Consider the following 57,671-nt stretch of genomic DNA (forward strand, 5'->3'; position numbering starts at 1 on the left):
GCGCAGGACCTGTCGCCGCAGGACTCCGGCGCGTACACCGGTGACATCAGCGGCGCGTTCCTGGCGAAGCTGGGATGCACCTACGTCGTGGTCGGTCACTCCGAGCGTCGCGCCGGACACGGCGAGGACAACGAGACGGTGCTGGCCAAGACCAAGGCTGCGCTCAAGCACGGACTGATCCCGATCGTGTGCATCGGCGAGGGCCTCGAGGTCCGCGAGGCGGGCGAGCATGTGGCCTTCAACGTCGAGCAGCTCCGCGGTTCGCTCGCGGGACTCGGGGCGGACGAGATCGCCAAGATCGTCGTCGCCTACGAACCCGTGTGGGCCATCGGGACCGGCCGTGTGGCCAGTGCTGCGGACGCCCAGGAAGTCTGTGGGGCCATCCGAGAAGAGCTGGTCTCCCTGGCCGACGTGGACACCGCCGCGAAGGTTCGCGTGCTGTACGGAGGTTCGGTCAGCTCCAAGAACGTCGGCGAGATCGTCGGCCAGACCGATGTCGACGGGGCACTCGTCGGCGGAGCGTCGCTCAAGGCGGACGAATTCGCCACCTTGTGCGCCATCGCTGCCGGGGGACCGCTTCCCTGACACACCGCGCATCACCGATCGAAGGGCACGTCGCGCACGCGACGTGCCCTTCGTCGTCCCGCCCGCTCCGACCTGTAGGATTGCCGATCATGCGCACGTTCCTGGACATCCTGCTGGTGATCACCAGCATCGGCCTGCTCGTCTTCATCCTGCTGCACCGCGGCAAGGGTGGCGGCCTGTCCAGCCTCTTCGGTGGCGGCGTCCAGTCGTCGTTGTCCGGATCGAGCGTCGTGGAGAAGAACCTCGACCGCGTCACCGTGTTCACCGGCGTCGTGTGGCTCATCTGCATCCTCGGCATCGGCCTGGAGATCAAGTTCGCCTGACACGCCGGGCCTGACATCCCTGCGCTGCGCCGGACAGCGAGGCCGACAATACTGTTCCCATGACAGTCGTCGATCCAGGTCTGCCCGCCACCGAACCTCTGCGAGAGGACATTCGGCTCCTCGGAGGGATCCTCGGTTCCGTCATCCGGGACCACGAGGGTGAGTCGACGTTCGACCTCGTGGAGAAGGCCCGCGTCGAGTCCTTCCGCGTCCGGCGGTCGGAGATCGACCGCGGTGTGTTGACCGACCTCTTCGACGGCATCGACATCGCGTCGGCCATTCCGGTGATCCGCGCGTTCAGTCATTTCTCCCTGCTCGCGAACCTGGCGGAGGACATCCACCGGGAACGCCGGCGGGCCGTGCACGTCCGCGCGGGGGAGCCTCCCCAGGACAGCAGCCTGGCCTCCACCTACGCCAAACTCGATGCGGCGAACCTCGACGCCGAGACCGTGCAGAACCTGCTGCGCGACGCGCTGGTGTCGCCGGTCATCACCGCGCACCCGACCGAGACCCGTCGCCGCACGGTCTCCGAGATCCAGAGCCGCATCACCGATCTGATGCGATTCCGTGAGCGCACGGAACTGGACGACGTCGAGGTTGCCGACACCGAGGCGAAGATCGAGCGGCAGATCCTCGCACTGTGGCAGACCGCATTGATCCGCTTGTCGCGGCTCCGTATCCAGGACGAGATCGAGGTCGGCCTGCGCTACTACGACATGTCGCTGTTCGACGTCATACCCCGTATCAACACCGAACTGCGTGCGGCGCTGCGCAGCCGGTGGCCCGATGCGGATCTGCTGGCGCAGCCGATGCTGCGTCCGGGGTCGTGGATCGGCGGCGACCGCGACGGCAACCCCTTCGTCACCGGGGAGATCGTGCACCGGGCGACCAACCGTGCGGCGCAGGTCGCCTTCACCCGGTACCTCGCCGATCTCGTCGGCCTGGAGCACGAGCTCTCGATGTCGGCGCGACTGATCGATGTGGACGCGGACCTGCAGGCTCTGGCCGACGCGTCGAAGGACGACTCGGCGTTCCGGTCCGACGAGCCGTTCCGACGCGCGGTGCGCGGCATCCGCGGCCGTCTGACGGCGACGGCGCACCGGATGCTGGACGTGGTGCCCGACAACACCCTCGACACTCCCGAGCTGGAGCCGTACTCGTCGCCGCAGGAGATGCTCGACGACCTCGACCTGCTGGATCGCTCGTTGCGTCGTACAGCCAACGGTGTCATCGCGGACGACCGGCTCGCGACGCTGCGCCAGGCGTTGGAGACGTTCGGGTTCCACCTGTCCGGCCTCGACATGCGTCAGAACTCCGACATCCACGAAGAGGTCGTCGGCGAACTCCTGGCGTGGGCGGGTGTGCATTCCGACTACTCGTCGCTCTCCGAGGACGAGCGCGTGGCGATCCTGTCCGCGGAGCTCGAGACTCGGCGCCCGCTGATCGGGCCTCGCGCGGAGTTCAGCGAGCAGACGACGAAGGAACTGGCGATCGTCGCCTCGGCGGCCGACGCCGTGCGCACGTTCGGCGGTGGGGCCGTGCCGAACTACATCATCAGCATGTGCACGTCCGTGAGCGACATGCTCGAGGCCGCGGTGCTGCTGAAGGAGGCCGGCATCCTCGATCCCGGCGACTCGGAGACCGGTCCGTCGTCCCCGGTGGGGGTGGTGCCGCTGTTCGAGACCATCGACGACCTCCAGCAGGGCGCGGCGACGCTCACCGCGACCTTGGCCGTTCCGGTGTACCGCGCTCTGGTGACGTCGCGGGGCGAGAACCAGGAGGTGATGCTGGGGTACTCGGATTCGAACAAGGACGGCGGGTACCTCGCGGCCAACTGGGCTCTCTACCGTGCCGAGCTCGACCTCGTCGAGGCCGCTCGGGACGCCGGGATCCGGTTGCGCCTCTTCCACGGGCGCGGTGGCACCGTCGGTCGCGGCGGCGGCCCGAGTTACGACGCGATCCTCGCTCAGCCCACCGGTGCTGTCACCGGGTCGCTGCGCATCACCGAGCAGGGTGAGGTCATCGCCGCGAAGTACGCGGAGCCGCGCCTCGCACGTCGCAACCTGGAGACTCTGCTCGCGGCGACGATCGAGAGCACACTCCTCGACGTCGAGGGACTGGGCGACGACGCCGAACCGGCCTACGCACTTCTCGACGATCTGGCAGCGCGCGCGCAAGCCGCATACGGCGCGCTGGTGCACGAGACTCCGGGCTTCGTCGAGTACTTCCGGATGTCGACGCCCGTCGCCGAGATCGGTGAGCTCAACATCGGCAGCCGGCCCGCCTCGCGGAAGCCGACCAACTCCGTCTACGACCTGCGGGCCATTCCCTGGGTCATGTCGTGGAGCCAGTCGCGCGTGATGCTTCCGGGTTGGTACGGAGTCGGTACGGCCTTCGAGGACTGGGTGGGCGGCGACGACGACCGGTTGGCGACGCTGACCGATCTGTACCGGCGCTGGCCGTTCTTCCGGACCGTGATGTCCAACATGGCGCAGGTGATGGCGAAGTCCGATCTCGGTCTCGCCGCGCGCTACTCGGAACTGGTTCCGGACGAGAAGCTCCGCAAGACCGTGTTCGACATGATCTCGACCGAGCACGCGAAGACGGTGTCGATGTACCTGAAGATCACCGGTCACGACGGTCTGCTGGACGACAACCCGGCTCTCGCCCGGTCGGTGTTCAACCGCTTCCCGTATCTCGAGCCGCTGAATCACCTGCAGGTCGAACTGCTGAAGCAATTGCGTGCCGGCGACGACCGCGAACAGGTGAAGCGCGGAATCCTGCTGACGATGAACGGTCTCGCGACGGCCCTGCGGAACAGCGGCTAGAGGGAACCGTCGGGGCTCTCCCGGCGTCGAACAGAGCAGGACCACATTCGACGCCGGGAGGGCACCTCGACATGAAGCAGTTCAGCGACAACCGTTGCGACGCACCAGCATCCGCGTGGCGGCGCGGAATTCCCCGTCGTCGCCACGCGCCGGTTCCCACGCAGGTACGCCAGGACGGCCCGGCCGACGAGCGCCCGGGTCGATCGCCGGCATGACGGTCACAGACGCGAGGCGGACCCCTCGTCGAGGAACCAGACGGTGGACTCGGTGCCGTGGGCACCGGCAGCCGGGTGCTCGATCGGATCCGCGCCGCCGACACATGCCGCGACCGCGTCGGCCTTCCCCTCACCCGACACCAGGAACCACACGTGCCGGGAACGGTTCACCGCCGGAAGGGTGAGGGTGATGCGGACCGGCGGCGGCTTGGGGGAGTCGGTGACGGCGAGGACGAGGCTGCTGTCCTCGCGCACCGCATCGCTGTGGGGGAACAGCGAGTTGATGTGGGAGTCCGGGCCCATGCCCAGGAGGTGCACGTCGAACACCGGGCCGTCGGTGCCGCCGAATGCGGCGACGGCCTGAAGGTAGGCCACGGCGGCCGCGTCGACGTCGTCACCCAGCGGGGAGTCCGACGGCGCCATGACGTGCACGCGTGCCTCGTCGACGCCGACGTGATCGAGCAACGCGTCCTTCGCCTGGACGTAGTTCCTCTCCGAGTCGCCCTCGGGAAGAAAGCGTTCGTCGCCGAAGAAGACGTCGACCGCCGACCAGTCGATGTCACCGCCGAGATCTTTGACGGCCTTCAGCGTGGCGACGCCGGTACCGCCACCGGTCAGCACCACGAACGCACTGCCGCGAGTCTTCTGTGCGTCGACGACGACGGCCACGAATCGTTCGGCCGCGGCGCGTGCGAGTGCCGCGGTGTCCGGGGAGCGGTGTATCTCACTCATAGGTCACCTTCGCGAGGCCGGCGAGTGCCTCTTCGTAGATCTCGTCACGGTCGAGGCGCCGTAGCTCTTCCGCCAGGCAATCACGCGTCTCCCGTCGTGCGAGAGACACCAGAGTGTCGGGTTGTCCCGTCCTGATCAGCGTCGCCGTGGTTCCGGTCTGCGGACGGCTGATGGAGACGGTGCTGTCCGCCAGCACCATCTCGACGCGCAGATCACCGACGTTGCGGTGCACGGGAACGCCCAGACGGCCGGCGAGCCATCCGGCGAGGATGTCGAGCGCCGGCTCGTCCCGCAGTCCCGAGACCGTGACCGAGCGCACGGCCTCGGCCTGCTGGTCGAGCGCGGTGGTGAGCAACGCTCGCCAGTACGTGATGCGCGACCACGCCAGGTCGGAGTCGCCCTCGGAGTAGGACTCGAGCCGCGACGCGATCGCGGCCCGCGGATCGGGGGCCATGGTGGCGTCGGTGATCCGTCGGATGGCAAGGCGTCCCACCGGGTCCTTGGCGGGCACGTCGGGCGCCCCACCGGGCCACCACGCGACGACGGGTGTGTCCGGCAGCAGGAAGGGGAGCACCACGCTCTGCTCGTGCTCGGACAGCTCGCCGCGCAGACGCAGCACGACCACCTCGGAGGCACCCGCGTCACCTCCGACGCGGATCTGCGCGTCGAGACCGTCCTCGTCACTGCGCTCGCCGCGCGCCAACACGATCACGCGGCACGGATGCTCGCGGCTGGCTTCGTTGGCTGCTTCGATCGCCGCTTCGAACTTGGACGGGTCACGGATGACGACCACGAGAGTGAGGACGCGTCCGAGCGTGACGGCGCCTCCCGACTCGCGGAGTTCGACGAGTTTCTTCGAGACGGCGCGGGTACTGGTGGCCGGAAGGTCGACGATCACGGTCTTCTCCATTCACGTCCGGTGCGCTGCATCATCTCGTTCGCGGAGTCCGGACCCCACGTCCCGGCCTCGTAGGGGTCGGCGGTGCCGCCCGACGCCCAGTACTCGAGGATCGGGTCGAGGATCTTCCAGGACAGCTCGACCTCGGCATTGACCGGGAAGAGCGACGGTTCACCGAGCAGGACGTCGAGAATGAGACGCTCGTACGCCTCGGGGGAGGATTCGGTGAATGCCTGCCCGTAGCTGAAGTCCATGCTGACGTCGCGCACCTGCATGCTCGAACCCGGCACCTTCGACCCGAAGCGAAGCGTCACGCCCTCGTCCGGCTGCACCCTGATCACCAGGGCGTTCTGACCCAACTCCTCGGTCATGGTCGCGTCGAACGGTAGATGGGGAGCACGCTTGAAGATCATCGCGATCTCGGTGACCCGTCGTCCCAGCGATTTGCCGGTGCGCAGGTAGAACGGGACTCCGCCCCACCGTCGGGTGTCGACCTCGAGCGTGATGGCCGCGTACGTCTCGGTCGTGGACTCGGCGTCGAAGCCTTCTTCTTCCTTGAGTCCCTTGACCTTCTGACTGCCCTGCCATCCGCTGGTGTACTGGCCGCGTGCCGCGGTCTCCGCGAACGGTTCCGCCAACCGCGTCGCCGACAACACCTTGATCTTCTCGGACTGCAGTTCGCTGGGGCTGAAGCTGACAGGCTCCTCCATCGCGGTGATGGCGAGCAACTGCAGCAGGTGATTCTGAATGACGTCGCGGGCAGCGCCGATGCCGTCGTAGTACCCGGCTCGGCCGCCGAGACCGATGTCCTCGGCCATCGTGATCTGCACGTGGTCCACGTAGTGGGCGTTCCAGATCGGGTCGAACAACTGGTTCGCGAAGCGCAGCGCCAGGATGTTCTGGACCGTCTCCTTGCCCAGGTAGTGGTCGATGCGGAACACCCGGTCCTCCGGGAACACCCGGTTGACGACGGCGTTGAGTTCCTTCGCGCTCTGCAGATCGTGGCCGAAGGGCTTCTCGATGACGACGCGTCGCCACTGGTCGGGCCCACCCTCGACGACCTGACCTGTCGCCAGGCCGGACGTGGAGAGTTGCTCGAGGACGACGGGGAACGCGCTGGGCGGGATCGACAGGTAGAACGCGTGATTGCCACCCGTTCCGCGTTGGACATCGAGTTCGGCGAGCGTCGTCGCCAACCGGTCGAAGGCGTCGGCGTCGTCGAAGGTGCCCTGGACGAAGCGGATGCCCTCGGCGAGACGCTCCCAGACGCTCTCACGGAACGGCGTGCGAGCATGCTCGCGAACCGAATCGTGGACGATGGTCGAGAAGTCCTGGTCCTCCCATTCGCGTCGTGCGAAACCGACGAGGGCGAAGCCGGGGGGCAACAGCCCGCGGTTCGCCAGGTCGTACACGGCCGGCATCAGCTTCTTGCGCGCGAGATCGCCCGTCACCCCGAAGATCACCAGGCTGCAGGGCCCGGCGATCCTCGGGAGACGCTTGTCCCGGTTGTCACGAAGCGGATTGACCCAGGGGGCGTCCTCCGTCGTCGTCATGTGTCAGCTCTTGCTCTGTGCCTGATCGAGCTGCTGGCGAGTGGCCTCGTTGAGTTCGGCCCAGGCGCTCTCGAACTTCTCGACACCCTCGTTCTCGAGGACGAGGAACACGTCCGTGAGGTCGATGCCGAGGGCGCTGATCGCGTCGAACACGGCCTGCGACTCGGGACCCTTGCCCGAGATCGTGTCGCCCGTGATCTCACCGTGGTCCGCCACCGCGTCCATGGTCTTCTCCGGCATCGTGTTCACCGTGTTGGGTGCGACGAGTTCGGTGACGTACAGGGTGTCGGGGAGCGTCGGATCCTTGACGCCGGTCGAGGCCCACAGCGCGCGCTGCGGACGTGCATTGCTCTCCAGGAGGCCCTGGAACCGCGAGCCGACCTCGAAGACCTGCTGGTAGGCGACGTACGCGAGGCGCGCGTTGGCCAGTCCGGCCTTGCCCTTCAGCTCGGTGGCCTCGGGGGTGCCGATGGCATCGAGACGCTTGTCGATCTCGGTGTCGACGCGCGAGACGAAGAACGATGCCACCGAGTGGATCGAGGACAGGTCATGTCCGGCGGCCTTGGCGGACTCGAGTCCCTCGAGGTACGCGTTCATGACGGCTTCGTACCGCTCGACCGAGAAGATCAGCGTGACGTTGACGCTGATGCCTTCGCCGATGACCTTGGCGATCGCGGGAATGCCGGCTTCGGTCGCGGGAATCTTGATGAGGACGTTGGGGCGGTCGACGATCTTCCACAGCTCGATCGCCTGCGCCACGGTCTTGTCGGTCTCGTGCGCCAGGCGAGGATCGACCTCGATGGACACGCGGCCGTCGACACCGTTGGACGCCTCGTAGACGGGTGCGAAGATGTCGCACGCGTTGCGGACGTCGTCGGTGGTGACGGTGCGGATGACCGCGTCCACGTCGGCGCCGCGGGCCGCGAGCTCGTTGACCTGATCGTCGTAGGCGGTGCCCTTGCTGAGCGCAGCCTGGAAGATCGACGGGTTCGTGGTGACACCGACGACCGACTTGCCCTCGATCAGCTCGGTCAGGTTGCCGGACGAGATGCGGTCACGTGAGAGGTCGTCGAGCCACACGGACACTCCGGCGGCCGACAGATCTGCGAGATTCTTGTTCTGGGTCATGGCGGTTATCCCTTCACATTGGTGATGGAGCGCTGCGCGGCGGCGACCACGGCCTCGGCCGTGAATCCGTACTCGCGGAACAGCGTGGCTGCGTCGGCGGACTCGCCGAAGTGCTCGAGCGAGATGATCTCGCCGAAACCGCCGACGAGCTTGTACCACGGCATCGCGATGCCGGCCTCGATCGAGACGCGTGCCTTGACGGTGGGCGGCAGCACCTGGTCGCGGTAGTTCTGGTCCTGGCTCTCGAACCACTCGACACACGGCATGGAGACCACGCGTGCGGCGATGTCCTGCGCCTCGAGCAGCTTCTGGGCCTCGACGGCGTACTGCACCTCGGATCCGGTGGCGATCAGGATGACGTCGGGAGCAGCCTTCGACGACTCGACCAGGGTGTAGCCACCCTTGGACACGCCCTCGTAGCTGGTGCCTTCGAGCACGGGGATGCCCTGACGCGTCAGCGCCAGACCGACCGGGCCGCTGCTGGAGGACTTCGCCAGCACGGCGCGCCATGCGTGTGCGGTCTCGTTGGCGTCACCGGGACGGACGACGGACAGGTTCGGGATCGCCCGCAACGCAGCGAGGTGCTCGACCGGCTGGTGGGTCGGGCCGTCCTCGCCCAGACCGACGGAGTCGTGAGTCCAGACGTAGATCGGATCGATGTCCATCAGTGACGCGAGTCGGACGGCCGGGCGCATGTAGTCACTGAACTGCATGAACGTGCCGCCGTAGGCGCGGGTCGGTCCGTGCATGACGATGCCGGACAGGATCGCGCCCATGGCGTGCTCACGGATACCGAAGTGCAGGGTGCGCCCGTACGGCTCGGCGTCCCAGTCGTCGGTGGAGATCGACGTGGGGCCGAAGGACTTGGCGCCCTTCATCGTCGTGTTGTTGCTGCCGGCCAGGTCGGCGGAGCCGCCCCACAGCTCGGGCAGCACGGGCGCGACGGCACTGAGCACGTCACCGGACGCGGCACGCGTGGCGACGGCCTTGCTTCCCGGCTCCCAGGTGGGGAGGACGTCGGACCAGCCCTCGGGCAGCTCTTCCGCCGTGAGGCGGTCGAGCAGCTTCTTGCGCTCGGGCTCGCGTGCCGCCCAGGCGTCGAACTGCTCGGTCCAGGCGGCGTGCGCCGCACGGCCGCGCTCCTGCAACGAGCGGGTGTGCGCGATGACCTCGTCGGTGACCTCGAAGGTCTTGTCCGGATCGAAGCCGAGCGCCTTCTTGACCGCGGCGACCTCGTCGTCGCCGAGAGCCGCGCCGTGCACTGCGCCGGTGTTCATCATCGTCGGCGCGGGGAAGCCGATGATGGTGCGCAGCACGATGATCGACGGCTTGTCGGTGACGGCCTTCGCGGCCTCGACAGCCTCTTCGATGGCGGTGACGTTCTCGCCGCCCTCCACGACCTGAACGTGCCAGCCGTAGGCCTCGTAGCGCTTGGCCGTGTCCTCGGACAGGGCGATGTCCGTCGAGTGCTCGATGGAGATCTTGTTGTCGTCGTAGAACAGGATCAGGTTGCCCAGCTGCTGCGTACCGGCCAGTGACGACGCCTCGGAGGTGATGCCCTCCTCGATGTCGCCGTCGGAGGCGATGACGTAGATGAAGTGGTCGAACGGGCTCTCACCGAGGGCGGGCTCCGGGTCGAACAGTCCGCGTTCGCGGCGTGACGCCATCGACATGCCGACGGCGGAGGCCAGGCCCTGCCCCAACGGGCCGGTGGTGATCTCGACGCCCTTGGTGTGGCGGAACTCGGGGTGGCCCGGAGTCTTCGACTTGAACGTACGCAGCGCCTCGAGGTCGGACAGTTCGAGCCCGAAGCCGCCGAGGTACAGCTGGATGTAGAGGGTGAGGCTCGAGTGGCCGCACGAGAGCACGAACCGGTCGCGACCGATCCACGTCGTGTCGGTGGGGTCGTGGCGCATGGTGCGCTGGAAGAGCGTGTAGGCGAGAGGCGCGAGGCTCATCGCGGTACCGGGGTGGCCGTTGCCGACCTTCTGCACGGCGTCGGCCGCGAGCACTCGAACAGTGTCCACCGCCCGCGTGTCCAGATCGGTCCAGTCGCTCGGATGGTGAGCGCTGGTGAGAACGGTGATGTCGTCTGTGATCGACACGAGCGGAAATCTCCTGACACTGTCGGGGTGTGTGGCCAGTACCTGCGTGCGAACGGCGCGACTGATCGCATCGTCCGCGGGTGGAGCCTAGTTCCCCGACGGATCCGTCGGAGATACCCGGTTCGGGGCCCAGCCTAGTTCCGTCGGGGACCCCCCGCCGACTCGTACGAGCAACGCCCGCGCAGATCGACGTGGTGACTCCGACCTCAGGACTACCCGCCGATTGGGGTGATGACACAGGCGGCGTCTACCATCGCTTGTAGTAGCGCCACCTGTTCGGTGGTGAAGCGCAGGTCGTGTGAGGGAGATTCGAGTGGGGATGCGGCAGAGCCCGAGCGGACACGGGTTCGCCGACAGTCCGGCCGCGGACTCGTCTCCGGCGCCCACGACGCTCCCGGGACGACTCCTCGCGCGGGCCGGCGCCTACATCGCACTGACCAAGCCTCGTGTCATCGAGTTGCTCCTCGTCGCCACCATCCCCACGATGCTGCTGGCCGATCGTGGTTCGGTGGACCTGCCTCTGCTCTTCGCCACACTGTTCGGCGGTTGGATGGGTGCAGCCAGCGCGAACACGTTGAACTGCGTCGTCGACGCCGATATCGACAAGGTCATGAAGCGCACGGCGCGCCGTCCCCTCGCCCGTGAGGCAGTGCCCACGTCGCACGCCTTCGTCTTCGGCACACTGCTCGGCATCGCGTCGTTCGCCTGGTTGTGGTGGGCCGCGAACCTGCTCAGCGGCGTTCTCGTCGTCGTGACCATCCTGTTCTACGTGTTCGTCTACACGATGGGCCTCAAGCGTCGGACCTCGCAGAACGTCGTCTGGGGCGGTGCTGCGGGTTGCATGCCGGCGTTGGTGGGATGGTCGGCGGTCACCGGAACCGTCGGCTGGCAAGCCGTCGTGCTGTTCCTGGTCATCTTCTTCTGGACGCCGCCGCACACCTGGGCCCTGGCCATGCGTTACAAGGACGACTACGCCGCAGCCGGTGTGCCCATGCTTCCCGTCGTTGCCACCGAGCAGGTCGTCACACGACAGATCGTCATCTACACCTGGCTCACCGTCGCCGCGACCGCCGCGCTGGTCCCCGCCGCGGGTGTCGTGTACGCCGCGGTGGCACTCGTCGCGGGCGCCTGGTTCCTCCTGATGGCTCATCAGCTCTACGCGGGTGTACGCCGCGGCGAGCCGGTCAAGCCCCTGCGTCTGTTTCTCCAGTCGAACAACTACCTGGCCGTCGTCTTCATCGGCCTGGCCGTCGACTCGGTGCTCGGCATGAACACCGTGTCGCAGTTCTTCTCCTGACAGCCGTGACTCAGGGCTCCAGAACCAAGGAGCCGGTGGTCCGGCGTGCTTCGAGTTCGGTGTGCGCCCGGCGGGCCTCCGCCAGCGGGTAGCGGTGCTCGACCCGCACCGACAACGTCCCGTTCGCGACGGCGCCCATGACGGCCCCACCGCGCCACTCGAGCTCGGCTCGGTCGCGAATGTGGTGGGCGAGGGTCGGCCGAGTCAGGAATACCGATCCGGCCTTGTTGAGCCGCTGAGGGTCGACCGGCGGAACCGGTCCGCTGGCCGCCCCGAACAGGGCGACGGTGCCGCGGATCCGCACGCTGTCGAGACTTGCGTCGAAGGTCGTCCTGCCGACGCCGTCGTAGACCGCCGCCACCCCCTCGCCACGGGTGATGTCGCGTACCCGGGCTGCGATGTCGTCGTCGTACCGCAGGACATGGGACGCTCCCGCGTCGCGGGACAAGGCGTCCTTGTCGTCCGACGAGACGGTCGTGATCACCTCGACCCCCTTCGCGACCGCGAGCTGGGTGAGCAGCAACCCGACTCCGCCGGCCCCGGCGTGCACCAGCACGGTGTCCCCGGACACGGCCGCGTAGGTCGACTCGACGAGGTAATGCGCCGTCATCCCCTGCAGCAGCACCGACGCTGCTCGAGGGAAATCGACGCCGTCGGGAACCGGGACGGCCGCGGCCACGGGCACGACCGCGAGTTCGGCGTAGCTACCGGGCGCGCTGGCCCATGCGACCCGGTCACCGACCCGGATGTCGGTGACGTCGGATCCGATCTCCTCGACGACCCCGGCGCCCTCGTCGCCGGGAACGTACGGCAATTCTCGGGGGTAGGCCCCGCTCCGGAAATAGGTGTCGATGTAGTTGATGCCGGCGGCCTGCACTCGGACGAGGAGGTCGGTGGGGCCGGGACGTGGATCGGGGGCCTCGGTGTACTCGAGAACGTCGGGTCCGCCGGTCCTGGTGATCACCACTGCTCGCATCACCGGAGTCTTGCACTACCGGCGCGGACGCGGGGGACGGGACACGAGGTTACCGATGGGTAGGAGTGCGGCGGAGGCACCGGGTATTCTCACGGCATGAGTACCGAGAGCATCGAGAACGCACCCAAGGGCTCGTCCGGCATGAGCACCGAGACGGCTGCACCACCGTCGAGTCTGGTGTCGTCCATCGAGTCGTTCGTTGCCGCCCACGGCGGCTCGGCGACGGTCGTGTTGCAGCCCCTGGGGCGTGCGGGCGTTCGCATCACACTGGTCGGTGAGGACGGTGTCCTGGGGGACCGCGTCGCCGCCGATCTGGCGACCGCGCACGCGGTGGTGGATTCGTTGGATTCGGTGACCATCGGCGAGTGGGATCGCGAACTGACGAGCATCGTCACCCCCCGCAAGGGTCATTTCGCGCAGATGGCCGGGTGGGTCGCGGGCCAGACCAAGTTCCCGAAGGCACGCAACGGCCAGTAGGGACTGCTCAGCGAACGTGCTCGGGTCGCACGTTCTCGGCGTCGGGTGCCGGGATGGACTCCCGGTGACGTGACGCCGACCAGACCGCAGCAGTCGCCGCGGTACACGCGGCGGCTCCCGCGACGTGCACCGCCACCAGCGCGGCAGGCACGTCGGTGAAGTACTGGACGATGCCGACCGACGCCTGCGCAACCACCAGCGCGATCAGGATGTGAAGCCGCTTCTTCACGGCAGTCGCTCCCGAGGGGCTGACCGCGTAGACGCCGAAGGTCAGTCCGACGAGCAGGGCCAGGTAGCCGACCAGTAGTTCCGCATGGAGATGCACGAGGGTGACGATCTCCACCTCGAGTCGTGCCACGTCCGCGTCGCCGGCGTGCGGTCCGGCTCCGGTGACCATCGTGCCCGCCACCAGAACACCGGTGAGCAGGACCGCCGACAGAACGGTCAGCCACCGCAGGGGAGCCGGAACGGACGGCACGGACACACCGTCGTCGGCCTCGCCGATCTTGTGGAACAGCAGAGTCGCCAGCCACACCATCAGCATCGAGATGATCAGGTGCACGGCGACCGTCCACCACAGCAGACCGGTGAGAACGGTGATTCCGCCGACGCCGGCCTGCAGCACGGTTCCGGCGGGCATCAGCCACGCGTAGACGACCACTTCGCGCCGACGCCGTGCGCGGATGACGGCGAGCACGATGGCCGCGGCTGTCAGCACGACGGCGAAGGTCAGCATGCGGTTGCCGAATTCGACCGCCTGATGCAACACCGGGACCTCGGACACGCCCACGGGAGTGAAGCTGCCGGGGAAGCACTGGGGCCACGTGGGGCACCCCAGGCCGGATGCCGTGACGCGCACGATGGCGCCGGTGACGGAGATGCCGCCCTGGGTCACGATCACGACGAACGCGATGATCCGCTGCACGCGCACGGAGGGCAGCGGCAGGCGATCGACCAGGGACAGGAACGCACGAGAAAGCACGACTCGATCGTAGACGCCGAGTCCTACACGGTGTAGTTGGCCCGCGTCCGGCCGGACGGTTCGCCTAGGTGAAGGAGAACTTGCGGGTGGCCCAGAACCCGCACACCGCGGCCCACACGGCAAGCACCAGGACGCCGAACAGGTCCACGCGCCCCACCACGGCCTGCTCGAGTGTTTCCGCCATCGCGCCCGACGGCACGAGACGCGCGATCATCCGCACGGCCCCGGGAAGCGAGTCGTCGGCGAAGATCACACTGCCGATACCGAGCATCACGAACCACGCGATGTTGGCCAGAGCGAGCACGATCTCTGCTCGAAGTGTTCCGCCGAGAAGAAGGCCCATCGTCGCGAACGTCACGGTGCCCAGGGCGATGACGACGGCCCCGAGGAGCAGCCCGCCGGGAGTCGGACGCCATCCGAGGACGAGCCCGATGACACCCAGCAGAACCGACTGCGCGGCAACGACGATCAGGACGGCGATCGACTTGCCCGCGATCGCGCCCCACTTCGGCAGAGCGGTCGCCCCCAGTCTCTTCAGGGCGCCGTAGCGTCGATCGAAGCCCACAGCGATGGCCTGACCGGTGAAAGCCGTCGACATCACGGCGACCATCATCACGGCGGGAACGACTGTTCCGACGCGCTCGGAGCCGAAGTCGCCGAACGGCAGAAGTGTCAGACCGATGAGCAACGTGACCGGGATGAACATGGTGAGCAGCAACTGCTCACCGTTGCGGAGGAGCAGGACGAGTTCGAGTCGGGACTGCGCCGCGAGCATGCGACCGCGAGGCGCCGCCTGCGGATTCGGTGTGAACGTCCCCGGTTCGAATCTGTCCGTCGTGCGTTCGGACCGTGATGTCACGCTCACCCTCTCAGTTCCCGCCCCGTCAGATCGAGGAACACGTCCTCGAGGCTGCGCTGCTCCACGCGGAGATCGGTGGCCAGCACGTTGAGTCGAGCACACCACGAGGTCACCGTCGCCAGTACCTGGGGGTCGATGGTTCCTTCGAGCAGATAGGACCCCGGCGAGCTCTCGACGGGGTCGAAGCCCTCGGGCAGCACCATCTGCAACAACGAGAGATCGAGTCCGGCCGGTGCGGAGAACCGCAGCTGCCCCTCGGCTCCACGTCGAGTGAGTTCCGTCGGTGTCCCCGACGCCACGACGCGGCCGTGGTCGATGATCACCAGATCGTCGGCCAGCTGCTCCGCCTCGTCCATCAGGTGGGTTGTCAGCAGGATGCTGACGCCGTCCCGGCGGAGGGCATCGATCATGTCCCACACCAGGAGTCGCGCCTGTGCGTCGAGTCCGGCGGTGGGCTCGTCCAGGAAGACGAGTTCCGGTCGTCCCACCAGCGCGCAGGCGAGGGAGAGTCGCTGTTGCTGCCCGCCGGACAGGCGTCGGTACGGGGTGCGGACGGCGTCGGTGAGACCGAGCTGCGCCATCAACCACGCGGGGTCGAGCGGATCGGCAGAGTAGGACGCGACCAGGTTCAGCATCTCGCCCGCACGGGAGCCCGGGTAGGCGCCGCCGCCCTGGAGCATCACACCGATGCGGGGCTTGACACGCTCCGCGTCTCCGACGGGATCGAGCCCGAGAACGCGGACGTCGCCGGAGTCGGGGGAGAGAAACCCCTCGCACATCTCGACGGTCGTCGTCTTGCCGGCGCCGTTGGGTCCGAGCAGAGCGAGCACGCGGCCGCGGTGGAGAGTCAGGTCGAGACCGTCGACCGCCGTCGTCGATCCGAAGTGGCGGACGACGTTCGTGAGCGACACCGCAGGCGTCAGCGTCGCGGACGAACCGGACGCGGGTGGGGAGGCGGGTCGCGAGGTCACGATGATCCAGCGTAGGCGTCCGAGGAGGGCTCGGACGCCGCCGCCCCGTCGCGTGCTCTCCACGGAAGGATTCTTCTGGTCGCGGCGATGATCAGGGCGACGGTCAGAACCGTGGCCACGGCCGCCTGCACGATGACGAACGGCTGCACCTCGCCTCCCGTCGGCATGACGATGAGAGAGACGAAGGCGGAGAAGGCGATCACCGGTACTCGGAACGCGGGCCGGGTGGCCCAGGCCGCGAGCGGGGTGACGGCCCACAGCAGGTACCAGGGCTGGACGACGGGGAAGAGCAGCACCAGAGCGCCGAGCGACACTCCGAGAGCACCGATCGGATGCAACCGTCCGAGGAGCACCGAGACGAGCATCCGGACGATGATGACGGCCGCGACGAACGATGCGATCGGACGGGTGAGGGACAGCACGGCCGTGGTGTGGTCGCCGATACCCAGCAGCACCCCGGCGCCTCCGGTCGCGAGACCGAGAAGTGTGGGCAACGACATCCAACTGCGTACGGCACTGGCCGTGTTCAAGGTGCCCAGCCATCCGAATCCGAGGCCGCTCGCCGTGCTCACCGCGAGGAACACCACCAGGGTGACGGCCCCGAGCACCGCCGCGGCGACGGCGACGTCGCGCGCCCTGCCGCCGCGCCGTCGTGCCAGCGCCATGCCGACGAAGCCCAGGGCGAGGATCGACGGGATCTTGATGGTCGCGGACAATGCGATGATCGCCGCCCCGGCGAGAAGCAGTCCGATCTCCCGTCGATTCATCGGTCCGGTCCGGCCGGCCGACTCGATGGCACGGAAGGCGATTTCGAGGCCGGCGAGCATCAGGCCGAGCATGGCCGCCTCGTTGTGGATCCCGGCGACCAGATGGAACAGCAGCAACGGGTTCGCGGCGCCGAGCCACAGCGCAGCCACGCTCGACACCCCGCACCGGGCCGCGAGTCTGGGCAGCGCCCACACGATGAGGACGACTCCGGCCAGGGCGACGATGCGGTGCAAGAAGATGCCGGCCACGATGTTGTCGCCGGTGATCGCGGTGATACCCCGCCCGATCCACAGGAAGAACGGCCCGTACGGCGCCGGGGTGTCGCGCCAGATGTTGGGAACCGTCCGGGTGAGGACGTGGTCGACGCCGAGCGCGGCCTGCGGTCCGATGGAGTACGGATCCAGTCCGCGGGCCGTGATCTCGCTCTGCGCCAGGTACGAGTAGACGTCCTTGCTGAACATCGGGGGAGCGACGCACAGGGGAACGATCCACAGTGCGAGTGTCCGGTCGAGTTGCGACCTGGACAGACGTCGCGGCGACGAGCCCGCTCCGAAGGAGCCGACGGCGAGCCGGCCGAGCAGGAGCCACGCGAGCACGACGATCGCCGTGCCGATCATCGTCACGGTCAGCGCGGCGGGGAGTGCGCGAGCGAACAGGCCCAGGACGCGGACGCCCTGGACGGGGTTCTGCAGGACGGGTTGCGCGCCGGCCCCCAGAGCGCCGAGCGCCATCATCGCGGCTCCGGTGGCACCGAATCGGCGGATGTGGCTCAGGTCGCGCTCTTCCGCGGCGTTCAGACCCGGACGGTCGGGTTCGTTGTCGTGCAGGACCGCGACACGGTCGCTGCGCGGGGAGCCGTCGATGCCGAGGACGCGGCGCGTCACGCGAACGACCGTCGTCCGGGTCGTCCTCGCCGACTGCGCGACGCGCGACTCCGTCACCGGGACGTTGTCGTCGGAGGGGGGCACAGGGCGAAGCGTATCGACACCTCGGTCACCGCCACCACAACGGCCGATGTCGCGCCCGTGCGAGGGCGGCGTCCGTCGACCCAGGGTGCCCTTGCTGGAACCTGTCCGGTAATTCGGTCACACTGGTGTTGTGAAAACGACTACCGAACGTTCCAGCGAGCGCGCAGGCGCCCGCGACGACGTCCCGTCGGTCACCTCCGCAGCCGGATCTGCGGTCGCCGCCGAGGGGCGCACGCGCTCGTCGGTCATCACCCTTCTCCTGGAGGAGGGGCCGATCAGCGCGACCGACGTCGGTTCCCGGCTCGGGATCAGCGCGGCCGGAGTGCGCAGGCACCTCGATGCTCTCATCGACGCGGGCGACGCGCGCGTCACCATGACGCCGCGGCCCGGCTCCCGCACGCGTGGCCGTCCGGCCAAGATGTTCTCGCTCACCGCCCGAGGACGATCACGGTTGGGGCACTCGTACGACGACCTGGCCGGCGCGGCCATGCGTCACCTCCGGGAGATCGGCGGCGACGATGCGGTCCGCACCTTCGCGCGTCGTCGCATCCAGTCCATCGTCGCCGACGTCGAGCCCGCGGACACCTCGTCGCACGAATCGGTGTCACGCACGGCCGATGCCATCGCCGAGGCGCTGACGGACTCCGGATTCGCCGCCTCCACCAGGCCGGTCGGGAACGGCGTCCAGATCTGCCAGCACCATTGCCCGGTGTCGCACGTCGCCGCAGAGTTCCCGGAACTGTGCACCGCGGAGAGGGAAGCCTTCGCCGACCTCCTCGGAACGCACGTCCAGCGCCTCGCGACCATCGCCAACGGCGATTGCGCGTGCACGACACATGTGCCCCTTCGCACACTGTCGACCCCCGATTCCGGCAATACCGACGACGACGTCGGTGTTGCACCAGGCGAAGTCGCACACGACGACGCCGCCACCGACCCCACAGTCAGTCTCACGCTCGATCGCCTCCGGAAGGAGCCCGCATGACCGTCACACCAGACCAGGTGACCCCCACGGTGCCCGCGACACTCACGCAGGACGAGACCATCGCCTCGCTGGGTACCTACGGATACGGCTGGTCGGACTCCGACGTCGCCGGCGCGAGCGCGAAGCGAGGCCTCTCCGAGGCCGTCGTGCGTGACATCTCGCAGAAGAAGAGCGAGTCCGAGTGGATGCTCGAGACGCGTCTGAAGGCCCTCAAGACCTTCGACCGCAAGCCCATGCCCAACTGGGGTTCGAACCTCGACGGCATCGACTTCGACAACATCAAGTACTTCGTGCGCTCCAGCGAGAAGCAGGCCGCGACCTGGGACGACCTGCCGGCGGACATCAAGAACACGTACGACCGTCTCGGCATCCCGGAGGCGGAGAAGCAACGCCTCGTGTCCGGTGTCGCGGCACAGTACGAGTCCGAGGTCGTCTACCACTCGATCCGCGAGGACCTCGAGGAGCAAGGTGTCATCTTCATGGACACCGACACGGGCCTGCGTGAGCACCCGGAGATCTTCAAGGAGTACTTCGGCTCGGTCATCCCGGCCGGAGACAACAAGTTCTCGGCGCTGAACACCGCCGTGTGGTCCGGTGGATCCTTCATCTACGTGCCCCCGGGCGTCCACGTCGACATCCCGCTGCAGGCGTACTTCCGCATCAACACCGAGAACATGGGCCAGTTCGAGCGGACGCTCATCATCGTCGACGAGGGTGCCTACGTGCACTACGTCGAGGGATGCACCGCGCCGATCTACAAGTCCGACTCGCTGCACTCCGCCGTCGTGGAGATCATCGTCAAGAAGGGTGGTCGGTGCCGCTACACCACCATCCAGAACTGGTCGAACAACGTCTACAACCTGGTGACCAAGCGCGCCAAGGCAGAGGCCGGCGCCACCATGGAGTGGATCGACGGCAACATCGGCTCCAAGGTCACCATGAAGTACCCCGCGGTCTGGATGACCGGTGAGCACGCCAAGGGCGAGGTTCTCTCCGTGGCGTTCGCCGGTGAGGGTCAGCACCAGGACACCGGGTCCAAGATGCTGCACCTCGCGCCGAACACGTCCTCGAACATCGTCAGCAAGTCCGTGGCACGCGGCGGCGGCCGCACGTCCTACCGTGGTCTGATCCAGATCAACAAGGGCGCGCACGGGTCTCGCTCCACCGTCAAGTGTGACGCCCTGCTGGTCGACCAGATCAGCCGCAGCGACACCTACCCGTACGTCGACATCCGCGAGGACGACGTGACGATGGGTCACGAGGCCACCGTGTCCAAGGTCAGCGACGACCAGCTCTTCTACCTGATGAGCCGCGGGCTCACCGAGGACGAGGCGATGGCCATGGTTGTCCGCGGCTTCGTCGAGCCCATCGCGAAGGAGCTCCCCATGGAGTACGCCCTCGAACTCAACCGCCTGATCGAACTGCAGATGGAGGGATCGGTCGGATGACCTCGCCCCACAGTGATGTCACCACCGGCTCTGCCGGCGTGATCGGCGCCGTCGTCGGCGAGAACAAGCGTGAGATCGTCGCGAACAAGGGCGCGCAGTTCTCGTCGTACGACGTCGAGGCGTTCGAGATCCCGTCCGGTCGCGACGAGATCTGGCGCTTCACGCCGCTGCGTCGACTCCGCGGTCTGCACGACGGGTCGGCGACAGCGACCGGCACCGCCCGTGTGACGGTGTCCGACGCTCCGGAGTCGGTGCGCGTCGAGACCGTCGGTCGTGAGGACCAGCGTCTCGGCAAGGCCGGCGTGCCCGCCGACCGTGTCGCGGCGCAGGCCTACTCGTCGTTCGAGTCCGCCACCATCGTCACCGTCGCCGGTGAGGCCGAGCTCTCCGAGCCTCTCACCATCACGGTCGACGGCCCCGGCGCCGACTCGGTCGCCTACGGACACCTCCAGATCCGGGTCGAGGCGTTCGCTCGCGCCACCGTCGTGCTCGAGCAGCGCGGCGGCGGCACCTACGCCGAGAACGTCGAGTTCCTCGTGGCCGACAGCGCACAGCTCACGGTCGTGGCGCTGCAGGAGTGGGACGACGACGCCGTGCACGTGGCGTCGCATCACGCCTCGGTCGGACGCGACAGTGTCCTGCGGTACTTCTCGGTCAGTCTCGGTGGAGACCTGGTGCGGCTCACCCCGACCGTCAACTTCACCGGTCCGGGCGGCGACGCCGAACTGCTCGGCCTGTACTTCGCCGACGACGGTCAGCACCTCGAGCAGCGGTTGCTGGTCAACCACACGGCGCCCAACTGCAAGTCGAACGTCGTCTACAAGGGCGCGCTGCAGGGTGACCCCGCGTCGAAGAAGCCCGATACGCGCACTGTGTGGATCGGCGACGTCGTCATCGGCGCCAAGGCGGAGGGCACGGACACCTTCGAGCTCAACCGCAACCTGATCCTGACCGACGGTGCGCGCGCGGATTCCGTGCCGAACCTCGAGATCGAGACAGGGGAGATCGCCGGCGCCGGGCACGCGAGTGCCACCGGACGGTTCGACGACGAGCAGCTCTTCTACCTGCGGTCGCGCGGTATCCCCGAGGATCAGGCGCGCAAGCTCGTGGTGCGTGGGTTCTTCCACGACATCATCGCCAAGATCCCCGTCGATTCGATCCGGACACGCTTGTCCGACGCGGTCGAAGCAGAACTCGCCATCACCGGCGTCTGATCGCTCGACCCACCACACTCTCGTCACCATTTCCGACAGGCAAGGAACTTCATGTCCACTCTCGAAATCCGCGATCTGCACGTCGACGTCGCGAACACCGACGACGCTTCGCAGCCGATCGAGATCCTGAAGGGTGTGAACCTCACGGTCTCGTCCGGTGAGACGCACGCGATCATGGGCCCCAACGGCTCCGGCAAGTCCACGCTGTCCTACGCGATCGCAGGCCACCCCAAGTACCGCGTCACCTCGGGCAGCATCATGCTCGACGGGGAGAGCGTTCTCGACATGTCCGTCGACGAGCGCGCTCGCGCCGGCCTGTTCCTGGCCATGCAGTACCCGGTCGAGGTGCCCGGCGTCTCGATGTCGAACTTCCTGCGTACCGCCGCCACCGCCGTCCGCGGCGAGGCCCCGAAGTTGCGCCACTGGGTCAAGGAAGCCAAAGAGGCGATGACCGAGCTCGAGATCGACCCGAAGTTCGCCGAGCGCAGTGTCAACGAAGGCTTCTCCGGTGGTGAGAAGAAGCGTCACGAGATCCTGCAGCTCGGTCTGCTCAAGCCGAAGATCGCCATCCTCGACGAGACCGACTCGGGCCTCGACGTCGACGCGCTGCGCGTCGTGTCGGAGGGCGTCAACCGGTACAAGGAGCGCGAGAACGGCGGCATCCTGCTGATCACGCACTACACCCGCATCCTGCGCTACATCACGCCCGATCACGTCCACGTGTTCTCGGCCGGCCGCATCGTCGAGTCCGGCGGCGCGGAACTGGCCGACGAGCTCGAGACCAACGGGTACGAGCGCTTCACGAAGACCACCGCGGGCGCATGACGGCCGCCGCGACAGTCGGGACGCTCGACGTCGCGCGGCTGCGTGAGGACTTTCCCATCCTGGGCCGCACGGTCCGGGACGGGAAGCCTCTCGTGTACCTGGATTCCGGCGCGACCTCGCAGCGCCCCGTTCAGGTACTCGACGCGGAGCGCCACTTCCTGACCACGTGCAACGCCGCGGTTCACCGAGGTGCGCACCAACTCGCCGAGGAAGCCACCGACGCGTACGAAGGTGCTCGCGCGGCGATCGCCGCGTTCGTCGGAGCGCAGCCGGACGAGATCGTGTTCACGAAGAACGCCACCGAATCGCTGAACCTGGTGACGTACGTCCTGGGCGACGATCGGTTCGACCGATCGCTGCGTCCGGGCGACGAGATCGTGATCACCGAGCTCGAACATCACGCGAATCTCGTTCCGTGGCAGGAACTCTCGCGTCGTACCGGTGCGACGCTGCGGTGGTACGGAGTCACCGACGAAGGCCGCATCGACCTCGATTCGCTCGAGTTGACCGAGCGGACCCGCGTGGTCTCGTTCACGCACCAGTCCAACGTGACCGGCGCCGTGGCACCTGTGGAAGAGATCGTCCGGCGCGCCCGCGCCGTCGGCGCCCTCGTCGTGCTCGACGCGTGCCAGTCGGTGCCGCACATGCCGGTCGACGTCGCGGCGCTGGACGTGGACTTCGCGGCGTTCTCCGGCCACAAGATGCTCGGTCCGTCCGGTGTCGGTGTCCTGTACGGCAAGGCCGCCCTGCTCGCCGCGATGCCTCCGTTCATCACCGGTGGCTCGATGATCGAGACCGTGACGATGGAGCAGACCACGTACGCCGCTCCTCCTCAGCGCTTCGAGGCCGGGGTACCCATGACGTCGCAGGTCGTCGGTCTCGGTGCTGCCGTGGATTACCTGAACGCCCTGGGCATGGATGCGGTCGCCGCCCACGAGCACACCCTCACCGAGGCGGCACTCGCCGAACTCGGCAGTATCGACGGGGTGCGCATCATCGGCCCGACGGACACCCGCGATCGCGGTGGGGCCGTCTCGTTCGTCGTCGACGGCATCCACGCTCACGATCTCGGGCAGATCCTCGACGACGAGGGTGTCGCCATCCGCGTGGGACATCACTGCGCCTGGCCGCTGCATCGTCGCTTCGGAGTCGCCGCCACCGCACGTGCGTCGTTCGCGGTGTACAACACCGTCGACGAGGTGCGAGTTCTCGGCGCCGCGATCCGTACCGCGCAGTCGTTCTTCGGTGTCACCGGTGGTGCCGCATGAGAATGGAACAGATGTACCAGGAAGTGATCCTGGATCACTACAAGCATCCGCACGGCCGCGGTCTGCGTGAGCCGTTCGGCGCCGAGGTGCATCACGTCAATCCCACCTGCGGTGACGAGGTCACCCTGCGAGTCGACCTGGTCGACGGAGTCGTCAAGGACGTGTCGTACGACGGGCAGGGATGTTCGATCAGCCAGGCCGCGACGTCGGTGCTCACCGACCAGGTCGTCGGTCTGACCGTCGAGGACGCGTTGACGACGGTCGATGCCTTCTCGGCGATGGTCGGCAGCCGTGGAACCGTCGAGGGTGACGAGGACGTCATCGGTGACGGCATCGCCTTCGCGGGCGTGGCGAAGTACCCGGCACGCGTGAAATGCGCGCTGCTCGGATGGATGGCATTCAAGGACGCCGTTGTTCGTACTGTGGAGACTCAGGACGAGCACGCGAACAGTGGAGGACGATCATGACCGATACCGACAGCAGCGCAGCGGCGCCCGATTCCGTCATCGAGGACCTCGAGGAGGCCATGCGTGACGTCGTCGACCCCGAACTGGGCATCAACGTCGTCGACCTGGGTCTCGTCTACGGGATCTCCATCGACGACGCGGCAGTGGTGACACTGGACATGACGCTCACGTCCGCGGCGTGCCCGCTGACCGACGTGATCGAGGATCAGAGCCGCACGGCCCTGGTGCGGAGCGGGTTGGCCGAGGAACTCAAGATCAACTGGGTCTGGATGCCGCCGTGGGGTCCGGACAAGATCACCGACGACGGACGCGAACAGCTTCGCGCCCTCGGATTCACGGTCTGACCGTCTTGCTGAAGATGCGGTACGTCCTGCTCGGGTCCACCGGGTAGGACGCCCGCACCGAGCGGAACCAGCCGCCGTCAGCGAGTACCGGTGCAGCTTCGATGGAGTCGTATCCGCGGTCGTGGATGCGCTGGAACAGTTCGAAGATCAGTAACGCCGACGTGCCCTTGTCCGGGCACTCGGGATCGACGAACATCATGTCCAGACGCACGTGCGAGCGGTGCTTGCGACCGCCGGGCCCACGCCACCGCGCGATGGTGTGAAGATCTCGCAGGACGCCGAAGCGTGAGCGCACCGCCCCGAGCGCAGCCTTGTTGACGTCTGGAATGCCCATGACGAAACCGACCACCGTGCCGTCGAGCTCGGCAAAGAGCACGATCTCGCGGTCGAGGATCGGTCGCATCGTCGCGACCAGCTCCTGGATCTCGTCGGGTTCGACCGGGGTGAATCCCCAGAACGAGCTGAACGCCGAGTTGTAGAGCACGCGCAGCTTCTCGACGTCCTCGTCGAAGGTGGCGTCGTTCATCGGTCGGATGGTCACCGACGACCGAGCTTTCCACCGCTGGCCCATCGCGTACTTGCGTTCGAACGGCTTCGTCTGGACCAAGCTGTGCGGATCGTCGTGATAGAAGCTGTGGAACTCCTTGATGCTCGTCATGCCCCAGCTCTCGACGAGCTCGGCGTAGTACGGCGGGTTGTGCGGCATGCCGACCAACGGCGGAATGTCGTTGCCGTGCACCAGTATTCCCGCGCTCCACAACAGCGACGGGCTCATGGGTCCCACCAGTGTGGTCAGCGACTTCGCAGTGGCCCACTCGGCTGCCGCATCGAGCAGCGCGTGCGCCGCCTCGACATCGTCGAGGCATTCGAAGTACCCGAAGTACGCCGTGGGTTCGTCGTAGTGAGCGATGAACACCAGGTCGGCGATGGCGGCGATGCGCCCCACCAGTGTCGAGCCGCGGTAGGCGAGGAAAGCCTGGCTGGTCATGCGACCGCTCGTCTTCTCCGACGGCTTCCGCAACATCGTGCCGACGTCCGCGATGTCGCCGGGGATCCAGTTGCGATCCGACGCGTACACGACGAAGGGGACCTTCGAGAACGCTGCCCAGTCCCGTCGAGAACGGACGGGCGTCACGGTGACCGTGCCGACGGCCGTGTCGGTCTTCGTTGTCATGACACTCCTCCGAGTACCTGTTCGTGTGCCTGGACGCGAGCGCGGGCCACCACCGACTCCCCGGCCCACACGTACTGGCCGGGTCGGACCAGAATCGCGTCGTCGCCGTCGAGGAGGTCGTCGGGCAGGAACACGTCGCACTGGGAGCCGAATCGGATGAGGCCGTACTGCTCGCCGCGTTCGAGTCGGTCGTCGACGTCGGTGTGGGCGACGATCCGGTCGACCCACAGGTCTGCGATCTGAGTGACGAAGACCGTGGAACCGGCGTCGTGTCGGATGCCGATGGTGAGGCGTTCGTTGGTCAGCAAGTAGTCGCACCCCTCGTCGTACGGGGTGCGGTGCAACACCAGATTGGCCGTCATGCGGGCCATCGACCTGTTGAACGGGGCGGCGCCGCGATGTTCACGGAGCACGACTGTCCCTCCGACGGGGGCGCGGTTGCGGTGGACGGAGTGCTCCGTCATGTACGTCCCGATCAGCCACCCGCTGGCATCGGACTCGACGCCCGCGTACTCGGACAACCGTATGGAGCGTCGCTTCTTCACGGCGATGGGCAGTTCGCCGCGCTCGACCCGTTTGACGTACGTGACGTAGCCGTCGGCCGCCGACACGATCGACGACGGGTCTGCCGGCGGTGTGCGGTCGGGGTCGCGCAGGAACGCCGCGGTCCGCCAATACGAGTAGCCGCCGACGAGGAGCGCGGCGGCGGCCGATCCGAGGACCCCCACTGCGGGTAGTCGGGATGTCACGAGGGGCTCTTTCCGTGATCGATCCGTTCGACGAGCGCGATGAACGCGTCGTACAGCCGTGTGCGGAGGACGCTGTCGAGTGCGACCGCTGCGAGTCCGAGTGTGCCCAGGGCGACGTAGTAGAGAAGGCCCAGGGTGAACTCGACGAAGTCGCCGGCGAACACGCGTACGCGGTAGCGCAGGCCCGACTCGAGGAAGACCGGCTGAGGGGGCACCCGGCCGGCGCGTGCCGGCCGGGGAGTGGGGCGCACCGTCACGCAGTGACCAGCCGCGTCCGGGTGCCGGCGTGACGGAACTGGATCTTCGACAGGTAGAGCGCGAACAGCGCGTCGTGATCCCACGTCGATCCGTCGAAGCCGGCCGGCATACGCGACGGGGCGTTGGACCGCCGGATGAGGTCGTTGACGTCGGAGCCCAACAGAGATGCGGTCTTCTCGACGGGAATCTTGCTGTCGACGATCGCCTTGAACTCCGTCCACGGCACCAGCTTCAGTCCGAGTGCATTCGCGATCACCGCATTGCTGTACTCGACGGGATTCGACGGCACCAGGTGGTGCATCGTGTCGTCGCCGAGTGCGTTGTCGGTGAGCACGCGGGCGAGAACGTCGACCGGGGCGTAGTTCATGCCCGGTCCGTCCCACATGACTCCGACGGCGTTCGCGAGTTCGATGGCGCGCCAGAAGCTGTACACGCGACCCGGGTCCTTACCCACCGTCGTGCTGCCCAGGACGTAGGGGGACTGCGCCAGGGTCACGGACGCGACGCCGTCGCGTGCGAGCCACCCCAGGAGTTCACCGTTGATCCACTTCATCTGGCAGTAGCCGGAGTACCACCAGGAATCGGGTCGCTGGAAGTCCTCGGGGCTGGTGTAGATGAAGGCACCGATCGACCCCATGTACGTCAGATGCTTGCGACGGTCCTCGAGAGTGAACTGGACGACGCGCAGGAGGCTCTCGAACCAGTCCTGGCGCAGCTCGACGTAGGAGGAGTCGTAGTCGGTCGAGCTGGCCGAGTTGAACACCTGGTCGACGGTTCCGCGGAGTTCGAGGTAGGTGTCCTCGTCCAGACCGAACCGCGACCGCGTCGGCACCGCCTCGAGGACGACGATCTTCGAGCGGTCGATCGCCGTGATCGAGTAGTTCTCGACCGTCTCGTAGAACCGCTCCACCGCGGTGGAGTCGCCCGCGGACCGCACGCCGGCGTACACGCGTGTCACCTCGGGACGCGTCGACAGTTCGGCGACGAGGTGAGCGCCGACGAATCCGTTCGCGCCGAAGACGAGGGCGACCTCCGCAGCGGGGGCGGCCATCTGCTGGACGAGCTCCACCGTGGCCGGGTCGACGACCGGCCGGAGAAGCTCGGGGGAGCCGGCGCTGAGCGCGGCGATGTCCGCGTACTTCCGGGAGAACAGCAGCGACGGTGCGTCGGCCGTCAGCGGTACGACAGGGCTGACGAGGTGGCCGTCGTTGGCAACGGTGGTGAACGTGTAGTCGTCGAACAATGTGACTCCCCCGAGTAGTGGTGCATGTGCGATACGACGCACGATTTCTTCTACGACGACAGTAGGAGCGTCGTTCGGGAGACCAACCGCGTTCGGCGTTGTGAGCCACACGGATTCAGGGCGCCGCGTTTGTGAAGGTCGTGCTCGCGTGCACGTCGGGGCGGAATCGTCGTCAGGCTCCCTTGCGGTGCTGCTCCTGCGAGTCGGCCTTCTTCGCCGCGGTCTTCTTGGCGGGGGCTTTCTTGGCGGGAGCCTTCTTCGCGGCCGCTTTCTTCGCCGGAGCCTTCTTGGCGGGTGCCTTCTCGGCCGGAGCCTTCGACGACTCGCCGCCCGAGGTGTCGCTGCGACCCTTGCCGGAGCGACCGGCCGCTTCGACGCTGCGTTGCAGCGCGGCGACGAGGTCGACCACCTCGGCGTCCTCGCCGGAGTCCGCGTCGTCGTCGCGTTCGGCGTGGATGACCTTCTCGCCACCGTTCTCGATCGCCTCGTCGAGCACCTTGCGGAGCTCGATCTGGTAGTCGTCGGTGTACTCGGACGGGTCGAAGTCACCGGACATGCTCTCGACGAGCGCACCGGCCATCTTCAGCTCCTGGGGCCGGGGAGCGGTGACGTCGTCCAGGGACGAGAACTCGGCCGCGCGGACCTCGTCGGGCCACAGCAATGTCTGGATCATGAGCACGTTCTCGTGCACGCGCAGCGCAGCCAATCGCGTCTTCTGACGGAGAGTGAAGTGCACCAGCGCCGTGCGATCGGTCTCGGCCAGCGTTTCCCGCAGCAGGACGTACGCCTTCGGCGAGGTGGAGTCCGGTTCGAGGTAGTAGCTCTTGTCGAAGAGGATGGGGTCGATCTGCTCGGTGGGCACGAACTCGAGTACCGGAATCTCGTGCTTCTCCGCTGCGGGGAGCGTGGAGAAGTCCTGATCGGTCAGGACGACCCGGTCACCGTCCGGCGACTCGTAGGCCTTGTCGATGTCCGCGAACTGGACCGACTCGCCGCAGACCGAGCACTTGCGGTCGTACTTGATGCGCCCGCCGTCCTTGCCGTGGACCTGGTGGAATTTGATGTCGTGGTCCTCGGTGGCGGTGTACACCTTGACCGGCACGTTCACCAGGCCGAAGGCGATGGCGCCTTTCCAGATCGATCGCATGTGTCCAATCTTGGGCCACGCGCGGTCACATTTCCAGCACCCGTCACCCGGATTCCGATGCCGCGCCGGGAACAGCGGACATCACGGTGCGCCGGACCGCCCCCAGGATGACTCGTCTGTCCGCGTGGTCGATGCGCGAGAACACCGTCAGCATGGCGCGCGACATACCGGTCACGTCGTCGTCGGACGACAGGTAGGCGCGTTGCGACGCGTCGCTCATGTCGAAGAACGTGTCGAAGAACGTCGCGATCGCGCCCGGGGCAAGATCCAACAGCGCATCGGCGCCGATGGACCTCAGCCGATTCACGGTGCGGGACCGAACCGTGTCGACGCGGCCTCCGGTCAGGACTGCGCCGGTGATGGCGTCGGCGCGCCGGAGCGACGCCGCCACGCTGTATCCGGTGGCCGTGTGAAGAGCGGGGCTCCGCGTGCCCGTGGTCAGCACCCCCGCGACGGTGGTTGCCGGCGGACGCATCGCGAAGCGGACCCGTTCGACCGGTTCGTCGCCCGTGGGGGACAGCCCGCGGCCCTCCAGACGAACCGTGAGTCGACGCGACAGCTCGCTGAACGGCAGGCCCGGTCGGCCGACCAGACAGGTTTCCTCGAGCAGTACCGAGCCGTCGCCGAGCGGGACCGCATAGAGGAAGGACGGGGTCGCACCGACCACCGAACCGTTGTCCTGACGCCAGTCCATGACCAACGTGGGCGCATCGTCCATGGTCCGGGCCGCGACGTCGGCATCGACGACGATCCCGTAGGCGGTCTGTTCGGGTATCCCCGGTCCGACGGCCGAACCGCGGGCGTCGACGACTGTTCCGGCCGTCACGACGGTCCCGTCGGCGGTGGTCACCGATCGCGAGTCGACGGCCGCCGCGTGCGCCGCGACGACCGTCACCCCGTCGAGGGTCAGGCAATCCTGGAGCCGCGAGGTGTCCAGGACCGTGTAGCTACGACCCACCACGTGACGTCGCTCACCGATCACGACGGGGGAGTCGACTGTGCTCGCGCGGACGGACGCGGGTACCCAGCCGGGCACCTCGTCCGCCCACGTCCCGTAGGTGTTGATCCACCGCCGATCGGGATGGGGATCCATCAGGGTCACCGACGCCCCCGCTCGCGCGCAGCGATGAGCCGCAGCACGGCCGGACGGGCCGGCCCCGAGGACCAGGACGTCGGTCAGAGGGACCCCGTCGCCAACAGTCCGCCGTCGACGCGCACCGTCTCTCCGGTGATCCACGACGATGCGTCGGACACCAGGAAGCCGACGAGTTCGGCGACATCCTCGGGAGTTCCGAGCCGCTTCATGGGGTAGCCCGCGGCCGCGGCCTCCTCGCCCCCGGCGACGAGCGCCTCGGCGAACTTGGTCTTGACGACGCCGGGAGCCACCGCGTTGACCCGGATCGACGGTCCGAGCTGCCAGGCGAGCTCCTCCGTGAGGCGGATAAGTGCCGCCTTCGACGCACCGTATGCCGCGATGACACCGGTCGACCGGATGCCCGCGACGCTGGCGAGGTTGACGACGGCGCCGCCGTGTTCGCCCATCCACGCTCGGTGCGCCTGCTGGATGTAGGCGAGTGACGCGACGACGTTCACCTCGAAGATCTTCCTGACGCCGTCGAGGTCGGCGTCCATGAGGGACCCGTAGACCGGGTTGATGCCGGTGTTGTTGATCAGGATGTCGAGCGACCCGAGTTCGGCGACGGTCCGGTCGACGGTCTCGCGTCGTGAATCGTCGTCTCCGGCGTTGCCCGCGATGGTCAGAATGCGCGCACCGGGTACCTCGGCGCGCAGTTCCTCGGCCGCGGCGTCGAGCGGCTCCTTCTTGCGCGCGGTGATGGTGACCGATGCGCCCCGCGCGAGCAGATTCGCCGCCACGGCCTTGCCGATACCGCGACTCGCGCCGGTGACCAGTGCGACGCGGCCCTGCAGATCCTGTTCCTTGTCCATGGCTCGAACGTTAGCGGAGTCACTTCCTGGTGGCCCGCGACCGGCCGGGGAGGCGTTAAAATGAAGGTTTGCCGCGGTTGTCGTCCCACGTGGCAACGTCGAAGTCTGAGGAGTCAAGCACCGTGATCACCGCCACCGACCTGGAGGTTCGTGCCGGCGTGCGTACTCTTCTGTCCGCTCCCGGCCCCGCGTTACGCGTGCAGGCCGGTGACCGCATCGGTCTGGTCGGGCGCAACGGCGCCGGCAAGACCACCACCCTGCGCATCCTGGCAGGTGAAGGCGAGCCCTACGCAGGCTCGGTGACGCGGTCCGGTGAGCTCGGATATCTGCCCCAGGATCCGAAGGAGGGCAACCTCGATCTGCTGGCCAAGAACCGCGTGCTGTCCGCGCGTGGTCTGGACACTCTGCTCGACGACATGGAGAAGCAGCAGGCGCTGATGGCCGAGGTGGCCGACGAGGAACGACTGGACAAGGCCGTACGGAAGTACGGAGAGCTCGAGGAGCGTTTCGCCTCGCTGGGCGGATACGTGGCGGAGAGCGAGGCCGCGCGCATCTGCAACAGCCTCGGACTGCCCGATCGGATCCTCGGTCAGCAGCTGCGCACGTTGTCCGGCGGCCAGCGTCGTCGCGTCGAACTGGCCCGCATCCTCTTCGCCGCGTCCGACGGCAGTGGTGGCCGCTCCGGCACCACACTGCTGCTCGACGAGCCCACCAACCACCTCGACGCCGACTCCATCACCTGGCTGCGCGGGTTCCTGCAGAACCACGAAGGCGGCTTGATCGTGATCAGCCACGACGTCGAGCTGCTGGCCGACGTCGTCAATCGTGTGTGGTTCCTCGACGCCGTGCGCGGTGAGCCCGACGTCTACAACATGGGGTGGAAGAAGTACCTCGACGCGCGCTCCACGGACGAGCAGCGTCGCCGTCGTGAACGCGCCAACGCCGAGAAGAAGGCCGGTGCCCTGCGCGTGCAGGCTGCCAAGATGGGCGCCAAGGCGACGAAAGCTGTTGCGGCACAGAACATGGCGAAGCGCGCCGACAAGCTGATGGCGAACCTGGACGAGGAGCGTGTGTCCGATCGGGTGGCGCACATCCGATTCCCGGAGCCCGCTGCGTGCGGCAAGACACCGCTGATGGCCACCAACCTGACCAAGATGTACGGCTCCTTGGAGATCTTCGCGGGCGTCGATCTCGCGATCGACCGTGGGTCACGCGTGGTCGTCCTCGGACTCAACGGTGCGGGTAAGACCACGCTGCTCCGCATTCTCGCCGGCACCGAGAAGAGTGATTCGGGACAGATCGAACCCGGGCACGGCCTGCGCATCGGTTATTTCGCGCAGGAACACGACACTCTGGACGACATGGCATCGGTGTGGGAGAACGTGCGTCACGCAGCGCCGGACACTCCCGAGCAGGAGTTGCGATCGCTGCTCGGCGCGTTCATGTTCACCGGGCCTCAGCTCGAGCAGCCGGCAGGAACACTGTCCGGTGGTGAGAAGACGCGCCTCGCGCTCGCAGGTCTGGTGTCGTCCGCTGCCAATGTCCTGCTCCTCGACGAGCCCACCAACAACCTCGACCCGATCTCGCGCGAACAGGTTCTCGAGGCGCTGCGCAGCTACAAGGGCGCCGTCGTCCTGGTGACGCACGATCCGGGTGCGGCCGAGGCCTTGTCACCCGAACGCGTGATCCTGCTGCCCGACGGCAACGAGGACCACTGGTCCGAGGACTACCTGGAGCTCATTCAGCTCGCCTGACCCGGCTCACGAACGGTCGCGGCGGACCGACTCCTCGACCAGATCCAGCACCGCCGAGAGGTTCTCCGTGTTCTGGCCCGAGGCGATGCGGGTGACCAGTCCGTCCATGACGAGGTCGAGATACCCCAGCAGCACGTCGGTCGGGACGTCGTCCCGCAGGCGACCTGCCGACTTCTGACGTTCGAGCCGTGAGAGCACCGCGTCCTGCAGCTCGACGGACCGCTCGGACCACCCGGCACGGAATTCCGCGTCCGTCTTGAGGCGACGCGCGATCTCCAGGCGTGTGCCGAGCCAGTCGAACTCTTCCGGCGCCGCGAGCATGTCGCGCATGACCTGCACCAGGCCCTGCTCGGCGGCGACGTCCGCCATGCGCCGGGCATCCTCGCGCGCGAGGGCGAGGAACAGCCCGTCCTTGTCCTTGAAATGGTGGAAGATCGCGCCCCGCGACAGCGAGGTGGCCTCCTCGAGCCGACGCACGGTGGCGCCCTCGTACCCGAACTCGGCGAAGCAGCGCCGGGAACCGTCGAGGATCTGACTCCGGCGTGCGGCCAGATGGTCGTCGCTGACCTTCGGCACTCGGTGCTCCTGTCGTGTGCTGGGGGGACATAGTGCCGATCGCAGAACGCGCACGGCCGAACCGGCGATACACGCGGTATCGCGGCGCGGTCGTGCGCGTTCTGCTCCCCTCACGGGGTGCTGTTCACGGAGGTGATCAGCCGATCATGTTGCGCAGCACGTACTGCAGGATGCCGCCGTTGCGGTAGTACTCCGCCTCGCCGGGGGTGTCGATGCGGACGACGGCGTCGAACTCGACGGCCGAGCCGTCTTCCTTCGTCGCGGTGACGTGCATCGTCTTGGGCGTGCGGCCCTCGTTCAGCTCGGTGATGCCCGAGATGTCGAAGGTCTCGGTGCCGTCGAGCTTCAGCGACGCCGCGGACTCACCGGCGGGGAACTGCAGCGGGACGACGCCCATGCCGATGAGGTTGGAGCGGTGGATGCGCTCGAACGACTCGGTGATGACGGCCTTGACGCCGAGCAGGCGGGTGCCCTTGGCAGCCCAGTCACGCGAGGAGCCGGAGCCGTACTCCTTGCCGCCCAGGACGACCAGCGGGATGCCGGCGTTCTGGTAGTTCTGCGACGCGTCGTAGATGAAGGCCTGCGGGCCACCGTCCTGTGTGAAGTCGCGGGTGTAGCCACCCGAGACGTCGTCGAGGAGCTGGTTGCGCAGTCGGATGTTCGCGAACGTTCCGCGGATCATGACCTCGTGGTTGCCGCGACGCGAGCCGAAGGAGTTGTAGTCCTTGCGCTCGACACCGTGCTCGTCGAGGTACTGCGCGGCCGGCGTGCCTGCCTTGATGTTGCCGGCGGGGGAGATGTGGTCGGTGGTGACCGAGTCTCCGAGGTACGCCAGAACGCGTGCACCGGAGATGTCGGTGACAGCCTCCGGATCCTTGGGCATGCCGTCGAAGTACGGGGGCTTCCGCACGTAGGTCGACTGCGGATCCCACTCGAACGTCTTGCCGTCCGGGGTGGGCAGTCCGCGCCAGCGCTCGTCGCCCTTGAAGACGTCGGCGTAGCCCTTGGTGTACATCTCCTTGGAGATGGACGAGTCGATCGTGTCCTGAATCTCCTTGGGGGACGGCCAGATGTCCTTCAGGAAGACGTCGTTGCCCTCGTTGTCCTGACCCAGAGCGTCGTGCTCGAAGTCGAAGTCCATCGTGCCGGCCAACGCGTAGGCGATGACGAGCGGCGGGGACGCGAGGTAGTTCATCTTCACGTCGGGGGAGATGCGACCCTCGAAGTTGCGGTTACCGGACAGGACGGCGGTGACCGTGAGGTCGTTGTCCTGGATGGCTTCGGAGATCTTGGGATCGAGCGGACCGGAGTTACCGATACACGTGGCGCAGCCGTATCCGACGAGGAAGAAGCCGAGCTTCTCCAGGTACGGCCACATGCCGGCCTTGTCGTAGTAGTCGGTGACGACCTGCGAACCCGGCGCCATGGAGGTCTTGACCCACGGCTTGCTGGTCAGGCCCTTGTCGACGGCCTTCTTGGCCAGCAGGGCAGCGCCGAGCATGACCGACGGGTTGGAGGTGTTGGTGCACGAGGTGATCGACGCGATGGCGACGGCGCCGTGATCGAGCACGAAGGAGCCCTGCTCGTCCGAGTCGACGCGCACCGGGTTGGTCGGGCGACCCTCGGCGTTACCGGCGGCGGAGTGCAGCGGAGCCGCATCGTCGTCGGCGAAGGACAGCGTGGCCGGATCCGAGCCCGGGAACGTCTCGTCCAGTGCCTCGTCCAGCTTGGACGGAGTCGCGTCGACGTCCTCGCCACCCACGTAGTTGTGGATGTCCTTGCGGAACGCGATCTTGGACTCCGACAACAGGATCCGGTCCTGAGGACGCTTCGGTCCGGCGATGGACGGAACGACGTCGCCGAGGTCGAGCTCGAGGTACTCGGAGTACGTCGCCTCGTTCTCGGGGTCGTGCCACATGCCCTGCTCCTTGGCGTACGCCTCGACGAGAGCGAGCTGCTCGTCGGTACGTCCGGTGAGGCGCAGGTAGTCCACGGTCTCGGAGTCGATCGGGAAGATCGCGGCGGTGGAGCCGAATTCGGGGCTCATGTTGCCCAGCGTCGCGCGGTTGGCCAGGGGGACCTCGGCCACGCCCTTGCCGTAGAACTCGACGAACTTGCCGACGACGCCGTGCTTGCGCAGCATGTCGGTGACGGTGAGCACCACGTCGGTCGCGGTGACGCCCGGCTTGATCTCGCCGTTGAGCTTGAAGCCGACGACACGCGGGATGAGCATGGAGACGGGCTGGCCGAGCATGGCCGCCTCGGCCTCGATGCCGCCGACGCCCCAGCCCAGCACGCCGAGGCCGTTGACCATGGTGGTGTGCGAGTCGGTGCCGACGCAGGTGTCGGGGTAGGCCTGGCCGTTGCGCACCATGACGGTGCGCGCGAGGTGCTCGATGTTGACCTGGTGCACGATGCCGGTGCCCGGGGGGACGACCTTGAAGTCGTCGAACGCGCCCTGGCCCCAGCGCAGGAACTGGTAGCGCTCGCCGTTGCGCTGGTACTCGATGTCGACGTTGCGCTCGAACGCGTCGGCGCGGCCGAACACGTCGATGATGACGGAGTGGTCGATGACCATCTCGGCGGGAGCGAGAGGGTTGACCTTCTCCGGGTCGCCACCGAGGGCGGTGACGGCTTCACGCATGGTGGCGAGGTCCACGATGCAGGGGACTCCGGTGAAGTCCTGCATGATCACGCGCGCCGGCGTGAACTGGATCTCGATGCTGGGCTCGGCGGACGGATCCCACGCAGCGATCGCGTCGATGTGGTCCTTGGTGATATTGGCGCCGTCCTCGGTGCGCAGCAAGTTCTCTGCGAGCACCTTGAGGGCATAGGGCAACTTCTCGGTGCCGGGAACAGCGTTCAGTCGGAAGATCTCGTACGAGTTCTCTCCGACCTCCAGCGTTCCCTTCGCGCCGAACGAATCGATACTTGAGGTCACGTCAGCTCCACTCGTCTTCAGGGCTGCCGTCGACGGGGCTGTGTCGACGGCCTTACGAGAGCAGGCGGGCGTCGCCGGTGGGCCGGGTGAGGGTGCACCCGGCGGCGTCGAGTCCGCCGCTGTCTCTGTGTTCGATTCTAACAGTACGCTTGTCCTGTGAGAATGGCGGGCAGATCGCCGATGTCTTTCTCACCGCGTACGACGTCATCGTTCTCTACAGTCCCGGCACGCGCAATCACCGCCCCGCGGAACCGAGTGCGCCTCCGAGGGGCCGCGGGATTCGTACCGTAGGGTTTCGCTCGCAAGTACGAGTCACGCATCGACAGAAGATGCTCGATCCCGGACGGACGATGTCACCCTCACCCAGCGACCACATCCTGTCCATGCCGGCGCCCGCGGAGGTGCCGACATTCGTCGACCTGTCGTCGACGCTGGCGGATGTCGCCGACGACGGTGTCGCCGCTCCCGGAAAGGACATCGCCGGTCTCGAGGGCGTCGTCGCTCGGGCGAGCGAGCACGGTATCGACCTGTCCATCGTCGTGGTGGACGAGCCCGCACCCCTCGACTCCCAGCTCCGCGACCTCGCGACGTCTGTCGGCGCGACGGACGGCGGCACCGTTCTCGTCCTCGGGCCGGGCCAGGTGGGAACGTTCAGCGATTCGATCGACCGGGTCACACTCGAGGCCGGGCAGGATCAGGCCTACACGGGGGACCCGGTGGCGTCCGCGAACAATTTCCTGGACGTCGTCCTCGAGCCCGGTACGCCGTGGACCGCCCTGACCGTTGCTCTCGTCCTGGTCGTCGCGGCGGTTCTGTCCGGTACCTGGTGGGCGAACGCCCGTCGTCATGACGCCGCCCGGGTGACAGCAGACCGGCGCGCTCGAGGACAGGTCACCGACGGCGGGGCCATTCCCGCCGACGATCTGTGACCATTCCTGAAAAAAGTCCGAACGAATCTTTTTCGTACAACGTCCTGATCAGGGCGGATGTCGTATGCCGAATCCCAACTGTGTCATTTGTGACTGGAGTTCCGTAAGCGTTCGAAGTGTCGTACGGTTCGCAAGGCACTGCTTGGGGAAGAAGTGTCGCAGAGGGGCTGATCATTGCTCCCGGGGTCGGCCACGCACGGCCGTTGTTCGGGATCGCGTCGCGCTGCGCCATGCCTCCCCACGTATGCACGTGGGTGATTCCGCTCTGCGGACGTGAGGGAGACACAGTTGAAGCGATACGACCGACGCTCATCGATGCGGTCGCGTGCAGTTCGTCGCACTGTCGGGGGAGTAGTCGTCGCGACGGCTCTGATGCTGTCCGGTACCGGTCTTCTGACGCCCACACTCGCGTCCGCGGTCCCTCCGCCGCCGCCCAACCCGTCCGATTCCGACATCGCCGCCGCCGGCGCCCGTGTCGGAGATCAACTGGGGCGCGTCGGCCAACTCATCGACCAGGTCGCGTCGGCCAACCAGCAACTCGCCGCGATCGACGCGCAGGTCGCCATCAAGAGGGAAGACGTCAACAAGGCGCTCGTCGATCTGCAGAACGCGCGAACCGTCGCAGACGCGGCGGCCGCCGCCGTCGGCATCGCGCAGCAGGCACTTCGCGACGCGGGCCGGATGATTTCCGACGCGCAGACCAAGTTCGACGCCTTCGCCGTCACGGACTACGTGAAGGGCACCGGATCCGCCGGGTTCTCGTCGCTTCTCGACGCGCAGGGTCCCCAGGACGTGCTCGACCGTGCGCAGATCCTCCGCATGCTGTCCTCGAAGCAGAACGCGACGCTTGACGGCCTGCAGCGTGCGCGCACCGAGGAAGCAAACCGCGACTCCACGGCCCGCGCGAGCAAGCTCGAAGCCGACCGCGCCTCCGCCGAAGCCGATGCCAAGAAGTCCGAGGCGGAAGACGCCATCGCCGCCGCCGTGACGGCTCAGCAGGAACAGGCCGCACAGAAGGCGGCCGTCGAGTCGCAGCGTGACAGCGCCGCTGCCGAACTCGACCAGGCCAGGAACGCGGCCGCCGGCCTCGAGGGTCAGCGCGATGCCTACTCGCAGTGGGACCAGCAGCGTCAGGCGGAGGAAGCAGCTGCGGCAGCAGCGGCCGAAGCCGCCCAGCAGGCAGCCGTCGCAGCAGCCGCTCGGGTCGCGGCCGACCAGGCTTCCGCGGATCGCGCCGCAGCACTGGTGACGGGCGAACGAGACCACACCGATCTGGCCGGCAGCACGACCTCGTCGGGAACGACCTCCACCGGAACGACCTCGTCGGGCAGCACCAGTTCGTCGGGCAGCACCAGTTCGTCGGGAAGTACGTCGTCGGGAACGAGTTCGTCGGGTGCTACGAGTTCGGGTGGGGGCCGCGGCAGCAGCGGCAAGGATCCGTCGCTGACGGGGTCGGCTGCCATCGAACTGGTCATCGACCGAGGCATGTCGGTGCTGGGAACGCCCTACTCCTGGGGCGGCGGCAACGAGAACGGCCCGACCAAGGGGATCCGCGACGGCGGTGTCGCCGACAGCTACGGCGACTACAACAAGGTGGGTTTCGACTGCTCCGGCCTGATGATGTACGCCTTCGGTGGACTCGGCATCTCGTTGCCGCACTACACCGGCTACCAGTACACGGCCGGTAAGCAGGTGCCGTCGTCCCAGATGCGACGCGGGGACATGATCTTCTACGGCCCCGGCGCATCCCAACACGTCGCCCTGTTCCTCGGGGACGGCAAGATGCTCGAAGCTCCGCAGTCGGGTTCCGTGGTCAAGGTCTCACCCGTGCGGTTCGACGGCATGACGCCGTACGCCGTACGCATGGTCGAGTGACACCCCGTCCGAGCAGGTAGAACGTCGTGTGTCCTCGTCACCTGCCATAGTGGAACCCGGCAGGAAACGTTCCGGGCAGAAAGCGGTGGTTCCACAGGTGACGTCACGAGAGACCGACACGACCGATATCTCTCGGGATGTGCAGACACTCGAGAAGGCCGTCTACGAGGTCAAGCGCGTGATAGTCGGGCAGGACCGGCTCGTGGAACGCATTCTCGTGGGGCTTCTCGCACGAGGACACGTTCTGCTCGAAGGTGTACCCGGCGTGGCGAAGACACTGGCGGTCGAGACCTTCGCGACGGTCGTCGGCGGGTCGTTCTCGCGCGTCCAGTTCACTCCCGACCTCGTCCCTACCGACCTCATCGGTACGCGTATCTACCGGCAGGGCAAGGAAGAGTTCGACACCGAACTCGGTCCCGTCGTGGCCAACTTCGTTCTGGCGGACGAGATCAACCGCGCGCCGGCCAAGGTGCAGTCCGCGCTTCTCGAGGTCATGGCGGAGCGGCAGGTGTCCATCGGTGGCCACACGTACCCGATGCCCGACCCGTTCCTCGTCATGGCGACGCAGAACCCCATCGAGAACGAGGGTGTGTATCCCCTTCCCGAAGCACAGCGTGACCGCTTCCTGTTCAAGATCGTCGTGGACTACCCGTCGGTCGAGGAAGAGCGCGAGATCGTGTACCGCATGGGTGTCGCGGCGCCCACGCCGAAACAGATCCTCGACCCCGTCGAGTTGGTGCGCCTGCAGAACGTGGCCGCCTCGGTCTTCGTCCACCATGCACTCGTCGACTACGTGGTCCGCGTCATCGCCGCCACCCGTACGCCCCGCGACATCGGTCTCGAAGACGTGGCCGGGTGGATCGCGTACGGCGCGTCACCGCGCGCCACGCTGGGAATCATCAGCGCTTCCCGCGCCCTCGCCTTCGTGCGCGGCCGCGACTACGTGGTGCCTCAGGACGTTCTCGACGTCGTGCCGGACGTTCTCCGCCACCGGCTCGTCCTGTCGTACGACGCGCTGGCCGACGAGGTCACCCCGGAACAGGTCATCACCCGCATCCTGCAGACGGTCGGACTGCCGCAGGTGGGTGCACAGCCGGTCCAGCAGCCGCAAGCTCCCCAGCAGAATCCGAACAACGGTGCTGCGCCGCAACAGTTCCCGCCCCAGCAGCAAGGACCGCAGCAGCAGGGACCGCAGCAGCAAGGTCCCCAGCAGCAAGGACCGCAGCAACAGAATCCCCAGCCGCCCCAGCAGGGTGGTCCGGCACCGTGGATGCAGAAACAGGCTCCTGCTTCCGATCCCACGAGGTGAGCGTGGCGTCTCCAGGCGCCGGTTCCGGCACGCCGCCGCGCGCTCAGCGTGGTGCGCCCCCGTCGTTCGCGTCCGGCACTCTCGAGGATCCGCGACTGTCCGTCGCGTTGCGCACCCTTGAACTGACGGTGCGCCGTCGGCTGGACGGCGTGCTCCACGGTGACCACCTCGGCCTGATCCCGGGACCGGGATCGGAACCGGGGGACGCACGTGAGTACCAGCCGGGCGACGACGTCCGGCAGATGGACTGGTCGGTCACCGCCCGGACGACACACCCGCACGTGCGGCAGAGTGTTGCCGATCGCGAGCTCGAGACGTGGATGGCCGTCGACCTGTCGGCGTCGCTGGACTTCGGGACGGCCGGGTGCGAGAAGCGGGATCTGGCGGTCGCTGCGGCCTCCGCAATCGCGCACCTGACCAGTGGCGGCGGTAATCGCATCGGCGCCGTCATCGCCAACGGTGCCGACATCACGCGTGTTCCGGCTCGCGGGGGCCGTGCCCACATCCAGTCGATGCTCCGCACCGTCGCGACGACCCCGCACGCCTCCGACGGGGTTCGCGGCGACTTCGCCGGCGCGATCGACGCGTTGCGTCGACCGGAGCGTCGACGGGGAATGGTCGTGGTGATCAGCGATTTCCTCGGCACCACCGAGTGGGAACGTCCTCTCCGTGCTCTCGCGGCTCGCCACGACGTGTTGGCGGTCGAGGTACTCGATCCCCGCGACCTGGAGTTGCCCGACGTCGGTGACGTGGTTCTGCACGATCCTGAGACCGGGCGCACGCGCGAGTTCAGTACCACTCCGCAACTGCGCGCCGACTTCGCCCGCGCCGCCGCGGCGCATCGGAGCGATGTCGAGAAGATCCTTCGTGGGTGCAGCGCACCCCGTCTGACGCTGCGGACCGACGGTGACTGGATCGCCGACGTCGTCCGTTTCGTCTCACGCCGTCGCCACGGCGCCAGTCTGGGAGCGAGTACGCGGTGAGCCTGCAGGATTTCTCGTCGCCCTGGTGGCTGCTCTTCCTCGCGGTCGTCGCCGGCCTCGTCGCCGCCTACGTGCTGGCGCAGCGCCGACGCCAGCGCAACACGATGCGCTTCACCAACATGGAGCTGCTCGAGAAGGTGGCTCCCCGTCGCCCGGGCATCGTCCGCCACGTTCCGACCGCCTTGATTCTCGCGGGTCTGCTGTTCCTGACCGTCGCCCTCGCGGGCCCGACGGCCGATCAGCGTGTGCCGCGGAACAGGGCCACAGTCATGCTCGTGATCGACGTGTCGTTGTCCATGGAGGCCACGGACGTCGAGCCGACGCGTCTGGCCGCGGCGCAGCAGGCCGGTAAGGAATTCGCCGACGGTCTGACTCCGGGCATCAACCTGGGTCTCGTGGCGTTCGCCGGCACGGCCTCGGTGTTGGTGTCACCGACGACCGATCGTGAGGCGACGAAGTCGGCCATCGACCGGTTGCAGCTGGCAGAACGCACGGCCACCGGCGAGGCGATCTTCACCTCGATGCAGTCGATCGAGACCCTGGGCGCCGTGCTCGGTGGTTCCGACGCGGCACCGCCCGCCCGGATCGTGCTGCTGTCCGACGGCAAGCAGACCGTCCCCGAGAATCCCGACGACCAGCGCGGCGGGTACACCGCGGCGCGTGAGGCCGAGACCAAGGGGATCCCGATCTCGACGATCTCGTTCGGCACCAGCTACGGCACCGTCGACATCACCGACGAGCAGGGTGACACCCAGCGCGTCGCCGTGCCTGTCGACGATCCGTCGCTCGAGGAGATCGCGCAGTTGTCGGGCGGCAGTTTCTTCACCGCGTCGAGTCTCGAGGAGCTGACCGAGGTCTACGACACCCTCGAGGAACAGATCGGGTACGAGACGACGCGCGGCGATGCCAGCCGGCCCTGGCTCATCGCCGGAGTCCTGTTCATCACGGCGGGACTTGTCACAGCATTGTCCCTACGTCAGCGAGTGCCCTGAGCCGGATCGGTAGAGTACTGCCGGGCCGAGCGATGTCCTGTTCACGACGTCGGCCCGCCCACCGTCGATTCCACCGTGCTCCGAGAGAAGGTCCACTCGAATGTCCTCTGTTCCCGAGTCCTCCACACCCGACGCGGCGTCCGCCGGAGCGTTCGTCTCCAGGTCCGTGCTCGTGACCGGAGGCAACCGGGGCATCGGCCTCGCCGTCGCGCGTCGTCTCGCTGCGGACGGCCACAAGGTCGCTGTGACGCACCGCAGTTCCGGTGCGCCGGAGGGCTTGTTCGGCGTCCAGTGCGACGTCACCGACTCCGCGTCCGTCGACGCCGCGTTCACCGAGGTCGAGAAGCATCAGGGTCCGGTCGAGGTCCTCGTCGCCAACGCCGGCATCACCGACGACACCCTGCTCATGCGCATGACGGAGGAGCAGTTCACGTCGGTCATCGACGCGAACCTGACGGGCGCGTTCCGCGTCGCCAAGCGGGCCAGTCGGTCCATGCTCCGGGCGCGGTTCGGCCGGTTCGTCTTCCTCGGTTCCGTCGTCGGGCAGGCCGGTGGCCCCGGTCAGATCAACTACGCCTCGTCGAAGGCCGGAGTCGTCGGTATGGCCAGGTCGCTCACACGCGAGCTGGGCTCACGGTCCATCACCGCGAACGTCGTGGCTCCGGGCTTCATCGAGACGGACATGACCGCCGAACTCGACGACAAGTTGCGCGATCAGGCGCGCGAGTACATCCCGCTCAAGCGTCTCGGAACGCCCGAGGACGTGGCCGCAGTGGTCAGTTTCCTGGCGTCCCCGGACTCGAGCTACGTCTCCGGCGCCATCATCCCGGTCGACGGCGGCATGGGCATGGGTCACTGACCCGTTCTGCCGACTCACCGTCACCCGATTCCACTCTCACTCACCGAAAGGTCACATCGATCATGGGCGGACTGCTCGAAGGAAAGACCATTCTGGTCACCGGCATCATCACGGACGCGTCCATCGCGTTCCACGCCGCCAAGATGGCGCAGGAACAGGGCGCGAAGGTCATCATCACCGGCTTCGACCGTCTGCGTCTGATCGACCGCATCGCTCAGCGTCTGCCGCAGCCGGTCCCGCCGGCCATCGAACTCGACGCCACCAACGAGGAGCATCTCGCCGCTCTCGCCGATCGCATCACCGAGGTCGCACCCGAGGGAATCGACGGAGTGCTGCACTCCATCGCGTTCGCGCCGCGCACCCTGATGGGGCCGGGATCGAAGCCGTTCCTCGAGGGACCGGGCCCGGACGCCGCCGCGGCCTTCCAGATCTCCGCGTGGAGCTACGCGTCGCTGGCACGCGCCGTGCTGCCCGTCATGAACGAAGGCGGCTCCATCGTCGGTATGGACTTCGATCCGCGCACGGCGATGCCGTTCTACAACTGGATGGGTGTCGCGAAGGCGGCCCTCGAATCGGTCAATCGCTACGTCGCCCGCGAGGTGGGTGAAGCGAAGAAGGTGCGGTCGAACCTCGTCGCTGCCGGACCGATCAAGACGCTGGCCGCCAAGGCCATCGCGGGAACCGCCACCGGTGACGCCGACAAGATGAACCAGCTCAACGAGTACTGGAACGGCGCATCGCCCATCGGCTGGGACTTCAACGACCCCACCGCCGTGGCGAAGTCGATCTGCGCGCTGCTGTCCGACTGGTTGCCGGCCACCACCGGCTCGATCGTCTACGTCGACGGCGGCGCCAGCCACAACACCTGGCTTCCCGAGAACCTCTGAGCCAGTAGGGCGCCTGCGGTGCCCGCGCGAGGTCGCGGCACAATGAGGTCATGACCTACGACGCTCTTCTGCTGTTGTCCTTCGGCGGACCCGAAGGGCCTGACGAGGTGCGGCCCTTCCTCGAGAACGTCACTCGGGGAAGGGGCATTCCTCCGGAGCGTCTCGATGCGGTTGCCGAGCACTACCTGCACTTCGGTGGCGTCTCGCCGATCAACCGACTCAACCGCGAGATCATCGCCGCGGTCGAGACGGAGTTCGCCCTGACGGGCATCGACCTGCCCGTCTACTTCGGCAATCGCAACTGGCACCCGATGGTGGAGGACACCGTGTCGGCCATGAAGGCCGACGGAGTGCGCAACGCCCTGGTCTTCCCGACGTCGGCGTGGGGCGGGTACTCCGGGTGCCGCCAGTACCACGAGGACATCGCTCGTGCTCGCGCTGCTGTGGGTGACGGGGCGCCGCAGCTGACCAAGCTGCGCCAGTACTACGACCACCCGCTGATGGTGGACTCCTTCGCGGACGCGATCCGCGCCGCCCTGAGCAGACTTCCCGCGGATCGCCGTGACGGTGCGCGCGTGGTGTTCACCGCGCACTCCGTGCCCGTGTCGGCCGACGAGGCAGCCGGCCCACCGTTCGCCGGCGGTAATCTCTACAGCCGTCAGGTCACCGAGGCTTCCCGGCTGTGCGCCGCGGCGGCCGGCGTCGACGAGTTCGATGTCGTGTGGCAGTCGCGGTCGGGCCCGCCGCAGATCCCGTGGCTCGATCCCGATATCTGCGACCACCTCGAGGCCCTGTCCGCCTCCGGTGTCGACGCCGTGGTCATCTGCCCGGTCGGATTCGTCTCGGATCACCTCGAGGTGGTGTGGGACCTCGACACGGAAGCAGTCGAGAAGGCCGAGGAACTGGGAATGGCGCTCGAGCGAGCGGGAACACCCGGCGCGGACCCGCGTTTCGCCACCCTCGTGCGGACGTTGGTCCAGGAACGTACCGCCGATGTCGCCCCGCAGCGGCTGGGGTCGGAGCCGGCCTTCGGCACGACCGTCGACGGATCCCCGTGCAACCCCGGATGCTGCGAGCCTCCGGTGCGACGCCGCCCCGCCTGACACCCCGAACACCCCCCCGTGAGTACGCCGAAACTGTCGTGATCCGGGCCCGGATCACGACACTATGGACGTACTCGCCGGGGGTAGATCTAGCGCGGGTCGGACGCCAGATAGGTGTCGATGGCAGCGCGAACGGCTGCGCGCCGTGCGGTACGGACGGCGCTCTGCAAGGGTCGAAGGACCGCTTCGCGCGCCTCGGCGCCCGTGCTGCTCGCCGCCTGTGACGGTGCGGACGTGCGCGCTGCATCCAGGATGGCGTCGACGCGGTCGGCGGTGTCCAGCACTCGCGTCGTGCGCTCCGGGAGCGGGGGATAGCGGTGACGCCCGACCAGGGCCAGGCGCTCCGCGATCATGGTGTGCGGATCGTCCCCTCGCCCGGTCGCGACGGTCTGCAGGGCCGACAACGCTTCCGCCGCACCACGAACGGTGTCTCGCATGGAGTACTCGATCTCACCCAGCGAGAGTTCCTGGTACGTGGTGGGGACGGTGACCGTGAACACGGTCCAGCGCATCACATCCGGCCCCTCGTGGGTGGGTACGAAGGCGACGCCGGATCCACCGGGAACGCCGACGACGACGCCTTCACCGGCAAGCACTGCAGCAGAGCGGAATTTGCGGTCGCGGGGGAGTCCGGCGACGTCGCCCGGCGCCGGGAGCACGAGATCGACGGTCACATCGCGGTGTCCGACGGGGGCGGCATCACGGACGGTGCGGAGGAGTTCCGCCACCCCGACGTCGCGGGGCACGGGCCAGGGCAGTGACAGTCTGTCCGCCGTGTCCGGATCTCCGGCGACGACGAGACTGAGCGGACCCCATTCGGTGACGGCGTCGATGACGTCGTCGGGGGACGCGGCTCCGGCGAGCCAGGCGCCGCACCAGATGGCAAGGCTCGAGGATGGGGACGACACCTGTCGATCATAGGCGCCGGAGTCGTGTTCGACCGGCGTGCCTGCCCGTCGAGCGGTACCCGAACTGGGTAGCGTGGAGCCGCTCCGGCGGTCTGCCGGAGCGGTGTGAACGATGTGCAGCAGAGTCGACGAGCGAGGGTGGTCATGTCCGGGAACGACCGTTACGGCGGGGACATCTTCGCCGGTCATCCGCGAACCGTGCGTCGTGTCGCACCGACGGTGGCGGCCGAGCGCGATCTGGTCGTGGAGGACGCGGCGACCGGTTTCTGCGGCGCGGTGGTCGGTTTCGAGCGCACGTACGACGGTGACTTCGTCCGATTGGAGGACCGCCGTGGAGTCCGTCGGTTGTTCGCGATGAGAGAGGCCGCCTTCCTCGTCGACGGCGCACCCGTGACGCTGACCAAGCCGAGGCCGGTCGCGGCCACCACCGCAACACGATCCGCGTCGGGCTCGACCACGGTGCAGAATGTGCGCGCGAAAGTTGCTCTGCCGAGCCGTATCTGGGTCGAGGGCATTCACGACGCCGCCATCGTCGAACGGGTCTGGGGCCACGACCTGCGGGTCGAGGGCGTGGTCGTCGAGCATCTCGAGGGGCTCGACAACCTTGCGGACCGGTTGCAGGAGTTCGGCCCCGGCCCCGGCCGCAAGGTCGGCGTACTGGTGGACCACCTCGTGGACGGATCCAAGGAGGACCGGCTCACGCGCTCCCTCGGTCCGTACGTGACCGTCACGGGACACCCGTACATCGACGTGTGGGAAGCGGTGAAGCCCGCGTCGCTCGGCATCGACGGGTGGCCGCGCATCCCGCGCGGAACGGACTGGAAGACGGGCGTCTGTCGCGAATTGGGCTGGGGGACACCGCAGGACGGGTGGCGCAAGGTCTACGGTGCGGTGTCGACGTTCCGTGACCTGGAAGCGCCGCTAATCGGTGCCGTGGAGCGTCTCGTCGACTTCGTCACCGTCCCCGACGAAAACGGGTGACCCGGTCGGTAACGATCGGTGCACGACGCTGTTCAGCACCCCACGGCGTCGGTGTTCGTGGCTACTGTGGGTGGCGTGGTTGCACTTCTGTGGTTGGTCGGAGCGGTGATTCTCGCTGCCGGTGAGGCACTGTCCGGAGACTTCTTCCTGTTGATGTTGGCCGGTGGCGCCCTGGGCACCGCGGGCGTCTCGGCCCTGACGGACCTTCCCGTGTGGGGCGATGCACTCGTGTTCGCTGCGCTGTCCGCGGCTCTGATCCTCGGTGTCCGGCCGGCGCTCACCCGCCGGTTCTCCACGCCGCCGCCGACGCCCACCGGTATCGCGGCCCTGACGGGACGTCATGCCCGGGTGATCGACGCCGTGGGTGAGCATTCGGGAACGGTGAAGCTCGACGGCGACGTGTGGACGGCTCGTCCGCTCGATCCCACCGAGGTGTACACGGCCGGAACGACCGTGACCGTGATGAAGATCGACGGCGCCACGGCCGTCGTGTGGAAAGGACCCTAGATGGCCGACTATGCCGCCTTGATCGCCCTTGCCGTGGTCGTACTCTTCGTGGCCGTGGTGGTGGCCAAATCGGTGACGCTGGTCCCGCAGGCCGAGGCCGCGGTGATCGAGCGACTGGGCCGTTACTCCAAGACGGTGTCCGGGCAGCTGACGTTCCTCGTGCCGTTCGTCGATCGCGTGCGCGCGAAGGTCGACCTGCGCGAGCGTGTCGTCTCGTTCCCCCCGCAGCCGGTGATCACGCAGGACAACCTGACGGTGTCCATCGACACCGTCGTCTACTTCCAGGTGACGACGCCGCAGGCCGCGGTCTACGAGATCAGCAACTACATCGTCGGTGTCGAGCAGCTCACCACCACCACCTTGCGCAACGTGGTCGGTGGCATGACGCTGGAAGAGACTCTGACGTCTCGTGATTCGATCAACGGCCAGTTGCGAGGGGTGTTGGACGAGGCCACCGGTCGATGGGGCCTCCGCGTCGCCCGCGTCGAGCTCAAGAGCATCGATCCGCCTCCGTCGATCCAGGAGTCGATGGAGAAGCAGATGAAGGCCGACCGTGAGAAGCGCGCCACCATCCTCACGGCGGAAGGACACCGGGAGTCGTCCATCAAGACGGCCGAGGGTGACAAGCAGTCCCAGATCCTCTCGGCCGAGGGCGCCAAGCAGGCCGCGATCCTGGCCGCCGAGGGTGAGCGTCAGTCCCGCATTCTTCGTGCGCAGGGCGAGCGCGCTGCGAAGTACCTGAACGCGCAGGGTGAGGCGAAGGCCATCGAGAAGGTGTTCGACGCCATCAAGGCGGGCAAGCCGACGCCCGAGTTGCTCGCGTACCAGTACCTGCAGACGCTGCCGAAGATGGCGCAGGGCGATGCCAACAAGATGTGGGTCGTTCCGTCCGACTTCGGGGATGCGCTGAAGGGCTTCGCGAAGAATCTCGGTGCGCCGGGTGACGACGGTGTGTTCCGGTTCGAGCCCAGCGATCAAGGCGCCGGACACACCAAGGCCGCCGACGACACCGAGGAGGTCGCCGACTGGTTCGACACGACGACCGACCCGGCCATCGCTCGCGCTGTCGCCGACGCTGAGGCAGTGGCGCGCAAGCCTGTCGACACGTCCCTGTCCGCGGCGGCCCCGCCGAAGCAGGAGGCGACGGACGTGGAGACGCCCGCGATCGAGAATCAGGACGGGCAGCGGGAGCTGGACGTCTGACGGTCGGTCAGTTCGCCAGACCTGCTCCCACTCCGCCGGCGGCCAACGCCCAGAGAACGCTGGTGAAGGTGCCGATGATGAAGTACTCGGATGCGCGGGGATCGCGTAGTTCGGGGTAGCGCGCCAGGCCTTTGACGGCCAGGACGACGGCGATGCCTTCCGGCCATCCGGCGAGTATCGACACGACGACGGCGATGCGTTCGAGAGTGCCGATGACGAGACCCCCGCGAAGAACGGGGCGATCGTCGTCGGCACTGTCGTCTCCGGGTTCGGGTCGCCGGCGCGAGAGATGGAACACGGCCGGGACCACCGCGGCGCCGCCGGCGACGGCAGCCAGGACCGTCAGAGCGAGCACCGCGACGAGTGCTACGCCGGTGACAGGTTCGGGCGCTGCGGCCGCGGCACATCCCGCCACGGCGAGCCCCAGCGCCGCGATGACGGCCGGCAACCACCACGGCGCACGACGGTGCGTTCTTCTCGCGCGGGGAACGGTCGGGACGGGGGCCGCGGGAACGGTCACGGAGGACGCGGCGATCACGAGGGCGACCAGAGCGATCACGGTCATGCGCGTGACCCCTCGTCGCAGGCGTGGCGATCGGCATCGGCGAGCAGTCGGGCGACGACCGGACGTGCCGCTCGCTCGGCATGCCACCCCGCGACGGACAGTCGTTGGGACACTGCTTGCGGTGTGATGGACAGTTCCGCGGCGACGGCGGTCTGGGAACCGAGTCGACGCACGCTGTCGACGGCGGCGCGTCCCTGCTCGCTGCGGCGCACCAGGAGTGTGGCCAGCAGCGTGGTGACGGCGTCCGCGTCCGCGGCGGAGGCGCCGTGGCGTCCGCGCACGGCAATGTGGGCGGGGGAGTTCTTCGCGCTGTCCACCGCCTCGCGCGCCGCTTCGAAGGCCGGTCCGCGGCCGGCCCTGGTGGAGGCGGGCAGCGGGTCCTCCACGCTGCCCACGCCGATGCCGACACTCCAGTGCCCGTCCTCGACCAGGGCGAGGGCGGTGTCGAGGGTGTCGGTCGCGTCGTCGGAGACCGCCTGGACCTCGTCCCCGGCGGTGCGTTCGAACGGGCGGAGCAGCGTGGTGGAGCGGCCCAGGATGTCGGCGACGCGATCGACGTCGCGTCGACTGCCTCGCTGGTCCACGGTCAGTACGAACATCTATCAACCCTAGAAGCTTGATCTGCTCACATCAAGCCCTCAGTCTTGATAACTACGTTCAAGATCAAGTTTCAGAACTTGATAGATCCATATCAAGGTTCAGCGCTTGATATCGCTGTCCGATTCTGTGGAGTCGGTGATCGGAAGCGCCGTCTCGAGCACCGGTAACCGCGCGTCGAGGACGAGACCCACGATGCCCACTCCGATGCAGACCGCCGAGACGGCGAGAAGAATCGGGTCCCCGTTGCCGGCAAGTGCGTCGCCGAGCAGCACGATGCCGACGGTGCCGGGAATCACGCCCACGAGTGTGGCCAGCGCGAACGGCACCAGGCGAACGGCCGACAGGCCTGCGGAGTAGTTCACGACCGAGAACGGCACCGGAGCGATCAGGCGCAGGCTCCCCACCGCCAGCCATCCGCGTCGCGCGAGTCGAGCGTCGACCGCGCGGATCAGGGGGTGATTCAAGCGCGTCGCCACCACGTCGCGTCCGAGAGCGCGGACGAGGAGGAACGCCAGCACCGCGCTGACGGTCGTGGCCGACACCGCGACGGACACGCCGGTCACCGGCCCGAACAGCACCCCGGCCGACACCGTGAACAGGGTTCGAGGGACAGGAGCGATGGTGACGACCGCGTGGGCGACGAAGAAGGCCAGCGGAAAAAGAGGGCCGACAGCGGTAGCCCAGTGGCGCATCCGGTCGACCGACGGCAGCGGAACGAGCACGGCGATCGCGATCAGTCCACCGACGACCACGACGGCGAGCAGCACGCGGAGGAGGACGGCGCGGCGGTTCCGCGGGGTGCGAACCTCGCCGTCGGAGCGCGGCGCGAGGCCCGGTGTCGTCACGACAGTTCACGCTACCGAACGTGGCAGCGAGCACCGCTCCACGCGCTACTAGGAGGCCCGATGCTCGGACGCCCTAGTTCTGTGAAGTTTGTCTCAGGTCACCATGTCGAGAGTCGCGATACCGTGCCTCGAGGTGCGGTTAACATCACACCATCCGCAGGCGCGAAAGGGACACATGGCCACCTCACACACCGGGACACCGAGCCCCGTCGCTACCGACGACGTCGGCGCCGCTGTTCCCGTGAGCAGCGCCGAGGAAGGTCTGACCACCTGGCGACGCGGAGTCGCCGGCGTCCTGGCCAAAGCCCGCCGCGTCGACGTCTCCGAGCTGCCCGAGCATCCCGAGACGCTCCTCGACGAGACGACGTACGACGGAGTGACCGTCCGTCCCCTGTACGGCCCGTTGGACGAGACGGCGGAGGAGCCGCTGCCCGGCACCTACCCGTTCACCCGCGGAAGCGACGCCCACCGCGACGTCACCGTCGGATGGCTGGTGGCCGGCCGCTTCGGTCATGCGGACACCGACGACCTCAACTCCCTGATACTCGACGGCCTGCAGAACGGCACCAGCGCGTTGTGGCTCACCACGACGGGAATCGGCGCGCAGGGTCTGACCGGTGCGCTCGACGGTGTCCTGCTGGACCTCGCGCCGCTCACCCTCGATGCGGGAGCCGACGTCGTCGCGGTCTCGGAGGCACTGTTCGCCCTCCTCGACGAGCGGGGCACGTCCGCGGACGTCCGTCTGGGTGCCTCACCGTTGACCGACTCGTTCGCCGGGCTGACCGGAGCGAGCCTGGACGACACCCTGGACCTCGCCCGTCGGGCATCGGCCCGCCCCGAGCGGATCCGCGCCATCACCCTCGACGGCACCGTGTTCCACGCCGCGGGAGCGGGGGATGCGCAGGAGATCGGGCTGGCCGCTGCGGCCGGCCTCGACTATCTCCGAGCAGCGACTGCCGCCGGCATGTCCGCGGCCGACGCACTCGACCAGATCGAGATCCGACTCGCCGCGACGGACGAGCAGTTCGAGACCATCGCCAAGTTCCGTGCCGCACGCCGCGTCTGGGCTCGTATCGCCGACGTGCTGGGGGCCCCGGACCATGGCGGTGCGCCCCAGCACGCCGTCACCTCGGCCGCGATGATGACCCAGCGTGACCCCTGGGTGAACATGCTGCGCACGACTCTCGCAGCGTTCGGTGCCGGCGTCGGGGGCGCGGATTCGGTCACGGTCCTCCCGTTCGACGCCGCGGTTCCCGGTGGCGCGGCCGACGTGTCCCGGACGTTCGCCGCCCGCATCGCTCGCAACACCCAACTGCTGCTGCTCGAGGAATCGCACCTCGGGCGGGTCCTCGATCCCGCCGGCGGCTCCTGGTACGTCGAATCCTTGACCGACGCCCTGGCGGACTCCGCGTGGTCGGTGTTGCAGAACATCGACCGTGCAGGTGGCTACCGCGCCGCGCTCGAGTCCGGCGAGATCGCCCGGACGGTCGAGGAGACCCGTCTCAGCCGTGCATCGGACATCGCGCACCGCCGCACCTCGGTCACCGGAGTCAACGAGTTCCCCAACCTCCAGGAACCGTCGCCCGCCGCGTCCGGTGACGGAACGGTCGCCGGTCGCCCCGTTCACCGCTACGCCGCCGACTTCGAGGCGCTGCGCGATCGCAGCGATGCGGTGCTGCGGGACAAGGGAAGTCGGCCGGTCGTCCTGTTGGCCCCCCTGGGAAGCATCGCCGAGCACAACGGACGTACCACCTTCGCCGCGAACCTGATGGCGTCGGGCGGCATCGAGGCCGTCAACCCGGGCGCCGACGCGGACCTCGCCGCGGTGGCGCGGGAGACAGGGTCGCCGATCGCTGTCCTGTGCGGCTCGGACAAGCGATACGCCGCCGAGGGCCCCGCCGCCGTCGCCGCGCTACGGCAGGCCGGCGTCGAGACGGTTCTCGTGGCAGGCGGGAAGTCGGCATTCGCGGACGCGACCGACGAGCAGACCCCGGACCGATACCTCGGTCTCACCATCGACGCCGTCGCGGAGCTCAGTTCGCTCCTCGACACGCTCGCGGGCGAGGTCCGCACGGAAGGACGTACCGCATGACCGGCAACCGCACCACCGACCATGACGACGACAGGGGAACCGTCGGCAGTTTCGCGGACGTGCCGCTGACCGACCCCGGGGCGTCGGACGTCGCCGCACCCGGCGCCGACGATGCCCGCGCGCACGTCGAGGCCGCAGCATCGGCCCACGGATACACGCCGGAGCAGGTCGTCTGGTCGACGCCCGAGGGCATCGACGTCCGGCCCATCTTCACCGGTGCCGACCGAGCGGAGGCGGCCGAGGCCGGCTACCCGCTGGACTCGTACCCGGGCACGGCGCCGTTCCTCCGCGGCCCGTACCCGACGATGTACGTGAATCAGCCGTGGACCATCCGTCAGTACGCGGGGTTCTCGACGGCATCGGAGTCCAACGCGTTCTACCGTCGCAACCTCGCGGCCGGTCAGAAGGGTCTCTCGGTCGCGTTCGACCTGGCGACGCACCGCGGCTACGACAGCGACCACCCCCGCGTGCAGGGCGACGTGGGTATGGCGGGCGTCGCGATCGACTCCATCTACGACATGCGCCAACTGTTCGACGGGATCGACCTGGGGTCGGTGTCGGTGTCGATGACCATGAACGGTGCGGTGCTGCCGATCCTCGCGCTGTACGTCGTGGCGGCCGAGGAGCAGGGCGTCGGACCCGAGAAGCTCGCCGGCACCATCCAGAACGACATCCTCAAAGAGTTCATGGTGCGCAACACCTACATCTACCCACCCGAGCCGTCGATGCGGATCATCTCCGACATCTTCGCCTACAGCTCCACGCACATGCCGAAGTTCAACTCGATCTCCATCTCCGGCTACCACATCCAGGAGGCCGGTGCGACAGCCGATCTCGAACTGGCCTACACCTTGGCCGACGGTGTGGAGTACATCCGCGCCGGGCTCGCCGCGGGCATGGACATCGACACGTTCGCTCCGCGCCTGTCCTTCTTCTGGGCCATCGGCATGAACTTCTTCATGGAAGTTGCCAAGCTCCGCGCCGGGCGTCTCCTGTGGGCCGAGTTGGTGCAGAAGTTCGACCCGTCGAGTGCCAAATCGCTGTCCCTGCGCACACATTCGCAGACATCGGGGTGGTCGCTGACGGCGCAGGACGTGTTCAACAACGTCTCGCGTACCTGCATCGAGGCCATGGCGGCGACGCAGGGTCACACGCAGTCACTGCACACGAACGCGCTCGACGAGGCGCTGGCGCTGCCGACCGACTTCTCCGCGCGCATCGCCCGTAACACCCAGCTGCTGCTGCAGCAGGAGTCCGGCACGACGAGGCCGATCGACCCGTGGGGCGGCTCGTACTACGTGGAGTGGCTGACACATCAGCTCGCCGATCGCGCCCGCGCGCACATCGCCGAGGTCGAGGAGGCCGGCGGCATGGCCAAGGCCATCGGCGAGGGAATACCCAAGCTGCGCATCGAGGAAGCGGCGGCACGCACCCAGGCCCGCATCGACTCCGGCCGTCAGCCGCTGGTCGGGGTCAACAAGTACGTTCCCGACGAGCCCGACACCATCGAGGTGCTCAAGGTCGAGAACTCGCGCGTACGTACCGAGCAGATCGAGAAGCTCGAGCGACTGCGCGAGGAACGTGATCCGGGCCGCGTCGAGGCGGCGCTGTCCGCGCTGACCGCTGCCGCCGCGTCCACCGAGGGCGGAATGGAGAACAACCTGCTCGCCCTCGCCGTCGACGCAGCCCGCGCGATGGCCACGGTGGGGGAGATCTCGGACGCCCTCGAGAAGGTCTACGGCCGTCACCGCGCCGAGATCCGCACCATCAGCGGTGTCTACCGCGACGAGGCAGGGAAGGCGAAGAACATGGTCCACGCCGGTGAGCTCGCCAGTGCCTTCGCCGACGCCGAGGGACGTCGCCCCCGCATCCTGGTCGCGAAGATGGGGCAGGACGGACACGACCGCGGCCAGAAGGTGATCGCCACCGCGTTCGCCGACATCGGCTTCGACGTCGACGTCGGCCCGCTGTTCCAGACGCCCGACGAGGTGGCTCACCAGGCCGCGGACAACGACGTGCACGTCATCGGCGTCTCGTCCCTGGCCGCGGGTCACCTGACGCTGGTTCCCGCCCTGCGGGAGGCGCTCACGGAGGTCGGTCGCCCGGACATCATGGTCGTCGTCGGCGGTGTCATCCCGCCCGGTGACTTCGAGGCCTTGCGTGAGGCCGGCGCCGCGGCGATCTTCCCGCCCGGCACCGTGATCGCCGACGCCGCCGTGGATCTGATCGAGCAGCTCGCGGTCTCGCTCGGTCACCGCGAGGCAGCGGCGGACGCAGGAGCGAACGCCTGAGCATGGTGACTGCAGCCTCCCGCCGCCCGCCGGTGGACGTGGCCGCGTTGGCGGCGTCCATCCGTGCCGGTGAGCGTGCCGGTCTGGCCCGCGCGATCACCCTGGTGGAATCCACACGCACCGACCATCGTGATCTGGCGCAGCAACTCCTCCTCGAGGTGCTTCCCGACGCCGGCGGCGCTCACCGCGTCGGCATCACGGGTGTCCCCGGCGTGGGCAAGTCGACGTTCATCGACGCCCTGGGAATGTCGTTGATCGAGCGTGGCCACCGCGTCGCCGTGCTGGCCGTGGACCCGTCGTCGACACGCACCGGTGGTTCGATCCTCGGCGACAAGACCCGGATGGCGCGGCTGACCGTGGCCGAGAACGCGTACATCAGGCCGTCTCCGACGTCGGGGACGCTCGGTGGGGTGGCCAAGGCGACACGCGAGACGATCGTGCTGCTCGAGGCCGCGGGCTACGACGTGGTCCTGGTGGAGACCGTGGGTGTCGGCCAGTCCGAGATCACGGTCGCGGGCATGGTGGACACGTTCTGTTTCCTGACGCTCGCGCGCACCGGAGATCAGCTGCAGGGCATCAAGAAGGGTGTTCTCGAGCTGGCCGACGTGGTGGCGGTGAACAAGGCGGACGGCAAGCATCTGCGGGATGCGAAGAGTGCGGCACGCGAACTGGCGGGGGCGCTACGCCTGATCTACCCGCACGACGCGCTGTGGAAGCCGCCCGTGCTGACCATGAGCGCGATCGAGGAGACGGGGCTCGACGAGTTCTGGGACACGGTCTGCCGACATCGCGACGTGCTCACGGCCGCAGGACAATTCGAGGCTCGTCGACGCGATCAGCAGGTCCAGTGGGTGTGGACGATGGTGCAGGATCAGCTGATGCGGCGGTTGGCATCGAACGCCTCCGTCACCGCGGTGAAGGCGGATGTCGAGCGGCGCGTCGCCGACGGATCGTTGACCGCAGCTCTGGGCGCGCAGGAAATTCTGACGGCGTTCGACAGCTGAGTCAGCGGGTGGCTGCGAAGGTGCCCACTGTCTCCAGCAGATGATCGAAGAACGCCTCGGGATCCGTCGCCACGGCGATCGCTGCGTTGGGACGACGGTTCCAGAACCCACGCCGGTCCGCGACAGTCGTTCCGCGAGTCAGGGTTCCGGTCAGCTCCACGTCGACGGTCGCGAGTGCGTACTCCGCCATCTCGGGGTGCAGCGCCACGGCGGCCGCGAACGGGTCGTGCATGTGAGCGAGATAGCCCTCACCCTGCGCATGGTGGAATTCCATGTAGAACCGCACGGCATCCGTCAGATGACGCACGATCGGCACCGATGCCTGCGAGCGCCGGCCACGGTCGTCGATCGACAGGTCTTCCACCGGAACGCTTCCCGAGATCTCGGCCAGCCGGGCGACATGGGCGGGGTGCATCTCGATACGCTCGGTCAGACCCAACGCGCACACGATGGGCTCGCGACCGCCCGGAACGGACTCGAACGCGTCGAAGACTTCCTTCGCGGATTCCGGGTCCACGGCGACGTTCCACTCGGAGGTCGGGGTGGTGTTGCCGGGATGGTCGAAACTGCCGCCCATGATGACGACGCGCTTCAACAACGTGGGCAGCTCGGGCTCGAGGCGAAGGGCGAGAGCAAGATTGGTCATGGGACCGGTGACCAGGCCGACCAGTTCGCCGGGGTTCTCCCGGGCCAGATCCACCCAGGCGTGCGCCGCCGACCGTGTCGACACCGCCCTGCTGCTCTGCGGGAGCTCCGCGTATCCCACACCGAGTGGACCGTGGGTGTCCTCGGTGGTCATCAGCGGCGCCACCAGCGGACCGTCCGCTCCCACCGCAACCTCGACGCCCGAGAGCCCGCACATGTCCAACCACGCCAGGGTGTTCCGGGTGACCTGTGCGGTGGGGACGTTGCCGGCGGTGCAACATACCGCGACCACCTCGGCGTCGGCACTGGCCGCCAGGTACACGAGGGCGAGCGAGTCGTCGATACCGGTGTCGACGTCGACGATCAGGCGCGTCCGAGAAGGCATGGGCTCATTGTGTCAGCGTCGGAAAGCGGGGTTCGTCGCGTCCCCACGGCCGCGCCGGCCACGGATGGTCGGTGTAGTCCGACAATGCCGGGCGGGAGGTGCTCACCCCACCGACGGTGACGACGTGATCGCCCTGCGGCAGTACAGGATCCGGGGGCTCCTCGACGCGGCCGCCCGCATCGAGGAGCCATGCCGCCGTGCGCGCCAGAGACACGGACACCGTGCGTCCGATGCCGCCGTCCTCTCTCGCCGCGAGCGCATCGACGATGCCGGCAGCCAGCAGATGACCCGACGCGTGGTCGAGCGCCTGCACCGGGAGCGCACCCGGTGTGTCGGCCTTCCCGTCGACCGACCGGCCTCCGGCCTTCCCGCCGCCGCACACGGCGGCAATACCCGACGCAGCCTGGACCAACGAGTCGAATCCTCGCCGCCGCGCCCACGGACCGCGGGAGCCCCAAGCATTCACGGTCCCGATGACGGCGCCGCTGGGCCGATACGACCGCACGTAGTCGTCGATGTAGGAGCCGGTCCGGTAGCCGCACACCACCACGTCGACCGAGGACAGCAGTGCGGCCAGACGGTCGTCGTCGTCCTCGGTCAGCACGTCGAGCAATGTCGAGAACTTGCCGGCCCCGGTATCGAGGTGCTGCGAGACGATTTCCGGGAGCGCGGGGGAGTCGACCCGCAGGACCGATGCGCCCAG

The 57,671-nt window shown here is 67.7% G+C and carries 52 protein-coding genes (2 of these 52 running past the window's edge); 27 read left to right on the top strand and 25 right to left on the bottom strand.

The window, feature by feature from the left end:
* From tpiA to ppc, 3 genes are all read left to right on the top strand, one after another.
* Positions 1–585: the 3' portion of a triose-phosphate isomerase gene (gene tpiA / locus ASG64_RS16935; RefSeq protein ID WP_042574603.1), read on the top strand. Its footprint begins 201 nt before the window's first position; the window shows 585 of its 786 coding nt (coding positions 202–786); its start codon lies off the left edge, out of view; its stop codon occupies positions 583–585.
* A gap of 89 nt (positions 586–674) precedes the next feature.
* A complete protein-coding gene (secG, locus tag ASG64_RS16940; protein WP_042574602.1) occupies positions 675–908 on the top strand; it encodes a preprotein translocase subunit SecG in 234 nt (77 codons plus the stop codon).
* Positions 909–967: 59 nt separating this feature from the next.
* Complete coding sequence (ppc, locus tag ASG64_RS16945; RefSeq protein WP_056074752.1) at positions 968–3,736, top strand: phosphoenolpyruvate carboxylase; 2,769 nt, start codon at positions 968–970, stop codon at positions 3,734–3,736.
* A gap of 218 nt (positions 3,737–3,954) precedes the next feature.
* Here the strand turns inward: ppc and pgl are convergent, their stop codons facing one another.
* The 5 genes from pgl to tkt are packed head-to-tail and all read right to left on the bottom strand — an operon-like array spanning position 3,955 to position 10,367.
* Positions 3,955–4,683 carry a 6-phosphogluconolactonase gene (gene pgl, locus ASG64_RS16950; protein WP_056074754.1) on the bottom strand — a complete coding sequence of 243 codons (729 nt, stop codon included), beginning with the start codon at positions 4,681–4,683 and terminating at the stop codon, positions 3,955–3,957.
* Entirely contained in the window at positions 4,676–5,581 is a 906-nt protein-coding gene (gene opcA, locus ASG64_RS16955) for a glucose-6-phosphate dehydrogenase assembly protein OpcA (RefSeq protein ID WP_200933490.1), read from the bottom strand. The genes pgl and opcA overlap by 8 nt, the downstream gene beginning before the upstream one ends.
* Positions 5,578–7,134 carry a glucose-6-phosphate dehydrogenase gene (gene zwf, locus ASG64_RS16960; RefSeq protein WP_056074759.1) on the bottom strand — a complete coding sequence of 519 codons (1,557 nt, stop codon included), beginning with the start codon at positions 7,132–7,134 and terminating at the stop codon, positions 5,578–5,580. Before zwf ends, opcA begins: the two co-directional genes overlap by 4 nt.
* A 3-nt stretch (positions 7,135–7,137) precedes the next feature.
* Positions 7,138–8,262 (bottom strand): transaldolase, encoded by a 1,125-nt coding sequence (tal, locus tag ASG64_RS16965; RefSeq protein ID WP_042574597.1) that lies wholly within the window; start codon positions 8,260–8,262, stop codon positions 7,138–7,140.
* Positions 8,263–8,267: 5 nt separating this feature from the next.
* The gene (gene tkt / locus ASG64_RS16970) at positions 8,268–10,367 is read right to left on the bottom strand and encodes a transketolase (protein ID WP_042574596.1); all 2,100 of its coding nucleotides are present in this window, start codon (positions 10,365–10,367) and stop codon (positions 8,268–8,270) included.
* A gap of 307 nt (positions 10,368–10,674) precedes the next feature.
* Here tkt and ASG64_RS16975 point away from each other — a divergent pair, with 307 nt between their 5' ends.
* The gene (locus ASG64_RS16975) at positions 10,675–11,664 is read left to right on the top strand and encodes a heme o synthase (protein ID WP_042574642.1); all 990 of its coding nucleotides are present in this window, start codon (positions 10,675–10,677) and stop codon (positions 11,662–11,664) included.
* A 10-nt stretch (positions 11,665–11,674) separates the two neighbouring features.
* Here the strand turns inward: ASG64_RS16975 and ASG64_RS16980 are convergent, their stop codons facing one another.
* Positions 11,675–12,640, bottom strand: a complete 966-nt coding sequence (locus tag ASG64_RS16980; RefSeq protein ID WP_056075132.1) for a quinone oxidoreductase family protein — start codon at positions 12,638–12,640, stop codon at positions 11,675–11,677.
* Positions 12,641–12,781: 141 nt separating this feature from the next.
* On the opposite strand from ASG64_RS16980, the gene ASG64_RS16985 reads away from it, so the two are divergent.
* Entirely contained in the window at positions 12,782–13,117 is a 336-nt protein-coding gene (locus tag ASG64_RS16985) for a hypothetical protein (RefSeq protein ID WP_056075136.1), read from the top strand.
* A gap of 7 nt (positions 13,118–13,124) precedes the next feature.
* Here ASG64_RS16985 and ASG64_RS16990 read toward each other — a convergent pair whose 3' ends face one another.
* The 4 genes from ASG64_RS16990 to mptB all read right to left on the bottom strand — a co-directional run bounded on the left by ASG64_RS16990 (position 13,125) and on the right by mptB (position 17,581).
* Positions 13,125–14,099 (bottom strand): COX15/CtaA family protein, encoded by a 975-nt coding sequence (locus ASG64_RS16990; protein WP_042574594.1) that lies wholly within the window; start codon positions 14,097–14,099, stop codon positions 13,125–13,127.
* A gap of 64 nt (positions 14,100–14,163) precedes the next feature.
* Positions 14,164–14,958, bottom strand: a complete 795-nt coding sequence (locus ASG64_RS16995) for an ABC transporter permease (protein WP_042574593.1) — start codon at positions 14,956–14,958, stop codon at positions 14,164–14,166.
* A gap of 2 nt (positions 14,959–14,960) precedes the next feature.
* Complete coding sequence (locus ASG64_RS21650; protein WP_442971159.1) at positions 14,961–15,929, bottom strand: ABC transporter ATP-binding protein; 969 nt, start codon at positions 15,927–15,929, stop codon at positions 14,961–14,963.
* Complete coding sequence (mptB, locus tag ASG64_RS21655) at positions 15,926–17,581, bottom strand: polyprenol phosphomannose-dependent alpha 1,6 mannosyltransferase MptB (protein ID WP_156388465.1); 1,656 nt, start codon at positions 17,579–17,581, stop codon at positions 15,926–15,928. The genes ASG64_RS21650 and mptB overlap by 4 nt, the downstream gene beginning before the upstream one ends.
* 214 nt (positions 17,582–17,795) lie before the next feature.
* On the opposite strand from mptB, the gene ASG64_RS17010 reads away from it, so the two are divergent.
* From ASG64_RS17010 to ASG64_RS17040, 7 genes are read left to right on the top strand one after another with little or no spacing between them, the layout of a single operon-like run.
* Positions 17,796–18,650, top strand: a complete 855-nt coding sequence (locus ASG64_RS17010) for a helix-turn-helix transcriptional regulator (RefSeq protein WP_082518564.1) — start codon at positions 17,796–17,798, stop codon at positions 18,648–18,650.
* On the top strand, positions 18,647–20,098 hold the full coding sequence (sufB, locus tag ASG64_RS17015; RefSeq protein ID WP_042574592.1) for a Fe-S cluster assembly protein SufB: 1,452 nt from the start codon (positions 18,647–18,649) through the stop codon (positions 20,096–20,098). Before ASG64_RS17010 ends, sufB begins: the two co-directional genes overlap by 4 nt.
* Complete coding sequence (sufD, locus tag ASG64_RS17020) at positions 20,095–21,312, top strand: Fe-S cluster assembly protein SufD (RefSeq protein ID WP_056074761.1); 1,218 nt, start codon at positions 20,095–20,097, stop codon at positions 21,310–21,312. Before sufB ends, sufD begins: the two co-directional genes overlap by 4 nt.
* Positions 21,313–21,363: 51 nt before the next feature.
* On the top strand, positions 21,364–22,137 hold the full coding sequence (gene sufC / locus ASG64_RS17025) for a Fe-S cluster assembly ATPase SufC (RefSeq protein WP_042574590.1): 774 nt from the start codon (positions 21,364–21,366) through the stop codon (positions 22,135–22,137).
* Complete coding sequence (locus ASG64_RS17030; protein WP_056074763.1) at positions 22,134–23,405, top strand: cysteine desulfurase; 1,272 nt, start codon at positions 22,134–22,136, stop codon at positions 23,403–23,405. Before sufC ends, ASG64_RS17030 begins: the two co-directional genes overlap by 4 nt.
* On the top strand, positions 23,402–23,872 hold the full coding sequence (gene sufU / locus ASG64_RS17035) for a Fe-S cluster assembly sulfur transfer protein SufU (protein WP_042574588.1): 471 nt from the start codon (positions 23,402–23,404) through the stop codon (positions 23,870–23,872). The genes ASG64_RS17030 and sufU overlap by 4 nt, the downstream gene beginning before the upstream one ends.
* A complete protein-coding gene (locus tag ASG64_RS17040; protein WP_042574587.1) occupies positions 23,869–24,216 on the top strand; it encodes a metal-sulfur cluster assembly factor in 348 nt (115 codons plus the stop codon). Before sufU ends, ASG64_RS17040 begins: the two co-directional genes overlap by 4 nt.
* Here the strand turns inward: ASG64_RS17040 and ASG64_RS17045 are convergent.
* The 7 genes from ASG64_RS17045 to ASG64_RS17075 form a co-directional block, all read right to left on the bottom strand.
* Positions 24,206–25,390 (bottom strand): GNAT family N-acetyltransferase, encoded by a 1,185-nt coding sequence (locus tag ASG64_RS17045; RefSeq protein ID WP_056074766.1) that lies wholly within the window; start codon positions 25,388–25,390, stop codon positions 24,206–24,208. The two genes, ASG64_RS17040 and ASG64_RS17045, sit on opposite strands and share 11 nt — an antisense overlap.
* On the bottom strand, positions 25,387–26,139 hold the full coding sequence (locus ASG64_RS17050; protein WP_056074767.1) for a phosphatidylserine decarboxylase: 753 nt from the start codon (positions 26,137–26,139) through the stop codon (positions 25,387–25,389). The genes ASG64_RS17045 and ASG64_RS17050 overlap by 4 nt, the downstream gene beginning before the upstream one ends.
* The gene (locus tag ASG64_RS17055; protein WP_156388448.1) at positions 26,136–26,396 is read right to left on the bottom strand and encodes a hypothetical protein; all 261 of its coding nucleotides are present in this window, start codon (positions 26,394–26,396) and stop codon (positions 26,136–26,138) included. Before ASG64_RS17055 ends, ASG64_RS17050 begins: the two co-directional genes overlap by 4 nt.
* Positions 26,393–27,640: an SDR family oxidoreductase gene (locus tag ASG64_RS17060; protein WP_235579640.1), complete on the bottom strand. Its 1,248-nt coding sequence runs from the start codon at positions 27,638–27,640 to the stop codon at positions 26,393–26,395. The genes ASG64_RS17055 and ASG64_RS17060 overlap by 4 nt, the downstream gene beginning before the upstream one ends.
* A gap of 172 nt (positions 27,641–27,812) precedes the next feature.
* Entirely contained in the window at positions 27,813–28,787 is a 975-nt protein-coding gene (gene ku / locus ASG64_RS17065) for a non-homologous end joining protein Ku (protein WP_056074771.1), read from the bottom strand.
* A 43-nt stretch (positions 28,788–28,830) separates the two neighbouring features.
* Entirely contained in the window at positions 28,831–30,024 is a 1,194-nt protein-coding gene (locus ASG64_RS17070; protein ID WP_162245405.1) for a lycopene cyclase family protein, read from the bottom strand.
* Complete coding sequence (locus tag ASG64_RS17075; RefSeq protein WP_042574583.1) at positions 29,964–30,734, bottom strand: SDR family oxidoreductase; 771 nt, start codon at positions 30,732–30,734, stop codon at positions 29,964–29,966. The genes ASG64_RS17070 and ASG64_RS17075 overlap by 61 nt, the downstream gene beginning before the upstream one ends.
* A 122-nt stretch (positions 30,735–30,856) precedes the next feature.
* On the opposite strand from ASG64_RS17075, the gene ASG64_RS17080 reads away from it, so the two are divergent.
* Complete coding sequence (locus ASG64_RS17080) at positions 30,857–32,488, top strand: ABC-F family ATP-binding cassette domain-containing protein (protein ID WP_042574582.1); 1,632 nt, start codon at positions 30,857–30,859, stop codon at positions 32,486–32,488.
* A gap of 6 nt (positions 32,489–32,494) precedes the next feature.
* On the opposite strand, the gene ASG64_RS17085 is transcribed toward ASG64_RS17080, so the two are convergent.
* Together ASG64_RS17085 and ASG64_RS17090 are read right to left on the bottom strand one after the other, a co-directional pair.
* Positions 32,495–33,064, bottom strand: a complete 570-nt coding sequence (locus tag ASG64_RS17085; protein WP_042574581.1) for a TetR/AcrR family transcriptional regulator — start codon at positions 33,062–33,064, stop codon at positions 32,495–32,497.
* Between the two features lie 136 nt (positions 33,065–33,200).
* Positions 33,201–36,005 carry an aconitate hydratase gene (locus tag ASG64_RS17090; RefSeq protein WP_056074775.1) on the bottom strand — a complete coding sequence of 935 codons (2,805 nt, stop codon included), beginning with the start codon at positions 36,003–36,005 and terminating at the stop codon, positions 33,201–33,203.
* Positions 36,006–36,355: 350 nt separating this feature from the next.
* Between ASG64_RS17090 and ASG64_RS17095 the strand changes: the two genes are divergently transcribed.
* From ASG64_RS17095 to ASG64_RS17130, 8 genes are all read left to right on the top strand, one after another.
* Entirely contained in the window at positions 36,356–36,934 is a 579-nt protein-coding gene (locus tag ASG64_RS17095) for an Rv1476 family membrane protein (protein WP_156388449.1), read from the top strand.
* A 315-nt stretch (positions 36,935–37,249) separates the two neighbouring features.
* Positions 37,250–38,809, top strand: coding sequence for an NlpC/P60 family protein (locus ASG64_RS17100; protein ID WP_056074777.1), 1,560 nt, complete (start codon positions 37,250–37,252; stop codon positions 38,807–38,809).
* Between the two features lie 97 nt (positions 38,810–38,906).
* A complete protein-coding gene (locus ASG64_RS17105) occupies positions 38,907–40,118 on the top strand; it encodes an AAA family ATPase (protein WP_156388450.1) in 1,212 nt (403 codons plus the stop codon).
* 2 nt (positions 40,119–40,120) lie between these two features.
* The gene (locus tag ASG64_RS17110) at positions 40,121–41,101 is read left to right on the top strand and encodes a DUF58 domain-containing protein (protein WP_056074780.1); all 981 of its coding nucleotides are present in this window, start codon (positions 40,121–40,123) and stop codon (positions 41,099–41,101) included.
* Positions 41,098–42,093 (top strand): VWA domain-containing protein, encoded by a 996-nt coding sequence (locus ASG64_RS17115; RefSeq protein WP_042574576.1) that lies wholly within the window; start codon positions 41,098–41,100, stop codon positions 42,091–42,093. The genes ASG64_RS17110 and ASG64_RS17115 overlap by 4 nt, the downstream gene beginning before the upstream one ends.
* Before the next feature lie 100 nt (positions 42,094–42,193).
* The gene (gene fabG1 / locus ASG64_RS17120; RefSeq protein ID WP_056074782.1) at positions 42,194–42,952 is read left to right on the top strand and encodes a 3-oxoacyl-ACP reductase FabG1; all 759 of its coding nucleotides are present in this window, start codon (positions 42,194–42,196) and stop codon (positions 42,950–42,952) included.
* A gap of 62 nt (positions 42,953–43,014) precedes the next feature.
* On the top strand, positions 43,015–43,839 hold the full coding sequence (gene inhA, locus ASG64_RS17125) for an NADH-dependent enoyl-ACP reductase InhA (protein ID WP_042574574.1): 825 nt from the start codon (positions 43,015–43,017) through the stop codon (positions 43,837–43,839).
* Between the two features lie 50 nt (positions 43,840–43,889).
* Positions 43,890–44,942 (top strand): ferrochelatase, encoded by a 1,053-nt coding sequence (locus ASG64_RS17130; protein ID WP_056074784.1) that lies wholly within the window; start codon positions 43,890–43,892, stop codon positions 44,940–44,942.
* A gap of 89 nt (positions 44,943–45,031) precedes the next feature.
* Here ASG64_RS17130 and ASG64_RS17135 read toward each other — a convergent pair whose 3' ends face one another.
* Complete coding sequence (locus ASG64_RS17135; protein ID WP_056074785.1) at positions 45,032–45,850, bottom strand: hypothetical protein; 819 nt, start codon at positions 45,848–45,850, stop codon at positions 45,032–45,034.
* 144 nt (positions 45,851–45,994) lie between these two features.
* On the opposite strand from ASG64_RS17135, the gene ASG64_RS17140 reads away from it, so the two are divergent.
* The 3 genes from ASG64_RS17140 (at position 45,995) to ASG64_RS17150 (ending at position 48,541) form a co-directional block, all read left to right on the top strand.
* Positions 45,995–46,831, top strand: coding sequence for a DUF3097 domain-containing protein (locus ASG64_RS17140; protein WP_056074788.1), 837 nt, complete (start codon positions 45,995–45,997; stop codon positions 46,829–46,831).
* A gap of 75 nt (positions 46,832–46,906) precedes the next feature.
* Positions 46,907–47,338, top strand: coding sequence for an NfeD family protein (locus tag ASG64_RS17145; protein ID WP_042572526.1), 432 nt, complete (start codon positions 46,907–46,909; stop codon positions 47,336–47,338).
* The gene (locus ASG64_RS17150; protein ID WP_082518566.1) at positions 47,339–48,541 is read left to right on the top strand and encodes an SPFH domain-containing protein; all 1,203 of its coding nucleotides are present in this window, start codon (positions 47,339–47,341) and stop codon (positions 48,539–48,541) included.
* Positions 48,542–48,548: 7 nt separating this feature from the next.
* On the opposite strand, the gene ASG64_RS17155 is transcribed toward ASG64_RS17150, so the two are convergent.
* From ASG64_RS17155 to ASG64_RS17165, 3 genes are all read right to left on the bottom strand, one after another.
* Positions 48,549–49,106 carry a hypothetical protein gene (locus tag ASG64_RS17155; RefSeq protein WP_056074790.1) on the bottom strand — a complete coding sequence of 186 codons (558 nt, stop codon included), beginning with the start codon at positions 49,104–49,106 and terminating at the stop codon, positions 48,549–48,551.
* The gene (locus ASG64_RS17160) at positions 49,103–49,705 is read right to left on the bottom strand and encodes a hypothetical protein (RefSeq protein ID WP_056074792.1); all 603 of its coding nucleotides are present in this window, start codon (positions 49,703–49,705) and stop codon (positions 49,103–49,105) included. Before ASG64_RS17160 ends, ASG64_RS17155 begins: the two co-directional genes overlap by 4 nt.
* Before the next feature lie 99 nt (positions 49,706–49,804).
* Entirely contained in the window at positions 49,805–50,473 is a 669-nt protein-coding gene (locus ASG64_RS17165; RefSeq protein WP_056075150.1) for a TVP38/TMEM64 family protein, read from the bottom strand.
* A 253-nt stretch (positions 50,474–50,726) separates the two neighbouring features.
* Between ASG64_RS17165 and ASG64_RS17170 the strand changes: the two genes are divergently transcribed.
* Genes ASG64_RS17170 through meaB form a run of 3 tightly spaced genes read left to right on the top strand, consistent with a single transcriptional unit; the run spans position 50,727 to position 55,938 of the window.
* Entirely contained in the window at positions 50,727–52,643 is a 1,917-nt protein-coding gene (locus ASG64_RS17170) for a methylmalonyl-CoA mutase family protein (RefSeq protein ID WP_082518567.1), read from the top strand.
* The gene (scpA, locus tag ASG64_RS17175) at positions 52,640–54,934 is read left to right on the top strand and encodes a methylmalonyl-CoA mutase (RefSeq protein WP_056074794.1); all 2,295 of its coding nucleotides are present in this window, start codon (positions 52,640–52,642) and stop codon (positions 54,932–54,934) included. Before ASG64_RS17170 ends, scpA begins: the two co-directional genes overlap by 4 nt.
* 2 nt (positions 54,935–54,936) lie before the next feature.
* Positions 54,937–55,938 carry a methylmalonyl Co-A mutase-associated GTPase MeaB gene (gene meaB, locus ASG64_RS17180; protein ID WP_056074795.1) on the top strand — a complete coding sequence of 334 codons (1,002 nt, stop codon included), beginning with the start codon at positions 54,937–54,939 and terminating at the stop codon, positions 55,936–55,938.
* A gap of 1 nt (position 55,939) precedes the next feature.
* Here meaB and ASG64_RS17185 read toward each other — a convergent pair whose 3' ends face one another.
* Together ASG64_RS17185 and ASG64_RS17190 are read right to left on the bottom strand one after the other, a co-directional pair.
* The gene (locus ASG64_RS17185; protein WP_056074797.1) at positions 55,940–56,968 is read right to left on the bottom strand and encodes a nucleoside hydrolase; all 1,029 of its coding nucleotides are present in this window, start codon (positions 56,966–56,968) and stop codon (positions 55,940–55,942) included.
* A 4-nt stretch (positions 56,969–56,972) separates the two neighbouring features.
* Positions 56,973–57,671, bottom strand: the 3' portion of a protein-coding gene (locus ASG64_RS17190) for a CoA transferase (protein WP_056075154.1). Its footprint extends 678 nt past the window's final position; the window shows 699 of its 1,377 coding nt (coding positions 679–1,377); its start codon lies beyond the right edge, outside the window; it ends in the stop codon at positions 56,973–56,975.

Origin of the sequence: Rhodococcus sp. Leaf247 (assembly GCF_001426185.1) — a bacterium.
Lineage (GTDB): Bacteria > Actinomycetota > Actinomycetes > Mycobacteriales > Mycobacteriaceae > Rhodococcoides.

What these genes read in the sequence shown, in the direction of transcription:
- secG (WP_042574602.1), top strand. Translation starts at nt 675, where the DNA reads ATGCGCACGTTCCTGGACATCCTGCTGGTGATCACCAGCATCGGCCTG.
- ppc (WP_056074752.1), top strand. Translation starts at nt 968, where the DNA reads ATGACAGTCGTCGATCCAGGTCTGCCCGCCACCGAACCTCTGCGAGAG.
- pgl (WP_056074754.1), bottom strand. Translation starts at nt 4,683, where the DNA reads ATGAGTGAGATACACCGCTCCCCGGACACCGCGGCACTCGCACGCGCC.
- zwf (WP_056074759.1), bottom strand. Translation starts at nt 7,134, where the DNA reads ATGACGACGACGGAGGACGCCCCCTGGGTCAATCCGCTTCGTGACAAC.
- tal (WP_042574597.1), bottom strand. Translation starts at nt 8,262, where the DNA reads ATGACCCAGAACAAGAATCTCGCAGATCTGTCGGCCGCCGGAGTGTCC.
- ASG64_RS16980 (WP_056075132.1), bottom strand. Translation starts at nt 12,640, where the DNA reads ATGCGAGCAGTGGTGATCACCAGGACCGGCGGACCCGACGTTCTCGAG.
- ASG64_RS16985 (WP_056075136.1), top strand. Translation starts at nt 12,782, where the DNA reads ATGAGCACCGAGACGGCTGCACCACCGTCGAGTCTGGTGTCGTCCATC.
- sufB (WP_042574592.1), top strand. Translation starts at nt 18,647, where the DNA reads ATGACCGTCACACCAGACCAGGTGACCCCCACGGTGCCCGCGACACTC.
- sufD (WP_056074761.1), top strand. Translation starts at nt 20,095, where the DNA reads ATGACCTCGCCCCACAGTGATGTCACCACCGGCTCTGCCGGCGTGATC.
- sufC (WP_042574590.1), top strand. Translation starts at nt 21,364, where the DNA reads ATGTCCACTCTCGAAATCCGCGATCTGCACGTCGACGTCGCGAACACC.
- ASG64_RS17030 (WP_056074763.1), top strand. Translation starts at nt 22,134, where the DNA reads ATGACGGCCGCCGCGACAGTCGGGACGCTCGACGTCGCGCGGCTGCGT.
- sufU (WP_042574588.1), top strand. Translation starts at nt 23,402, where the DNA reads ATGAGAATGGAACAGATGTACCAGGAAGTGATCCTGGATCACTACAAG.
- ASG64_RS17040 (WP_042574587.1), top strand. Translation starts at nt 23,869, where the DNA reads ATGACCGATACCGACAGCAGCGCAGCGGCGCCCGATTCCGTCATCGAG.
- ASG64_RS17045 (WP_056074766.1), bottom strand. Translation starts at nt 25,390, where the DNA reads ATGACAACGAAGACCGACACGGCCGTCGGCACGGTCACCGTGACGCCC.
- ku (WP_056074771.1), bottom strand. Translation starts at nt 28,787, where the DNA reads ATGCGATCGATCTGGAAAGGCGCCATCGCCTTCGGCCTGGTGAACGTG.
- ASG64_RS17075 (WP_042574583.1), bottom strand. Translation starts at nt 30,734, where the DNA reads ATGGACAAGGAACAGGATCTGCAGGGCCGCGTCGCACTGGTCACCGGC.
- ASG64_RS17095 (WP_156388449.1), top strand. Translation starts at nt 36,356, where the DNA reads ATGTCACCCTCACCCAGCGACCACATCCTGTCCATGCCGGCGCCCGCG.
- ASG64_RS17100 (WP_056074777.1), top strand. Translation starts at nt 37,250, where the DNA reads ATGCGGTCGCGTGCAGTTCGTCGCACTGTCGGGGGAGTAGTCGTCGCG.
- fabG1 (WP_056074782.1), top strand. Translation starts at nt 42,194, where the DNA reads ATGTCCTCTGTTCCCGAGTCCTCCACACCCGACGCGGCGTCCGCCGGA.
- inhA (WP_042574574.1), top strand. Translation starts at nt 43,015, where the DNA reads ATGGGCGGACTGCTCGAAGGAAAGACCATTCTGGTCACCGGCATCATC.
- ASG64_RS17130 (WP_056074784.1), top strand. Translation starts at nt 43,890, where the DNA reads ATGACCTACGACGCTCTTCTGCTGTTGTCCTTCGGCGGACCCGAAGGG.
- ASG64_RS17140 (WP_056074788.1), top strand. Translation starts at nt 45,995, where the DNA reads ATGTCCGGGAACGACCGTTACGGCGGGGACATCTTCGCCGGTCATCCG.
- ASG64_RS17150 (WP_082518566.1), top strand. Translation starts at nt 47,339, where the DNA reads ATGGCCGACTATGCCGCCTTGATCGCCCTTGCCGTGGTCGTACTCTTC.
- ASG64_RS17155 (WP_056074790.1), bottom strand. Translation starts at nt 49,106, where the DNA reads ATGACCGTGATCGCTCTGGTCGCCCTCGTGATCGCCGCGTCCTCCGTG.
- ASG64_RS17160 (WP_056074792.1), bottom strand. Translation starts at nt 49,705, where the DNA reads ATGTTCGTACTGACCGTGGACCAGCGAGGCAGTCGACGCGACGTCGAT.
- ASG64_RS17170 (WP_082518567.1), top strand. Translation starts at nt 50,727, where the DNA reads ATGGCCACCTCACACACCGGGACACCGAGCCCCGTCGCTACCGACGAC.
- scpA (WP_056074794.1), top strand. Translation starts at nt 52,640, where the DNA reads ATGACCGGCAACCGCACCACCGACCATGACGACGACAGGGGAACCGTC.
- meaB (WP_056074795.1), top strand. Translation starts at nt 54,937, where the DNA reads ATGGTGACTGCAGCCTCCCGCCGCCCGCCGGTGGACGTGGCCGCGTTG.
- ASG64_RS17185 (WP_056074797.1), bottom strand. Translation starts at nt 56,968, where the DNA reads ATGCCTTCTCGGACGCGCCTGATCGTCGACGTCGACACCGGTATCGAC.